The sequence below is a fragment of the Novosphingobium sp. BL-52-GroH genome (assembly GCF_044813085.1).
GTDB lineage: Bacteria > Pseudomonadota > Alphaproteobacteria > Sphingomonadales > Sphingomonadaceae > Novosphingobium.
The window spans coordinates 1,530,657-1,587,424 of sequence record NZ_CP171149.1 but is presented as its reverse complement, the minus strand read 5'-3'; the positions used below and the strand labels follow the sequence as shown (position 1 = coordinate 1,587,424).

The following is a 56,768-nucleotide window of genomic DNA, read 5'->3' as shown; positions in this document are numbered from 1 at the left end:
TCGGCACGCCCGAGGACCTGGCCGGAACCGCGATCTTCCTCGCCTCGCGCGCGGGGGCCTACGTGACCGGATCGGTGATCCCGCTCGAAGGCGGCCTGTCCATCTGATCGGGTCCATCTGATCCCTTCGATGATCGCGTCGATCTGATCCCGCCGCCCTACCCTATAGGGCGATAGGTAACGAGCGGCAGCGCCGATGCCATTGCCGTGCCAAGACAAGAAGGAATGGCAATGGATTTTTCGCTGACCGAGGAGCAGCAGGCGTTTCGCGACGTCGTGCGCCGCTGGGTCGACGCCGAAGCCCCCAAGGACTGGATGCGCGCACTGGAGGCGGACGAGGAGAACTATCCCTTCGCCTTGTGGGACAAGCTGGCCGAGCAGGGCTTCTTCGGCGTGGGTATCCCCGAGGAATACGACGGGCTTGGCGGCGACGTCGTCATGCAGATGATCTTCGCGCGCGAGTTCGCGCGGACCGCCGGCGGCCTGCTGTGGGTCTGGGGGCTGACCTCGTTCGGCGGCGCCAAGACGATCGGCGCGGTGGGCACCGAGGAGCAGAAGGAGCGCTGGCTGCGACCCATGGCGCAGGGCAAGCTGCGCGTCTCGCTCTCGATGACCGAGCCCGACGGCGGCACCGACGTGCTGGGCGCGATGAAGACCCATGCCGAGAAGGTCGACGGTGGCTGGAAGCTCAACGGCGCCAAGATGTGGACCACCGCCGCCAAAGTCGCCGACCGCCTGCTGGTGCTCGCCCGCACCGACCGCACCGCCCTGAAGAAACACCACGGCCTGACCATGTTCTTCGTCGATGCCAAGTCGCCGGGCATCACCGCCTCGCTCCTGCCCAAGCTGGGCATGCGCGCGATGGGCTCGTGCGAGGTGCACTACGAGGACGTGTTCGTCCCCGACGAGGACGTCCTGGGCACCCCCGGCCAGGCCTGGTATGCGATGCTGCCCACGCTCAACAACGAGCGGATCATGGTCGGCGCGCAGTGCCTGGGGGCGATCGACGGCGTGCTGGAAGATGCGCTCGACTACATGAAGCAGCGCAAGGCCTTCGGCGGCATCATCGGCCGCTTCCAGGTGCTCCAGCACTACGTCGCCGACATCGCCACCTGGCAGAAGACCACCGAGCTGCTGCTCAACAACGTCGCCTGGATGCAGGCCAACGGCATGCCCTGCGGGACCGAGGCGAACATGCTCAAGATGGTCGCCACCGAAAACGCGGTGAAGGCGGCGGACCTGGGCATCCAGATCCTGGGCGGCATGGGCTACTCGGCCGAGACCGACATGCAGCGCTACTGGCGCGACCATCGCATCCTGCGCATGACGCCGATCAGCAACGAGATGGTCCGCAACACGATCGCCGAAAGCCTCGGCCTGCCCCGTTCCTTCTGAAGGACGCACGATGAGCGAACTCGACGACCTGCCACCCGCCCCGCCCGCCGCCGGCACCTCGCTCGACGGCACGAGCGTCTTCACGATCTCCACCGAGGAGAATGCCGCGCTGTGCCGCTCGACCGGGATCGAGCCCGCGGCCGACGGCAGCGCGCATCCCATCTACTATTACATCGCCACCCAAGTCGCGATGGGCAAGACCGTCGCCGGCGTGTGCGAGGCCTGCGAATTCGACGTCGAGGACGGCCCGATGATGGGCAGCAGCGGCGTGCGCTTCGATGCCCCGCTCAAGGTCGGCGAAAGCTACAAGGTCACCGGCGAAATCCTCTCCTTGGTGCGCAAGCGCAGCCGCAAGCTGGGAGTGATGGACGTGCTGACCTATCGCCTGCGCCTCCACCTGCTCGACGGCACCCAAGTGCTCGAGACCGACAACGTGTGGGTCCTGCCCCGCAAGGAGTTCGCCGCATGAGCCATGCCGTCGGAGATGCCCTGCCCCCCTTCACGATCGAGAGCGTCAGCCCCGAGGCGATGAAGCAATGGGCCGTGTTCCTCGCCGATCCCAACCCGATCCACCTCGACGTCGAGGTGGTGAAGGCCAAGGGCCTGGGCGACCGGGTCATCAACCAGGGCCCGATCAACGTCGCCTACATGATGAACATGCTGATGCGCGCCTTCCCCGGCGGCCGGATCAAGGCGATGGATTCGCGCTTCCTCGACAACGTCTACGCCGGCGACCGGGCGGTGGTGACCGGCAGGGTCACCGCGGTCGAAGGCGGCGCGGTGACTTGCGAGTTCACCCTGGAGATCGACGGGCGCGGCGCCGTCAATTCCGGCACCGCCATCATTGAAACCTGATTTCGAGGAGAGAATTTATGCCAAGTGGACCCTTCGCCCATGTCTGCATGGTCGTGCGCGACCTCGACACCGCGATCGAGGACTGGACCAGGATCCTGCGCGTGCTCGACCCCGCCTCGCTCGAGGACCGGATCGTCAAGTACGACGAGTTCTCCAGCGGTGACGATGCCGGCATGAAGTGGGCGACTTTCGTCAACCCCACCGGCACCGAGATCCAGTTCATCCAGCCCTCCCCCGGCACCCCGATGGGCGACCGGCTCGACAAGGTCGGCGAGCACGTCCACCACTTCTGCTTCGCGACCGACGACGTCCCCGGCGCGATGGAAAAGCTCGCGGCCGAGGGCCTGCACGTCATGGGCGGGGGCAAGACCTACAACGATCCCGACATGACCTGGCAGAAGTGGAGCTGGGTCGGCCCCAGGAGCACCCACGGCTGCCTGATCGAAGTCGCCTCGCCTTACGAGAGCCGCAACGACGGCAAATGGCACCACGCGCCGGGCAAGTTCGCCTACAAAGGCCCGGGCGAGCACCCCTCGTTCGCCGAGATCGCCCCCATCGCCGCCGAGTGAACGGGCGGCCCGGCATGACCGTCGGCGTGCGAGGTCCCGAAACGATCCGCCTGCCCGGCGCCGGGCCGACCCTGGCAGCGGACGCCTACGGCGATCCCGCGGCGCCGCCGGTATGCTTCTTCCACGGCGGCGGCCAGAGCCGCCGTTCGTGGACGGGCTCGGCGCGGCGCGTGGCGCAGGCCGGCTACCACGCCCTGACCTTCGACTTGCGCGGCCACGGCGACAGTCACTGGGCCGATGACGGCGACTATCTGCTCGACGCCTATGCCCGGGACGTCGAGGCGATCCTCGCCGCGCTGGGCCGGCCGGCGGCACTGGTCGGCGCCTCGCGCGGGGGGCAGGCAGCACTGGTGGGCGGCTCGCGCCATCCCGAACTGGTGCGGCTGATCATGCTGGCCGACGTCTCCCCGTACATGCACGACGGCGGGGTCGAGGCGATCCGTGGCTTCTTCCGCGCCAGCGAGGCCGGGTTCGCCTCGCTGGGCGAAGCGGCCGACGCGCTGCACCACCATCTCGGGCGACCGCGCCTGGCCGATCCCTCCGGCCTCGCCAGGTCCATGCGCGAGGCGGGCGGGCGGCTGTTCTGGCGCTGGGACCCGCGCACCGCCGATCCCCGGTTCCTCCACCCACCCTCCGAAGGCGAAGCGCTGATCGCCGCGGCGCACCGCGTCTCCAGCCCCGTCGTCCTGGTCCGCGCCGAACTGAGCGACATCGTCTCGGCAGAGAGCGTGCGCAAGTTCCGCGAGCTGACGCCGAGCCTCGAGGTCGAAGTGGCCAAGGGCGCCGGGCACATGTTCACCGGCGATCGCAACGACGCCTTCGCCGACCGGCTGCTCCACCACCTCGCCCGGTTCCTGCCCCTGTGAACGCGGGCGCGGCTCTCGTCGTGGGCGGCACTGGCGGGCTGGGCCGCGCCATCTGCCGCCGCCTCGCGCACGAGTGGGAAGGCGTCGCCATCGGCTATCGCACCAGCCGCGACAAGGCACAGGCGCTGGCCGACACGCTGGGGGACCACGCGCAAGCGGCGCTGCCGGTCCACTGCGACCTCGCCGACCGCGCCTCGATCGCCGCCGCGCTGGAGGCCACGGTCGAGCGCTACGGCGCCATCGGCACAGTGATCTTCGCCAGCGGCGTCGAGATCCCCCAGCCTTTCGTCAGCACCATCGTCGAGGACCAGTGGCGCGAGGTGATCGAAGTCGAACTGATCGGCTTCACCCGCATCGTCGCCGCCGCGCTGCCCTTCTTTAGGCGACAGGGCCATGGCAACTTCGTCTCGGTCGTCTCGGTCGCCAACTACTGCTTTCCGCCGGGCGATGCGCTGTCCTCGGTACCCAAGGCCGGGATCGAGGCCCTGGGCCGCGCCATCGCCAAGGAAGAAGGCCGCTTCGGCATCCGCGCCAACATGGTCGCGCCCGGCATCATCGACGCAGGCCTGGGCGCCGACTTCATGGCCAACCTCTACACCCCCCAAATCTGGGAAAACCAGCGCAAGCGCATCGCCCTGCAACGCTTCGGCAACGGCCAGGACATCGCCGAAGCAGTCGCCTTCCTCGCCTCCGAGCGCGCGCGCTACGTCACCGGCCACACCCTGATCGTAGATGGCGGATTTAGCCTGTGAGGCGCGGTGACACCCATTTAAATTGTTTGCAATATAATTGCGCGCATTATATCCGTGCCTCCAACATTCAAGGAGCATGGCCGTGAGCAATCTGTATTCGACCAAGGTAACCGCCGTCGGCGGTCGTAATGGCACCGTCAAGAGCGAGGACGGCATCCTCGATCTGTCGCTGGCGCTGCCCAAGGAGCTGGGCGGCAAGGGCGGCGCGACCAATCCCGAACAGCTGTTTGCGGCCGGCTATGCCGCATGTTTCGAGAACGCCGTGATCCACGTAACGCGCGGCCGATCCGACAAAGTGCGCGACGACGACATCGAAGTCGTCGGCGAAGTCGGCATGGCAGCCAACGGCGACGGCGGCTTCAAGCTCGCCGTGACGCTCGACATCGCGATCACCGGGCTCGACCAGGCGACGGCCGAAGAGATCGTCCAGGCCGCGCACGCGGTCTGCCCTTATTCCAACGCGGTTCGCGGTAACGTCGAGGTAGCGCTCAACGTGACGACGCGATGACCGATTTCGTGGCGACCCAGACGGGCGAGGACGATCCGCTGCTGCTCGACCGGCAGGTTTGCTTCCCGCTCTATGCCGCTACGAACCTGCTCACCAGGCTTTACGGACCGGTGTTGGCGAAGCTGGGCCTGACTTATCCGCAATACCTGGTGATGCTGGTCTTGTGGGAGCATCGGGTACAGTCGGTGGGCGAGCTGGGAGCGCGGCTCCATCTCGACAGCGGGACGCTGACGCCGCTGCTGAAGCGCATGGAGACGGCCGGGCTGCTGACGCGGACGCGCGATCCGGCCGACGAGCGCCGCGTGCTGGTGGCTCTGACCGCCGCCGGCAAGGCGCTGCGCGAACCGGCGCTCCAGGTGCCCGAGACGATGGCCAACGGCTACCGCCCCGGCGAGCTCGACACCTTGCGCGAGAGCGTGCGGCAACTGGTGGCGACCCTGGCGCAGCACCGCTCCGCACCGACCGGGTAGCCACGGGCCCCCGCGCCTAAGCCTCGACTTTTCGAATTGTACAGGAGACGTTCATGCGCGCTGCACAGATAACCGGATCTGGTGGACCCGACCGTGTCGTCGTTCAGGAATGCGACCTTCCCGAACCGGGAGCGGGCGAAATTCTGGTGCGGGTCTGGCGGCGGGGGTGAACCCGGTCGACTGGAAAATCCGCGAAGGCCACATGAAGGACATGCGCACCTTCGCGTTCCCGACCACGCTGGGCAGCGAACTGGCGGGCACCGTCGCCGCGCTGGGCGAAGGTGTGTCCGACCTGGCCCCGGGCGAGCGCGTGCATGGTTCGACCGGCGCGCTCGGCGCCTTCGCCGACTTCGCAGTGATCGCGCGCGATGCGGTGACGCGGATTCCGGCGCAACTCGATTTCGTGCAGGCCGCCGCGCTGCCGGTGGGCGTGCTCACGAGCGCCACCGCGTTCGAGGCGGCGGGCGGCATCGGGCCGGACATCGGCTGCTGATCCACGCCGCCTCGGCCGGGTTCGAGACGATCGCGGTTCAACCCGCTCGCGCGTGCGGCCGATGCGATCGCCGAAGTCGAGGCGGGGCACGTTCGCGGCAAGAACGTGCTCGTGCTCTGAGAGTTTGATCGCCAATACGGCATGGGCCGGATTGGCGGCACCGGCGCCTTTTCCGGAGACGGAAAGTCAGCTCGCGCTTGAAAAGGTGCGCACCAGCTTGAGCCGGCGTATCTTCCACCCGTCCGTCTCGCGCACGAAATCCTCGTGATAGCGCCCGAAGTTGTGCGAGCTGCGGTGGGGGAACGGACAGGGTACGTGATCTGGGAAGACCACGCGGTCCTCCTGCGCCCAGATCGCCGAGGCCGTGCCGGCGTCGTGCACGGTGATCTCATGCGAATAGCCGTTGTGGACCATGACTGCATCGGACAGAAGCCGGCGGTTCTGCGCCACGATCGCTTCGCGCCCGTCCACGGTCAGCATCGCGGGCGGGGTGCCGGGAGGCAGGACGTCCGACAGGTCCATCACCGCGTCGGCGGTGAACAGCGCGCCAAAATCGTCCCACCGCTTGTCGTCGAGCAGGCGGAAGTATCGCGCCTTGAGCGCGCGGATGTCTTCGATGGCGGTCAGGCGAACGATGCCGTCCATGGTGCGGGTCCCGGGTTGTCGCGTCCCCAGCCCGCGCGCGGCGGGCCGGGGACGCGCGAGAATTACTTGTAGGGGTCGACCGGCTGCGGGACTTCGATGACTTCGAGGTCCTTGAGCATCGTCAGCACGTCCGAGATCGAATAGATGTGGTCAATCTTGTCGTCGCGGAAGCGCAGCCAGGAGAACCACAATACGTTGAGTTCGTTGCCCGTGGGCTGAACGCCCATGTAGGGACCGCCGGTGTGCTTGCCGTGGTGGTGGCACAGCACGCAGATCTCGTCCTCGCCGCGTCCCCAGGCCTTGAGCGTGCGATAGATGCTGGGCGGGAACGTCGTGTACAGGCCCTGCGGCGAGGTCTTCCAGACGTGGTAGGTGCCCAGGTCCGGACGGTTCGGATTGTCGTAGGTCATCGTCTCGGTGTTGAAGAACGCGTCCATGCCGTCCCAGTCGCCGCGATTGATGACTTCGTGCAGGTCCATCCAGTGGTTGACCATGAAAGCCTGGCGCTCGGTCAACCCGGCAGTGATTTCGGCCCGCTTCTCCTTGGACAGGACGAAATCGGCTTCGGTAAACGGCGCGAGGCCCATAGTACTCTCCTTGGTCGATAAAATTTGTCCGCGGCATCGCCGGGGAGCCGCTTCTTCCCGCCCCTCCCCCCTACCGACACCTACCCGACGGAAGGCGGCGGGCCGCCCGCCCCCTGGAAATTCCATTCTATAATTGGGAGGATAGGCCCTGGCCCTAAGCATACAGGATCTGTCCGGCAGGTTCGAGATACCGGACGGATGGTCGGCTATTGCCATGCCGTCGACGGGCGCGAGTGGGACGCGCAAGACGCTATCTTCACTCTCGATATGCTGATCGACTATTCCAAAATGATGGGCGTTTCGGCGGGCTGGCCGAGATCAAGCGCCTCCTCGCGCAAAGCCTGACGCCGATCCTGGCCTTCCAGCACGCGGTATCGACCACCCGCTACCAGATCGCCGGCGAAACCGCCCGGACCCGTACCGTGTGCACCAACCCGATGACGGTCGACGACGGCGGGCCGCGCGATACGCTGGTGTTCGGCCTGTGGAACGTGCACGATTTCGTGCGCACCGGCGACGGCTGGCGAATCAGCCGTCTCTACGAACAGAAATGCGATCGCCTGAACGTGCCCGACTGGCTCGGCGCCTCGCTTCCTGACTCAAGCGCCGACCACCCCCGGATATCACGAACCGAACATCGCGAAGGCAGGTCTGCCGCGCGCACTCAATCTCATTTTCCCCGTCTTCCTGACCGTCGTACAGGTAGGCGCTGACGCAGCGACTCGCGATGCCGACCTGCATCGGCCTCTACATGCTCATGCCCGTCCATCCCGCCACGTCGGACGCGATGCTCACATGCCCGGGCGCGCGTGCCGGGGCCGGCGCTCGGCATCGTCCTCGCGGGCGCCGGTAGCGCCGCCTGGGGCCCGCTCCCACCAGCGCGCCCGAGGACAACTGGATCGCCTACGGCAACGATCGCGGCGGATCGTGCTAGTCCCCGCTCGCCCAGATCACCCCGGCCAACGTCGGCGGTCTCGAGCCGGTCTGGACCTTCCTACAGACTCCGCGCCCCAGCGGCGCCTAGGGATGGCATCAAATGAGCTGCATCGCCCGACGTGCCCTATCCTCGGGCGGGCAAGCACCTGCGCATCAGGCGTATGTTGACCGTCAAGGCAAAACGGGGAGAACACTATGCGGGCACAAGGTAGCCTGTTGCGGAGACAACCTGTCTCGGCGGAGGACGAGCGCGCGATAAGCAACCTGCTGGTGCGCTACGCGACGAGCATCGATACGCGCGACTGGCCTTTGTTCAGGACCTGCTTCTCGCCCGACTGCGAGGCAGATTACGGCACATTCGGCCAGTGGCGGGGCTTGCGCGAGATATCCGAGTACATGGAAACAACGCACCGCCAGTTGGGGCCGACGCTCTATCGAATCACCAACATAACGATAGAAAATCGCAACGACGAGGTGGTGGCGCGCAGCTACGTCGATGCGATCCTCACCGACGCCGCGCACAAGGAACTGACGCATCGTGCGACGGGCTACTACGACGATGCTCTCGTCCGCACGTCCGATGGCTGGAAGATCGCACGCCGGCGCTTCACGCTGGTCCGTGCGAGCATGAGTTGAAGCGGCTTTACAGGGAGAAATTTGATCCGGCCACCTCGTCAACAACGCGGGCATCCTGCATGCTGGGCGGCTTGATGGGTTCGACCTTGATCGGTTGCGGCCGATGATCGCGGTCAATTATGAAGCGGTGGTGCGGACGAGTACCCTGTTTGCTCGTACGATGAAGGCGGCGGGTTGCGGGCAGATCATCAACGTCTCCAGCATCGGAGCGAACGTCGTCGCGCCCGGTATCGGCGTCTATGGCGGCCTCAAGCGGGCCCTGGAGGCCTTTACGGACTGTCTGCGCGTCGAACTGGCGGGCAGCGGGGTCAAGGTAGGCATCGTCGCGCCGGGTACGACCAGCACTGAGATATTCGATGACATGAAGAGCCGTGGCCAGCCGGGGTGGGACAGCTTCATCCCGCCCATGCAACCCGAAGACGTTGCCGGCGCCATCGTCTACATGGCCAGGCAGCCTGCCCGGACCAATCTTGCCCGCATCCAGGTCTACGCCGCTGCCGACGCCAATTAGCGAGCGGTGGGGGCGGATCAGTCCAGCGTAGCGTAGGCTTCGAGGCGGAACGGGTTGACCGCCTGCCCCTCGCGCATGCGTCGAACCCACTGCGCATCCATCAGCAGCGCACGTCCGACCCCGATCAGGTCGAATTCGCCTCGCGCCATGCGTTCGGCGGCAAGGGCCAGATTGTCGGTCATCATCGTGGGCTGTGCGAAGGACGATTGCAGGTCCTTGTCCAGCCCGACGCCGCCTACCGCAATCGTGGGCATATCCGTGAGCTTCTTGGCCCAGCCCGCAAGGCCCAGGTCGGACCCTTCGAAAGCGGGCTTGCTGAAGCTGCGGGTGCTGGCATCCAGCACATCCACGCCTGCATCGACGATCGGTGCCAGCAACGCTTCCAGCTCTCCCGGCGTTTCGGCGAGGCGCGCTTCGTAGTCCTGCAGCTTCCATTGCGAGAAGCGGAAGATGATCGGAAAATCCGGACCGGTGGCCGCCCGCACGGCGCGCACCACTTCGCCAGCGAAGCGCGACCGCGCGGCGGGCCCGCCACCCCAGCCATCCTCGCGCCGGTTGGTCTGCGCCCACAGGAAGCTGTCGATCAGATACCCGTGTGCCCCGTGCAAGGCGACGCCGTCAAACCCGACGGCCTTGGCATTGGCGGCACTCCGGGCGAATCCGGCGATGATGTCGCCGATCTCGCTCTCCGTGAGTGGCGCCGTCTCCTTGCGCACCAGGTCGAGGTAATCGGGCGGCACGAGCGCCCGGTCGGTCGGCCCCCAGGTTCCGGATGGCCGCGCGGACGGCGCTTCGGGGTGGTAGCCGGTGCCTGGAACGCGGATGACCCCCTGGTGCCACAATTGCGGTACGATCGTTCCTCCGGCCGCATGGACGCCTGCCACGATCGCACGCCACCGCGCCAGCGCCGCTTCGCCATGCAGCACCGGCGATGCCCCGCCGCCCACGGATTCGCGCCCCAGCGCGGCGGGATGGTCAACCCCGATGCCTTCCGTCACGATAAGGCCGACATCCGCTTGCGCCCGTCGCCGATAATATTCGTCGACGCCCTGCGACGGTATCCCGTCCGGCGAAAAATTGCGTGTCATCGGCGCCATCACGAAACGGTTGCGCAGCGTCAGCCGGCCCGCCTGGAACGGCGTGAACAGGATATCGGAATCGGCGCTCACCCGGCTCTCTCCATCATCTTTCCTCCGATCCTGTCCAGCCGGTCGAGTCGCAGGACCTACCCTCCGACAGGTCATCTGCCCGGCGGACGGCCGGCCGTGGCTCCTATGTCCACCCCTCCTTCCACGCGCATGATGCGCACTGCACCGGCGCAAGGCCATCGAGGACCCGTTGCGGGCCGCCGGCGTGATTCGATGCGCTGCCCGCCCGCCCTCGAAAACTATCTCGCGGAGCCGGGCCGTCACAGTCCTTTGGCCATGTTCAGGTGCGCGGTCACGAGCGGCACCAGTTGCTTGGCGAACGCGTTGAGCGAAGGCAAATCGCCCCCGGCCGAATAGCCTTGCAGCGCGTCGAGCTTCGCCTCCCGGGCGGCGGTGAGCGCCGGGACCGGCGTGATCGCACGGGTCGCGGCAGCGGCGGCGGCCTTGAGCTTGGCGGTGGAATCGGTGTGCGCACCGATCATCTGCCGGGCGAAGGTCTTGACCTTGACGGAACTGGCTTTGGCCAGCGCGAGTTTCGAAGTCTCGATCTCGAAGGTATCGCTGGTAGCGGCAACATTTGCGAAGGACTGGCCCAAATTTTCAGCGGTTGCGGTGGCGGAGGGCCTCGGTCGCCGGGGTGGTGATGGGCGCGTCTGTGGCGGGTTCGGCGTCTTTCTTGCAGCCTGCGAGCCTCATGGCGGCGATGATGGCCGCTCTCGGCATTCTGCCCCTGCGTTCAGAACCGATAGTTCAGTTCAGCGGTGCCGCCCGGTTCCAGCGTCGGCGACCAGGTCGCGATACCGTCGACGGAGATGAGTGTATTGCCGGCAGCGGCAATCTTCTGACCGGCCGCGCCGATCGGTACGTCGAGAGCGACGGTAAACGGATTGGCGTTGGTCACGCGTACCACGGCCTCGTGGGCAGCGATGGTTTCCTGCGCTACGAGGACTTGGGTACTGGTGCCGGCCGCGAGGCGGAAGGTCTCCCCTTCCGAGCGATCGGTGAGCTTGCCCAGTCCCAGCAGCAGCCGCTCGCCATCACGCTGCGTCGCATAGAGCGCGGTGCTGCCCGAGGGCAAGGCCAGGCCAAGGCCCGCCTCGCTCTTGTTGCGCAGCTCCAGGACGACGGCCGTCGGCGTCGCGGCGATCGTCTGGCCGGGATAGACCGCCCGGCGATAGCGCCGTTCGAACGGCACCGCCGTTCGCGCCAGCAAGGCAACCTGCTTCTGTCCGCGTGGGTTCACGGTGACGTTTTCCGGGACGCGGTAGAGCTTGAGGTCGCCGAGGTCCTCAGGCGGCGGCGGAGGTGGGGGTGGCGGGGCCGGTGGCGGCGCGGCCATCATCACCGCCGGTGGCACATCGAAACGGCGCGAGGCGGTGAGCACGATCTCCTGCGCCTCCGGGCGCTGGGCTTCCCGCAAGTCGGAGGTCGTGGTGCCGAGCGGGTAGCAGATCAGCCGCAACGGGGCCACGGCTGCCCGCAACGCAGGCGTCGCGACCCGATTGAGGCGACCCGCGACGGCATTCACCTCGGCGTTCGCGAATACCTGGGAGTTCCCGTTTGCAAGCGTCAGCCAGGCGAAAAGGTCGAGCGAGCGCCCGTCCTGCGCCTGGGTCGCCACATAGCTGGCTCGCCAGTCGAAGCCCGAGGCAAGGTAGCTCAGCTTCACGCTCACGGTCCGTGCCGAGGGGCTTTCGGTCGTGACGCTCAGCACCGGCTTGCTGGACAGTCCGGCGGGAACGCCGGCGAACTCCAGCCCCTCCGGCAAGCCCGAGCAGCGCAGCACCTCTATGCCAGTGGCGGTGCGCAGGACCACGCCCGGCTGCGGCCCGGCGACGATGACGGCGTCCTCGCTGACCGTGCGGCCAGTCGCCCTGGTCGTGCGCGTCACTGTGACCTCGCGGCCCAGCGTGCCGTCGACGAGCGAGGCCGGGGATAGCAGCCGTGCATCGCGGTTGCGTTCGATCGTGCCGCCGGGCAGGCCCTCGATCACCGCGCTGACCGGGATGATGCCCTCCGCCACACCTTCGAACCGCAGCACCGCCCGGCCGCGCGGCAGCCGGACCTTGCGGGTTTCCGTGACCATGGCAAAGCCGCCGAGGTAGTGCAGGTCGAGCGCGCCGTCGCCGTAGGGTGCGCGATACACGGTCAGCGCAATGCGTTCCGGCGCCCTCGAGGTGACGGCCTTGTCCTCCGGCCCCTGCCCGCCCGATCGCTCACCGGAGGTTTTCCCGGAAGAGGCCGGCGCCTGTACCGCTGTCGCCAGCAGCATGGCCGCCAGGTAATGCCGCATGCGCATCAGTAGCGCGTGTCGAACGTGGCGGTGACGACCGCCTCTCCGTTGGCCGGCACCGGCACCTGCCAGACGGCCGAGCCGGCATCGCGCCTTTCGCTCTTGCGGGTTTCCTCGATGATCCGCGTATCGGGCCAGGCCAAGCCGCTCTGGACGAGTTCCACCGTGACCGCCCGCTGGCGGGCGTTGGTGAGCCGGTAGCGGACTTGCGTGCGCCAGCGACTGTCTCCCAGCCGCGTGCGCGATACGGTGGTCGGCTGCACTTTCACGTCGAAGGCATCGCCGGTGGGAAGCGCGATGCTGGAGCCCTGCGGGGTGTGGTCGATCCGGTTCTCGCCGGTGAACTGCGGCTGGCCACGGGCATCGCGGACATAGACCCGCACGGTCCCGGCCGGCAGTGCGTCCCCCAGCCCGCCAGCACCCGAGTTGGCGAAGCGCAGCACGCTCTGGGCACTGCGCGCCTCGTTGGCGCTCGCCAGCCACGGGTTTTCGAACCGATAGCCGGAACTGGCGGCCACGCCCTTGGCATCGAGAAAACTGACCTGCTTGGTCTGCTTGTCGGCGATGGTCGTGCGCTCGGCCAGGGGGTAGAGGTAGAAGTCTCCAAGCTGTTCGCGATCCGCACTTTCCGTTCCCGGCTGCACGCGCGTCGTCCGGCGCGGATAGGGTGCGTACCGGTTGCCCTCGTCCCCGTTGCCGACTTCGCCGGCCACCAGCAGCGTCCGGGCATTGTTGAAGGTCGTCCCGCTGGTGTTGCTTAAGGTCACCCAGCCCTGGACGTCGACGGTGCCGCTCTTGTCGTCGAACAGGGCGACGTAGTCGGCGCTCCAGCCCAGGCCGCGGCTGAGGTACGAAAGCGTTGCCGGGCGGGTGCCCGACCGCTGGCTCGCCAGCGTGACGGAAAGGGTGGGCCTTGCACGCAGCGATTCAGGGACGCGGTCGAAGACGGCGCGCACCGGCAGGCCATCGTCCCTGAGTACCTCGACGTGGCCGCCCACTTCCAGAACGACACCGCCGTTGACCGCCAGCACCCTGGCCCGCTCGCGGGTTTCGACGCCGGTGGCGGGGTTGGTGCGGATCAGGGTGATCGTCTCGCCGACCGCCTTTTCCATCAGGCTGGACGGGCTCAGCAAGTCATAGTCGAAATTCTGTTCGACGATCGCGGCGTCGGCGACCGTGAGCGATACCGTTTCCGGCCGGATCTGCGCGCTGACGTCCGGGAAGCTCTGCCGCACGCGCCCACTGCCGAGATCGAGAGGCCGGACATCCTGCACCAGGGCGAGGTCGCCGTTGTAGATCGTGACCGAGAGATCGCCTTGTGCGCTCGGTCCTCCGGGAAGTCCCGGTACGTCCTGCGCCGCCAGGGAAGCCGGCAGCGCCAGAGCTGCATATCCCGCCCAAATCGCCCGCATCGACTCCCCCTTTGCCCAGACTGCACCCGTCATGCAGACAGCACGCGCACGATGCAATGCCCGAGTACCGGCGATTGAGGTGGCCGCCGATGCTGGAAATTCGCGCGTGTTCTATCTGGCCCGCACGCCAGTGGGGCGCATCGCGATGCCACAGGACCTCGTCGGGCCGTTTCTCTTCCTCGCATCCCCGCTTTCGGCGCACATGACCGGGGGGATACTCCCGGTCGACGGGGGATATACTGTTACGGGCTTCGTCGATCACTGAGGTCCGGCCTCGCGGGGGCATGGATTTTTGCACGGGCAGGTGAACCATTCGGCTGCTGGTTCATTGCTTAGCTTAACCTCCGGAGGCGGCCATGGACGATAGCGAGCAGCCGGACCACCACGAACCCGACGCCAGCCTCGACGCGCAGGAGACGGCGGACGTCAAGGACCGGCGCGCCGGTTCTTCCAAGATCGTTCACGAAGTCGTGCGGCTGCAGGGGGAGGAAGAACTCGGCAGGCGCGTCCCCGCGCTGTGCCTGTCGGGACTGGCAGCGGGCCTCGCGGTCACGCTCTCGCTGCTATGCGAACTGTTCCTGCGCAGCCACCTGCCCGATACTGACTGGGCACCGCTGGTCTATTTCCTCGGCTATCCCGTGGGTTACCTCATCGCCATCATGGGTCGCCTGCAGCTTTTCACCGAAAGCACCGTGACCGCCGTCCTGCCCGTGGCGACCGATCCGACGTGGAACAATTTCGGGCGGCTGTCGCGGCTCTGGCTGTGCGTGCTGCTCGGCAATCTCGTGGGGGTGACGCTGGTGAGCGCCCTGATGGCGGGCGAAGTCATCATCACCCACGAACAGCGGATGGTGGCGATCGACGTCCTGGGCAAGCTCGAACTGCAACATTGGACGAGGACCCTCACGCTGGGCATTCCCGCGGGCTTCATCATGGCTGCGATCGCCTGGGTCCTCCCCAATGCGCGAGGAAGCGAATTCTGGGTGATTTTCCTTCTCACTTACGTGATCGCGCTGGGAGGCTTCGCCCATGTCGTCACGGGATCATCGCAGGTCACGTTCCTGTGGTTGAACGGCAACATCGGTTTCCACGACGCCTGGGTTCAGTTCACCCTCCCTGCCCTGGTCGGCAACATCATCGGCGGCACGGGACTGTTCGCCGTCCTCGCCCACGGCCAGATGCGTAGTGATCTGGCCGTGGATGAATGACGCGGTCCTGGCGTTTCGCGTGCCTCAGTGGGCGAGCATCCCCGCATCGACGAGGTGCTCGGCGCCGGTGATGTAGGAAGATTCGTCCGAGGCGAGGAACAGCACCAGGTTGGAGACTTCCCGTGGATCGGCGATGCGGCCCAGCGGGATCTGCGCCAGCGCCTCGCCGCCGCCCTCGTCGGTCGCCTCGACCATCATCGGGGTCTGGATGAAACCGGGGTGGACCGAGTTCACGCGGATGTTGTCCTTGCCGAATTCCATGGCGGTCGCCTTGGTCATGCCTCGGACCGCGAACTTGCTGGCGACGTAGGCAAGGTTCGGGAACCCGTAGTTGGCGGCCATGCCGGCGATCGAGGAGATGTTTACGATCGAGCCACCGCCGCGCTCCAGCATGGCGGGAACGACCGACTTCATCCCGAGGAACACCGAGTGCTGGTTCACCGCGCAGACCAGATGGTAGTCCTCCTCGGTCAGATTCACGGTATCGGCCAGCGGTCCAAGGATGCCGGCGTTGTTCACCAGGATGTCGACGCCGCCGAATGCATCCTTCGCCGCCGCTACGACCGTCGGCCACTCCGCCAGCTTCGTCACGTCGTGCCTGACGAAGATGGCATCGCTGCCGATCTCCGCCGCAAGCGCCTCGCCGGCCACCTCGTTCAGGTCGGTGAGCACCACCTTTGCACCCTGTTCGGCGAAAAGCCGGGCGTGCGATGCGCCCATCCCCCGGCTCGCGCCCGTGATTATGGCCACCTTGCCTGCGAGTCGTGCCATTCGGGTTCTCCCATCTTGTCTAAACAATAGCCTATTATTGATTTGGCAATGGCGAGCTTGTCAACCCTGCCCCTTGCATGTTCGGGCGTAGGCAGATCCGGTAGAGATAGCGGGATAGTAGCTATTTCCTTGGTTTTCGCAGCCCATAATCCGCCACTGGCCGAAAATTGCTTCGGCGGAATTTCGTCGCAAATTTTCGCTTGACCACAGACTAATGGTTATTAGTTTAAAGCCAGATCACAGGGCCCAGGAAGGGTCCGAGATAGGGAGACGATGCAATGAAGTTCCGTTTCGGCGCGACCTCGACAATCGCCATCGCCGCCGCCCTGATGGCGGCGCCGGGCCATGCGCAAAGCGACACCGCCTCCGACGATACATCCACGCAATCGGGCGTGAACAAGCCGCAGGTCGAGGAAATCGTCGTCACGGCGCAACGCCGCGAACAGTCGCTGTCCAAGGTCCCCGTCGCCGTCTCGGCCTTCAACGCGGACGTCCTCCAGGATCGCAACGTCAGCAGCGAGCAGGACCTTGCCGCGCTGGTGCCGGGCCTGATCGTCAAGAGCGGGCAGAATTCGAACCAGCTCAGCTTCACGCTGCGCGGCCAGACGCTCGATCCGTTCTCGGGATCGAGCCCCGCTGTGCTCACCTACATCAACGATGCGCCGATGACCGAGGGCAATACCTCGACGGCGTTCTTCGATTTCAGCTCGGTGCAGGTGCTCAAGGGGCCGCAGGGCACGCTGTTCGGCCGCAACGCCACGGGCGGCGCCGTGCTGTACGAAACGACCAAGCCGGGCGACGTCTATGGCGGCTTCCTCACCGTCAAGGGCGGGGAGCGCAACTACATCCAGGTCCAGGGCGCCATCGACCTGCCGCTTTCGGACGTCGTGCGCCTCCGCGTGGCGGGCGACTACAACAAGCAGGACGGCTACATAAAGAACGTCAAGACCGGCAGCACGCTGGGCGACACGGATGCGAAGTCCGGCCGCGTCACGCTGGTGATCGAGCCGTCGTCCGGCTTCAAGATGACCACGGTGGCGCAGTACAGCGACTTCGGCGGCAGCGAGGGTGCCGGCGGTCTCTATTCCTATCATGCCTGCGGCGAAACCAACAATGGCTACACCCTCACCTCGACCCTGGATTGCGTCTACGGCATGAACAGCCCGTTCGCGCCCACGCTCGGCGACGGGCCGGTGGGCGACGGCACCTGGCCGGGTGCCGTGCCTGGCTACCTCGCATGGCAGCAGGCCAACCCGTACAAGGTCTGGCTCAGCTACGACCTGCCTCACAAGGCCCACACCGCCTTTGTCACCAATACGACCGAGATGGAACTCGGCGACGACGTCATGCTGAAGAACATCTTCAGTTATGCAGATGCGTTTGCGCGGACACCGGGAATACTCTCGGGCTCGCCCTTCGGTTCGCTGAACCTCTACAACCGCACCGGCCTGGGTAACGGCCCTCCGGGCGGCGAGGAATTCTCTACCAAGCGCCTGTCCAACGAACTGCAGTTGCAGGGCAAGAGCGGACGGCTCGACTACATCATCGGCGCCTACTATTCCTGGTCGCGCAAGGAAGAATACATTCCGGTGATCGTCGGTTCGGAACTGGCGACCCCGCTGGCCGACATCGCCTACAACTACACCGCCGACGACGAATCCAAGGCACTCTTCGCCCAGCTCAGCTATGCCCTGACCGACAAGCTCACGGTAACCGCAGGCGGCCGCTACACCTGGGAACAGGTTCGCCTGCGCCAGAAGCCGGGCAGCCTATTCAACCTGACAGGGAGCACCCCTCTCAAGCAGAAGGCCAATCTCAAGGACCCGAGCTGGACCTTCAACATCCAGTACCAGATCACCCCCGAGAACATGATCTACTTTGCCCAGCGCGGCTCCTTCCGCGCCGGCGGGTTCAACGGCGCGGTCGTTCCGTTCAACAACACCAACTTCTTCGGCAACGAGAACACCTACGACTTCGAACTGGGCTACAAGTTCAACGGCTATCTCGGCGATGTGCCCACGCGCATCAACCTGGCCGCCTATCGCCAGATCGTGAAGCATGCCCAGCATTCGATCTACGCGCTGGTGGGCGGCAATCCGGCGGCCTTCACCGTCAACGTGCCTGAAAAGCGCATCCAGGGCGTCGAATTCGACGGCAACTTCAAGTTGAGCAAGTGGCTCGAGGTGGGCTTCTCGGGCGCCTACACCGATGCCAAGTTCACCAAGAACGTCGTCGACCTGTCCGCCGCAACCGGCGTGCCGGGCCTGACGATCCCCTTCGACACCTACACCGACGCACCGAAGTGGGCCGGGTCGGTCTATGCGGAAATCGGCCTTCCCGTTCCCGAGAAGGTGGGTGACGTGAAGTTCCGTACCGACGTGTTCGGCCAGAAGAAGACCTACTTCTCGAACAACGAGGGTTCGATCACGCCCCGCACGCAGCTTCCCGGCTATGTCACGGTCGATCTGCGCCTGAGTTGGAACGACGTCATGGGTAGCAATCTGACCGTGGCCGCCTATGCCAAGAACGTCTTCGACAAGCTCTACTACAACTCCGGCTACGTGGAAGGCGCGAGCGGCGGCTTCAACACCGCGATCTGGGGTGAGCCGCAGACGTTCGGGGCGGAAGTGACATACCGCTTCTGATGCCCCTTCCCCGGCCTGCCCGAGCTTCGAGCGGGCGGGCCGGACTCACGAAAGGACGTAGCCGATGCTCGGTAGAGCGACTGTACTTGTCGAGAAGAACCGCCTGGAAACCTGGGACCTGCCCATCGCCGAGCCCCAACCCGGCGGCGTGGTGGTCCGCACGATCGTAGGCGGCGTATGCGGCAGCGACGTGCACATCGCCTCGGGCGAGGCGGGCGAAATGCCGTTTCCGATCATCCTGGGACACGAAGGCGTCGGCCGGATCGAGAAGCTGGGTGCCGGGGTCGACAAGGACTACGCGGGCGTCGACGTGAAGGTCGGCGACCTCGTCGTATGGTCGCCGATTCCGCTGTGCGGGCGCTGCTATTCGTGCAGCGTGCTTGGGCAGACGCCTTGCGAGAATACCCGGTATTTCGAGGATGCCAGCAAGCCCAACTGGGGCAGCTACGCAGACTATGCCTGGCTGCCCAACGGCATGTCGTTCTACCGATTGCCCGACCATGCCGATCCCATGGCCGTGGCCGCGCTCGGCTGTGCGCTTCCGACCGTGCTGCGCGGGTTCGACCGCTGCGGGCCGATCGCGCTCAACGATGCGGTAGTGGTCCAGGGCGCGGGCCCCGTCGGTCTTTCCGCCGTGCTCGTCGCCGCCCAGATGGGCGCGCGCTGCGTGATCGTCATCGACAAGGCCCCCGCCCGCTTGGAGGCGGCGATGAGGCTGGGCGCCAGCGCCATCGTCTCGCTCGACATGCCGGCGGAAGAACGCCGCCGCGCCGTCTACGACCTCACCGGGCCGGGGGGACCCGACGTCGTGATCGAGGCGGCCGGGGTTCTTCAGGCTTTCCCGGAAGGCGTCGATCTGACCGGTCCACATGGCCGCTACATCGTGCTCGGCCTGTGGGGCGCGATCGGCACCCAGCCAATCAGTCCACGCGATCTGACGGTGAAGAACCTTACCATCGGCGGGGCCGCATTCCCGGCGCCACGCAACTACTACCACGCAATGCACCTTGCTGCGCGTCTCCAGGACAAAGTCCCACTGGCGGGGCTCGTCAGCCATCGCTTCTCGATCGCGGATGCCGGAAAGGCACTCGAAGCGACCCGTACCGGCATCGCCACAAAGGCCGTCATCGATCCCTCCATCGCCTGAGGAACAGTTCATGAGCAAAGCGCAGCTTGAAAAGCACCGCAGCGTCGTTCCCGACCATATTCCCGCGGACCTGATCTACGACGTCGACATGTTCGCGCCCGAGGGTATCGAGGAAGGCTTCCACGAAGCCTGGGGTCGCCTCCAGAAGGACGGCGTTCCCGACCTGATCTACACCCCCCTCACCGGTGGCCACTGGATCGCGACGCGCGGGGAACTGATCGACGAGATCTACCGAGACCCCACCCGGTTCTCGAGTGAGGTGATCTTCCTGCCCAAGGAAGCCGGCGAAAAGTACACCATGGTCCCGACCCGCATGGACCCGCCCGAGCATACACCCTACCGCAAGGTGCTGGACAAGGGCCTGAACCACTCCGCGATCCGCCGCACCGAAGAGCAGGTCCGGGCCACCGCTGCAGAACTGATCGAGGGCTTTCTCGCTGACGGCGGCTGCGATTTCGGCAAGCAGTATGCGGGCATTTTCCCGGTCCGCGTATTCCTGGCGCTTTGCGACCTGCCCGAAAGCGATGCCCAAATGCTGGGCGAACTCGCGAACGACATGACACGCCCGCCCGGTCGCACGCCGGGCGAACAGGCTGAGGCACTCGACAAGGCGAACCAAGGCTTCTTTCGCTACGTCGAACCGATAATCGCCGCGCGCCGTGGCGGCAATGGAACCGACCTCATCACGACGATGCTCAACTCCGAGGTCGACGGCGGACCGATGCCTGACGACAAGGCACTCGGCCTGATCTCGTTGCTGCTTCTGGGCGGCCTTGACACCGTCGTCAATTTTCTGAGCTTCATGATGCTCTATCTCGCCCGCAACCCCGACACGGTCGCAGAACTGCGGGATGACCCGTTGAAACTGCAGCGCAGCGCGGAGGAGATGTTCCGCCGCTTTCCTGTCGTTTCCGACGGGCGCATGGTGACGCACGACATGACGTACCGGGGGGTCTCGCTCAAGAAAGGCGAGATGATCCTGTTGCCAACCGCATTGCACGGCCTCGACGCGCGAGCCAACGACGATGCATGGACGCTCAAGCCGGGCCGCACCGGCATCGCCCATTCTACGTTCGCGCAAGGCCCCCATCGCTGCGCCGGGATGCATCTGGCGCGCCTCGAGGTGATCGTAACCCTGCAGGAATGGCTCAAGCGCATTCCGGCGTTCTCGCTCGCGCCCGATGCACGGCCGGTCTTTCATTCGGGCATCATCGGCACTGTCGAGGGCGTGCCACTGGTCTGGGATCGGCCCTGAATTCGCCAGGAACGACAACTGGAATGACGACCGAAAGCGAGGAATTCCACCGCATTCTCGGGCCTTTATCCGACGGGCGTCTGCGCCGTCACCGCCATCTCGGGCGACGGATCGTACTGGGACGCGTTCTCTCGACCTGCATCATGAACGAAGCCCGCCGGTCTTTCACAAGGGCGGTTACGGCAAGATAACGTCGATCTGATACGGGCGTCCCCGCGCCGGCGGGGACGCGGATTGTCCTTTCACGCACCGCCGAGGGCCAGGGCTGAGATGATCCGGCGTCGGCGGGTTCCTATCCCTCCGGTTCCACTGCCCGCAGCGCCGGGACCGGCTTGTCTTCGCGCAGTGCCATGCGACCGTTCACCGTCAGGCCGAACCCCTCGAGAGCCACCAGCTTGGCCGGGCTCGAGGTCAGGAGTGTCATCTGCCCCACGCCGAGATCCTGGAGAATCTGCGCACCGATGCCGTAGTCCCGCGTGGCGTGGGTCTCATGGTAGGTCCTGCGCCCGCCGGCGATGCGCTGCGAGATCGAAGTCGGGCTAGGATCGCGTACGAATACGGCGACCGCCGGGCCGTGATGGCTCGAAATCGCCCGCAATGTGCGCGGCACGTAGTCCCGGTGGGCGGCGGTCCAGCCGAACAGGTCGGCGGTCAGATCGACCTGATGGACGCGGACCAGCGTGTCCGTCGCGGGAGTGACCTGGCCCTTGACGATGGCCACGTGCTCACCGCCGTCCACGAGATTGCGATAGACGTGGATGGTCAGCGGAGCCTGGGAATAGTGGCTTTCGAACGGCGCGCTGGCGACCCGCTCGATCAGTTTTTCGGAACGCCGACGGTACGAGATCAGGTCCGCGATGGTGCCCACCTTGAGCCCGTGGAGGGCCGCGAACTTCAGCAGTTCGGGAAGCCGCGCCATGGTGCCGTCGTCGTTCATCACCTCGCAGATCACCCCCGCCGGCGTCAGGCCTGCCATTCGCGAGATGTCGACGGCGGCTTCGGTGTGCCCGGCGCGGACCAGCACGCCGCCGTCGCGGGCGGTGAGCGGGAATACATGTCCCGGCGAGACCAGATCGCGGGCCGACTTGGTAGTATCCACCGCGACCGCGATCGTATGGGCCCGGTCCTTTGCGGAAATACCCGTCGTCACGCCCTCGCGTGCTTCGATCGAAACCGTGAAGGCGGTCCCGTGGCCGGACTGGTTGTTGCGGGCCATCGGTGCCAGTTGCAGTTCGTCGGCGCGGGCGCGCGTCATCGCCAGGCATATCAGGCCGCGCGCATGCATGGCCATGAAATTGATCTGCGCGGGCGTGGCGAACTGCGCCGGGATGATGACGTCGCCCTCGTTCTCGCGATCGTCGGCATCGACGAGGATATAGGGGCGGCCTTCGATCGCGTCCTGGATGATGTCCTCGATCGGCGAAACCTGGTTGTCAGTCATCTCTCTCATCTTTCTTTTTTGCGCCGCGCGACCGCTAGGTCAGTCGGCGGACAATTCCCGGATCAGGTCCAGGGCCATGTCCTTCAGCTTTGCCTTTTGCACTTTGCCCGTGCCGGTCTTGGGCAGGTCCTCGTCGGCGATGAACCAGACGTCGCGCGGCAGCTTGTAGGCCGCGACTTGCGTGCCCAGGAAGGCGCGTATCTCATCGTCCGATATCACCGAGCCCGGATTGCGCACGACCCAGGCGCAACCGCATTCACCATAGCGCTCGTCCGGCATGCCGATGAAGAATGCTTGCGAGACCTGCGGATGGCGCGTGAGCAACTGCTCCAGTTCCTTGGGCGAGACCAGTTCGCCCCGGCTCTTGTAGAGTTCCTTGGAGCGCCCGGTGAGGAACAGGTTGCCATCCTCGCGGAACTGGCCGAGGTCCCCCATGCGCACCCATCCCCCGGGCAGGAACAGCTCGGCAGTGGCCTCCGGCCGACGGAAATAGCCGTTGCTGTTGAGCGGACTGCGGCAGCACAGTTCGCCGGGGCTGCCCCAGGGCAGGTCGGCCCCGGTTTCCGGATCGATGGTCTTGAATTCGGCGATCCGGCCGTGCTGATCGGGCATCCCCGCGACGCCGGCCTCGACGATGCGCCCTTGGGTCTCGGAGACGACCTCGATCGGATCGCCCGGGCAAGTACACACGACCGTCGCAGTGACTTCGGTCTGGCCGTAGCTGGTCACGATCTCCTCGCAGCCGAAGGTGTCCTGGATCTTCTTCCAGACCCAGCTCGGCGTGGGGGCCGCGGCGCTGTGGATTGCCGTCAGCGACGAGAAATCGTAGCTTCCCTTCTCCGCCTGTTCGAGCAGGGCGATGGTCATCGTCGGTACGCCCATCAGGCAAGTCGCACGGTGGCGGCCGATGGCGGTGAGGATCGCATGCGGGTCGAACTTGAGCAGGGGAACGATCGCCCCGCCCACCACCATGCCGGACAACAGCCCGACGACGAGCCCGAACCCGTGGTAAAGCGGCAGCGAGAAGACCGCGCGCCGCCCGTCTTCGAACGCCTGATGGTAGGCGCCGGCATAGGCGGCGCGCATCAGGTTGTCGTGGGTGATCGCGACGCCCTTGGGTGATCCGGTCGTACCCGAAGTGAACATGATGACGGCGACGGCATGGGCTTCGAGAGAGGCGTCAACCGTGACCTCGCCGTCCTGCCCATCCCCGCAAAGCGCCTGGACGAAGTGGTCGGGCGCATCGCGATCGAACACCAGTCCGCCTTCGAGTTCCGGCGCTTCGGCACAAGTGCCGTCCCGCCAGCCCGGCAATGCCTCGTCGAGCATCGCCGGAAAATCGCGCGACCCGAAGCGATGCATCGTAATCAGGATCGAGCAACCGGCTTCGCGGACCGCATAGGCCAGTTCCTCGGGCCGGTAGAGGGTGTTGATGGGTACCGCGATCGCGCCGGCCCGCCACACCGCGAACAACAGCGGCACGGTCATGGGGTCGTTGGCCATCACCAGGCCGACCCGGTCACCCGCGGAAATCCCGCGCCTCGCGAGCCCCGCCGCCAGCCTCCGTGACAGCGCCGCGGTCGTTTCGTAGTCCAACACCTGCTCGTCTGTGATGACCAGCGGACGCTTGGCGAAATCCGCCAGGGTCCAGTCGAGGTAGTCATGCAAGGTCCACGACTGCCACCGGGGGTGCCGGTCCGCCATCGCCTGCCTGCGACCCGCCGTGCCCGCTATGCTCGTTTCCAACATCGATCTCCCTAATTGAAATTAATTTATTCCATGATGGATGGCTCGGTCAAGCCAAACCGGACGATGGTTCGGAGGTCCGGGCTTTGCTCCAAAATTTCCTGAAAACAGCCAATTGATTACGCTTTATAGGATGTCGAGTGAATAGGCTGTGGACGATCGATGCCACCTCCGAGGCAGAAAATCGATCTTGCGCTATCGCCCTAATAGTGATTAGGCTAAGCAAGCGAATCAGGAATGGGAGATAGAGTCATGGACGTTGGGTTGGGGCTGACTTTTCAGAACCTGCACGATCAGGTGTCGGACGTTGACGTGTTCCGGCACGAACTCTCGCTGGCGGCGCGCGCAGAAGATCAGGGCTTCGATTCCGTCTGGACTCCCGAGCACCACTTCACAGGCTATATGATGACCCCCAATGTCCCGCAGTTCCTCTCGTGGGTCGCCGGGCAGACCAAGCGCATCAAGCTCGGCACCACGGTCACCGTCCTGCCCTGGCAGAACCCGGTCCGGATCGCCGAGAGCTTCCTGCTGCTCGACCAGCTTTCGGATGGCCGCGCGGTCCTGGGCATGGGCCGGGGCCTGGGCAAGGAGGAGTTCGACGGTTTCGACGTGCCCATGGGCGAGGCGCGCAAGCGTTTCCGCGAATATGCCGAAGCGCTGCTGCAAGGCCTGGAAACCGGCGTGATGGAATATGACGGCGAATACCTGAAGCAGTCGCGCGTCGAACTTCGGCCGCGCCCTTATGCAAGCTATCGCGGGCGCGTCTTCGCTTCGGCAGTCTCCCCCGAATCCGTGAAGCTGATGGCCAACCTCGACGTCGGCCTGATGATTATCGCGCAGAAGCCGTGGGACAAGGTCGACGAGGACCTTGCGACCTATCGCGAGCGCTTCCGCGCCGCCAACGGGCGCAAGGCCCCCAAGCCGGTCGTCGTGTGCTTTGTCGCCGCGCACGAGGACCCTGCGAGGGCAAAGGAGTTACGCGACAAGTATCTCGTCGAATACGCCCGCTCGACTTCGTCCTTCTACCAGTTCGGCAACAAGGAATTCGCCAACATCGAGGGCTACGAATACTACGGCGCCCTCGCCCGCAGCGTGGAGAAGCACGGCATCGAGAAGTTCAACGAATTTCTTGCCGACCTGCAGATCTGGGGCCGACCCGAGGAAGTGGTCGAAAAGCTCAAGATCATGAAAGAGCGCTTCGACGTGGGCAAGTTCATCATCTACACCCAGTTCGGCGACATGCCCTTCGAGGTCGGTCTGGACAATTACGAACTGATCGCCCGTAAGGTCCTTCCCGCGCTCAAGGACATCGAGGTTTCGGTCGATCCGGTCGAAACCTCGGCAGGCCTGCAGCCGGCAGGCTGAGGGCCGGCGGAGCCAGCCAGTAACGAAAACGGGGGGATCAACCCGGAACATGCCGGAGAGTTCGAGCGATGATGGAAGGTGACGGCTGGCGGTGCCTGTGGGACGCCAAGGCGATCCTGGGCGAAAGCACGGTGTGGGACGCGCGCGACGGCTGCGTATACTGGGTCGATATCGAAGCGCCCTGCGTCCACTGGTACGAACTCGAGACTGGCAACCGGCAAAGCTGGTCGACGCCGGCGTGGGTGAGCGCGCTCGCGCCCCGCGCCAGCGGCGGCTTCATCGCCTCCAGCGCGGACGGGCTGGTCCACCTCGACCCGTGGCACCAGGTCTATCGGCCGATCCTCCAACCGATCCCGGACCCATCCAAGGCCCGTCTCAACGATGGCGTGACCGATCGCGCCGGCCGCTACTGGACCGGCTCCTGCGACACCGCGCAATGGGACGACAGCACCACCGCCGAGGACAAGGAAAGCTCGCTGAAGGACTTCGACGTGCGCAACACCGGCGAACTCTATCGCCTGGATGCGGACGGTTCTGTCTCGACGCAGGAGCGCGGCATCGTGACCGCCAACGGTCCCGCCTTCAGCCCCGACGGTCGCACCGCCTACGTCAACGATTCCATGCCGCTGGTGACTTGGGCCTACGACATGGACGAGCGGGGCGCCCTTTCGAACCGTCGCGATTTCTTGAACTTTCAGGCCGAGGACGGTTATCCCGACGGCATGGCGGTCGATGTCGAGGGGTGCATCTGGATGGCATTCTACGAAAGCTGGAAGCTGCGCCGCTTCGCGCCCGACGCCACGCTGCTCGAGGAGCGCCAGTTGCCGGTGATGCGTGGCCTGCGCCCTGCGTTCGGCGGGCGTGACTACGATCGCCTGTTCCTGGTCACCGGCTCGCAGGGCTATTCGAACGAGCGCTTCGGCCGGGAGCCGCTGGCCGGCGGATTGTTCGAGATACTCGCGCCGCCCGCACCCGGATTGCCGACGATCCCCTTTGCCGGCTGATCCGGCCGCGAGATCGGCCCTTCCATTGGCTGCCCGAACGGTTATTCGGCAGGTATGAACGATAGCGACTCCGGCAGAAAACGTATCCTCGACTCCGCGGCCTTCATCCTGCGGACCAAGGGCCTCGGCGCCGCCAGGCTGAGCGAAATCGCCCAGGGCGCCGGCATGCTCGCGCCCAGCATCTATCACCACTTCAAGTCCAAGGACGAAGTGGTCGAGCAGGTGATGCTGGCGGGCATCTACAACAACACCCGCCACATCGTCGCCAAAGTCGAAGTGCTCGGCCCCGACACCCCGCCTGCCGAACGCCTGCGTGCCGCGATCGTCGCCCATGTCGAGTTCCTGTTGTCGGGAGACGATTTCTCGTCCGCGGTAGCCCGGGTCTTCGACGACCTTCCCGGCGAGATGAAGCAGCGGGTCCTCGCTGCCTACGCGACTTTCGACAATTACTGGCGGGACCTGCTGGTGGCCGCCAGTCCGGCCGGGAAGGACGCGCAGGCCACCGTCGCGCGCAAGTTCCTGATCGCCATGCTCGATTCCTGCCCGACCTGGTATCGCGCCGGCCGCCTGGGCCCCACCCAGATCGCCAACCAGGCCGCCGACATTTTTCTCAACGGATTCCTTTAAGAGTAGGGATATGGCGTCATCCCGGATCGAGTCCGGGATGACGCGGAATCGAAAAGAGGCGCCGCCTTTCGGCAGCGCCCCAGTTACCCGGAGAGAGTCCGGAGGGTAGATTCAGGCGTCGGCTGTAGCTGTGGCCCTGCTGCTTTCGGGAAGCTTGACGCGCGGGGCCACTTCCTTGGCCAGCAGTTCGAGCGAGTGGAACCAGGGTTCCGGATTATCGTAATAGTCGTGCGATTCGACCTGCAGGGTGCCCCAGCCGCCGCACTGCTCGAACAGCACGTTGAGCTTGTCGACGACGGTATCGGGCGAACCGACGACGAAGACCTTGTCGACCAGGAATTCCAGATCGGCGTCGTTGGGGTCGATGCCATGGTCCTTGGCAAACCCGTCCATCATGCCGAAGCGCTTCCAGATCGGGATCAGATAGCGTTCGAAGCAGTAGCCGATCGGTCCTTCCATCGCTTCGCGCTTGGCTTCTGCGTCGGTATCCGCGCAGAACACGGTCTGCGAGACGGCATGGCGCGCACGATCCGGGGTGAAGCCGGCGGCGATGTTCGCTTCCGAGTAGATCTGCCAATGCCGCTTGAGCGCATCTAGCCCGGAATAGATCGAGACCGGCTTGTAGTTCTGCTCGCCCGCCAGCTTCATCGAAGGCGAATTGGCGCTGAATCCGGTCACCGCGATCTCGGGGAAAGCGCCGTTCCACGGCGAGAAATCGGCGAGCATGTGCTGCTCGTCCTCCTCGGTCTCCGGCGCATCTTCCTGCGGATAGCCGGCATCCCAGTACTTGCCTTCGAAGTAGAACGGTTCGCGCGCCCAGATTTTCTTCATGATCGACAGCGATTCACGGACCATGTCGTTGAGCATCACCGGTTCGGCATCCTTGATGCCGTGGATGTACGAGGCCTGCGGATAGGCGCCGGCCCCAATCCCGAGGAAATAACGACCTTCGAGGATCTGCGAGAGCCAGCCCACCATGATCGCCAGCTTGGCAGGATGCTGGTGCGGCAGGATGTGGGCCATCGGGGCGAAGCTGATGTTTTCCGTCTGCAGTGCGGCGGCGGCCATGATGAGTTCCGGATTGGGAATGTTTTCCCAGATCTGCGAGGCATGCTCGGAGATCATCATGGTATCGAAGCCCGCCTTGTCGCAGGCGACCGAGTTCTGGACGCCCCACTCGAACGTCTGTCGGGCGGTGCGGCCCGGGCGCATGTAGGGATGGAAAATAAGGCCGGTCTGCATGACCATCAGCGCTCTCCTTGCTACGTTTTTTCTCTTCGGTGACCTGCGACTCCGGCAAGCCAGCCTAACGAGTGATAGGCTAGACATTTTAAAACAGGTGTAAAGGGGCAATCTACATGGTGCACCCGAGCGCCGCAATTGCTGCAAGCGCGTAAGGGATTAGCAGTGGGTGAGCATGTGCAGCATAAATTGCACGTTATTAGAGCTAATTTTGATAGTTTCCGGGGCGGCGCAAAGTGCAAATAGCGGGATGGCGCTTTGGATATGTCTGGCACTCGCCGCAAAATCGGGTCATAAACCGTAACAATATGCAAACGGATGACTTAGATTTTGGCAAAAGAAACCACTGAGGCTCGCAAGAGCACCGCAGAGATCGAGGAACTGGATGCCAAAACACGGCTCATCCTGACCGGCGAGAGGCTGTTCGCCGAAGTCGGCATCCAGGGTGTGTCGATGCGTGAGATCGCCGCGAAGGCGGGCCAGGGAAACCACTTCGCGGTCCAGTATCACTTCGGCTCGCGCGAGGGCCTGGTCCAGGCCATCTTCGATTTCCGCATGCAGCAGATGGAGCCCATGCGTGGCGCGATGATCGCCGATCTCGAAGCTCGCGGACGGTCGCGCGACGCCCGTTCCATCCTCGAGGTCATCCTGCTGCCGCAGCTCCACCTCGACGGCGGCACGAACCGCTCTTACGGCACGTTCCTGTCGCAGTACCTGCTGCATGGTGAGTGGGACGAATTCGGCCAGTTTGGCGGGGAAGCCCCGCCGCGCCTCAACCGCGCGATGGAACTGCTGCGCGAACGGGTCGACTATCTTCCGCCCCATGTTGCCCAGCGACGGCTGGTGAACGTCAGCCTGATGTTCCTCAACCTGCTTGTCCGCCACAGCCGCATGGAGGCGCACGAATTCCCCGAAACATTCGAGCACGCGCTGGAAGACACGATGGAGCAGATCGTGATGGCCATGTGCCTGCCCCTCCGGCTGCAACCCTGACGGGGCATTCTGACGACAACCAAAAAAGTGGGAACGAAAATGACCGACGGCACTATCGACGGAATCCGGGTGGAACCGGGCAAAGCGATCGACTGGATCGTGCTGGACCGGCCCCAGGCCGCCAATGCGTTCTCACGCGAGATGCTCGCGCAGTTCGGCGTGGTGCTTCAGCGCCTGAAGACGCAAGGCGCGCCCGTGATCGGTATTCGCGGCGCCGGCCGGGGCTTCGGCTCGGGCATGGATCTGGGCCAGTACAATGCGGAGGGCAGTCCCATGGAGGACGTCACCAGACTGTCGGGTTACGTCGACTTGTGGCGCGAGATCTGGCGCCATCCCAAGCCGGTGATCGTCGCAGTGCACGGCTATTGCATCGGCGTCGCCGCGCAGATGGCGGGATTTGCCGACATCCTCGTCGTGGCCGAGGACGCCGCCATCACCGAGCCGACCATACCCATCGGCGGCGGCTTCATCGCCCCGACCTGGGTGCACCAGGTGGGCGGCAGGCGGGCCAAGGAGTTCGCCTTCCTTCCCGGCAACAGCATCGACGGCAGGACGGCAGTGGAGTGGGGATGGGCCAACGCGGCGGTGCCGGCGACGAACCTCGTCGCCTGCGTCGAGAGCCTGGCAGCGCGCATCGCCCTCGTCCCGCCCGGCGTGCTGGCGATGAAGAAGCGCTCGATCAATCGCGCGATGGAGGCGGCAGGCTGGGACCAGACCCTTTCCGCAGTCGCGGAGAGCGATGCGATCCTGCACCTGGAACCGGAAGTCCGGCGAATCCGTAGCGATCTGGCGACCAAGGGTCTCAAAGAGACAGTGGCGGAGTTTCGGGGGCCAGGCTCGCAGGAGATTTTCCGGGCCTACGCGAAACCCTGAAAGCCCGTTCCAACGGCGAGGCTATCGATCCGATCAGCATCCGGGCGGGGTCAGGGCAGCGGGCCAGGTCAGCTCGTAAGTGACCAGGAAGCCGTCGTGGTCGGACAGGGCAGGCCCGCTCGGCCCGCCATCGAAGACCGCTTCGACCCGGACGGGGCGGACGTTCACAACGTCGCCCCGCCAGAAAAGCTGGAGATCCTGCGTATCCATCCAGGGCTCGTCGCCATCCCACGACATTCTCACGTCGCACCCCGAAGCGGGATTGGCGCAGACCTTGTGGACGACCTCGAGCGACTGGTAGCGCGAGAAATTGCTCCATCGTCCCTCGGAATGGCGCATGTTGAAGTCGCCGCCGAAGATCACGGGATAGCGGTCGTCGTGGGTCCTATCGATGAATTTCGAGGCTTCCAGCGACTGGCGCTCATGCGCGGCGAGGTTCCGCGCGGCCGGCGCGCGCGAAGCGCCCCGGGAATTCATGTGCGTGTCGTAGAGGTCGACGGGTGTCGGAATACCGGGAATGAGGATGCGGGCGAGGACGATCCCCTTGTTGCTCAGGCAATCGAGCCCGGCGCAAGATCGGCGGCCGTAGGCGGCGCGCTCGCTATGGATGATTGCATAGCGCGAGGCGATGGCCAGCCCGCCGCCGGTAAGGTGGATGCCCAGTTCGCCCCGCTTGAGCTTCGACTTGCCCGGCAGCGGGGCGGTCGTGCCGCCATCCGGTTTCGTCGTCCGGCGCGGCCCGGTGATGATCGCCGGGAAACCCGTGACGGCGACGGCCTTCTTTGCCGGGCCGCTGAACATCTCCTGGAACATCACGACGTCCGGCCCGTCGCCGCCCAGGCGCAGCGCGTGCAACCGCTCGCCGATTGCACGCAGCTGGTCCGCTCTCCCAGCGCGCGCAGGCCACCCGAGGCCTTCGATGTTGTAGGTGAGGACGCGGAGCCGGGTGGACGCGGTCGAGCCATCATCCGATAGGCGTACCTGCGGCGGCGGAGCCGCGCTGCAAGCGATCGACCGCACGGGGGGAGGCGTGCCGCAAGCCGAGATTGCGAGCGCGGCAACCGCGATCGAGGCATGTCGCCGGGCCCTTCGGGACCGGATCATGGCGTCGATCCGTTGCCGGCGACGACGAAAGCCACTTTTGTCATCAGAGCCTCTATCTGGACCGTTCCTGCCGATGATTCGCAGAAAAAAGCGTACCTTGCGGGACACTTGGAAGATAGCGCTGAGGACGGCGCGCTTCCAATGCCCCCGAATTGACGTGATCCGATGAACCGACGTTCAAATCGAAGAACGCCAGTTTCGCGTCGGGGCGTATTCCGGGCAGAAAGCCCTGGGGGACCGGTGCGCGCCCATCCTCGATTCGTTGTTTGCATCACGTCCCAACCCTTTGTTTTGCAATGAAGGATCGCGAAAGAGTCGCCGGCATCGTCGTGCTCTGCTGCTGACCGCCCTGCTCGCATTTTGCCCATTCGCCGGGCTCGGCACACCTGACCAGGATCGTCATCGAGAAACGGACGCCGATCGCGCCGACGAGGACGGCCACGTTCGCGTCATGAGGCTGGCAGGACATTCCGCCGACACCAACTTACCTCGCCCAGCGGCTCCGTGCCGCCGGGAATTTTCTTTGAAATGCATGTTTCACAGGGGCTTGGAAATCATATCGGTGATGCGACGTGAAGTTGCCAGCGGCCGGGCGGCTGGGCAGGCGTTCGGGAAACAGGAGTTCGTCACCCCGCCTAGGCGCCCTGCTCGAACTTCGCGAGGCTGTCGAGGATCATCACGGCAGTGAATGGCTTGCCGACCGTCACCACACGGGCGTCGTCGACCGGAGGTTGTTCGCCCGCCGCGGTGGCGAGGACGACCGGCAGATCCGCATAGAGGCCGCGAATTTCCCGCAGCAGGTCGTGTCCGTCCTTGTCCGGCAGGTCGGGATCGACGACGATCGCGTCGTAGCGGCCGCGCGCTGTACGCAGCATCTCGAGCGCTTCCGTCGCGCTGGCAGCGGGCTCGACCGGGAAGCCCGCCGCCGCCAGAGCTTCGGAAGCGAGCAGGCGTACCGTCGGGTCCGCCTCGACCATGAGCAGGCGCCGACCGGCACCGGCATCGAGGAGTTCACGTACGCGTTCGGCAAGATCGCGCGAGGTGAAGGGCTTGGCGAGCAGTTCCACTCCGGCGTCGAGGCGCCCCCCGTGGACGATGGCGTTGCGGGTATAGCCGCTGGTGAACAGCACCTTGAGCGAGGGCCTCACCTGGCGCGCCGCGTCGCTCAGTTCCTTGCCCGACATGCCCGGCATGACGACGTCCGTGAACAGCAGGTCGATGGCGACCTCGCGACGGGCGATTACGCGCAGCGCCGCCGCACCGTCGCCCGCCTCGAGTACGTGGTAGCCCAGTTCGCGCAGGACTTCGGCAGAGAAGGCGCGCACTTCCTCGTCGTCCTCGACCACCAGGATCGTCTCGCCATCGACGCTGCGCCCTTCGACGCGGGCGAGGTCGGCGTTGTCGTCGGTGGCGATGTTGCCGACGTAGCGCGGCAGGTACATCTTGACGACCGTGCCGCGCCCTTCCTCCGAGTGTACGGTGACGTGCCCGCCGGACTGCTTGACGAAGCCGTAGACCTGGCTGAGCCCGAGCCCGGTGCCGCGCCCGATTTCCTTGGTCGTGAAGAACGGCTCGAACACGCGGGCGAGATGCTCGCGCGGCATGCCCGTGCCGGTATCGCTCACCGCGACCACGACGTAGTTGCCGGTGGGCACTTCGCTATGCGCGGTGGCATAGTCGCCGTCGAGGTGGGCATTGGCGGTCTCGATCGTCAGGCTGCCGCCCTGGGGCATCGCGTCGCGCGCGTTGACCGCCAGGTTGATGAGAGCATTCTCCATCTGGTTGGGATCGGCCTCGACCGGCCATAGCCCGGGGCTTGTGACCACTTCCAGGCGGACCATCTCGCCCAGCGAGCGGTTGAGCAGTTCCGACATGCCGGCGACCAGCCTGTCGAGGTCGAGCGGCTTGGGCGAAAGCGGCTGGCGCCGGGCGAAGGCCAGCAGGCGCTGGGTCAGCGCGGCGGCGCGCTCGGCCCCCTTCATGGCGTTGTCGATCGAGCGCCGGGCACGGGCGACGCCGTCTTCCTTGTCGAGAGCGCGGCCGGCGATGTCCATGTTGCCGGTGATGATCGTCAGCAGGTTGTTGAAGTCGTGGGCAATGCCGCCCGTGAGTTGGCCCACCGCCTCCATCTTCTGCGACTGGCGCAACTGGTCCTCGACGGCGCGCTTCTCGGTGAGGTCGCGGGTGATCTTGGCGAAGCCGACGAGCTGCCCGCCCTCGTCGCGGATCGCATCGACGGCGACATTGGCCCAGAACTCGGTGCCGTCCTTGCGCACCCGCCACCCTTCGGCCTCGGCCTTGCCAACGCGGGTCGCGGTCTCGAGCATGCGGTCGGGCATTCCCGCCTGCCGGTCCGCTTCGGTGTAGAACGTGGAGAAATGCCGGCCGACGATCTCGGCGGCGGCATAGCCCTTCACGCGCTCGGCGCCCGCATTCCACTTGGTCACGCGCCCTTCGGGATCGAGCATGTAGATCGCATAGTCCGTGACGCCGTCGACGAGGATGCGGAAGCGGTGCTCGCTTTCCTCGAGACGGTCGAACGCGGCCTGAATTTCACGCGTGCGCTCGTCGATCCGGCGTTCCAGCGTCGCGTTGAGGTCCTTGAGCGCGGCTTCGGCGGCGCGCTGCTCGGTGATGTCGGTATGGACGCCGACCCAAAGCTCGATCCGGCCGGCCTCGTCGAGGATCGGCACGGCCCGGATGCTGTAGTGTCCCCACTCGCCATCCTTACGGCGCAGGCGGTGCTCGAATACGAAAGGCGTGCGGGTGGCGACGGCGCGTTCCCACGCCGCGACGGTGGGACCGGCATCATCGGGATGGACGCAGGCGCTCCAGCCATAGCCTTCATATTCCGCGCGGGTCTGCCCCGTGAGCGCCGACCAGCCCGGTTGCTCGCCCTCCATCCGCCCCTCGGGCGTGTTGGTCCACAAGACGCCCTGCACGGCGTCGACGGCAGCGCGGAAACGACGGTTGCTCGCCCGCAGATCGGCCTCGGCGGTGCGCCGCGCCGTCAGTTCGCGGCCCGACAACTGGTGGAGGCGGGCATTGTCGATGGCTATGGCGGCATGGCCGGCGATGCCGAGCACGACGGTCTCGTGCTCCTGCGTGAACTGCGCCTCGCGGTGATGTCCGAAGAACAGGCCGCCATGGACTTCGCCCGTGCGCGAAACGACGGGGACGGCCAGGTAGCTGGCGACCGGCAGGTGCCCTTCCGGCATGCCGTGGCGCGGCGCATTGCGGCCATAGCGCGGATCGCGGCGGATATCGTCCGAGCGCACGACCCCTTCGCCGGTGAACGTGGGTGCGAAGACCGCGGTTTTGCGCGGCATGGGGAATCCCGAGAACGCCTCGCGCGGGACACCCGAGAGGCTGTAGAGCATGTAGCTCTCGCCCTCCTCGTTCACCAGATTATAGAAGAACGCGCCGAATTCCGCGCCAGTCAGCTCTACGCCCGCATCGGTGATGGTCTGGACGATATGGTCGAGGTCACGTTCGGCCGCCACCGTGACGCCGGTGCGGTTGAGGATCTCGAACGAGTTCTGGAGCGCCACGTTGCTGATCGCCGCACCGACGAAGCCGGCCAGCATCTCGAGCAGCCGGACGGCCTCGGGATCGGGCGCGCCGGCCCTGGCCCAGTAAGCCCCGATCGCCCAGCGCGCCGCGCCCGCCTCCACCGGCACCATCGCCATCGACCGGACGAACGTGGGCCGATAGGCGGAATGCGGTACGCGCGGGTCGGAATAGATGTCGGCTATCACGGCCGGCTCGCCCTTGCGCATCACCCAGCCGGACACGCATTCCGAAAGCTTGAAGCGGCTGCCCTCCCACAAGGGCGCGATCGCATCCTCGGCGACGTAGTGGCAGTGATCGCCGTCGCGCTTGACGAAGGTGATCCCATCGGCCCCGACGACCTCGCGCGAGGCCGAGCGGACGACTTCCACCACCTCGTCGAGCGAGCGCACGCGCGCCAGCCGCTCGGCCGCGGCGAAGAGGGCTGGCCATTTACCGGAATCTGCTGGTGCCATCATGCCTCGGCCATGCAATCGGTCTTCGGCATAACGCCTTCGCCACGCACCGAAAAGGGCATTGCCGCACGCTTCGTCGCGGTTTTGCCGGTCAGGCCAAGGCGAGGTAGCGAAGGCAGGCGAAGACCGTCGCATCCAGCTCGATGGGAGAGCTGCAAGGACGCAGCGCCGGGCCGCCCGCCGATGCGGGACTTGAGCACGGCGGCGGCCTCGCCTAGGCTCCGGCCCGGAGAGCGCGCCTGGCAGGTCGATACGAATTTCACGACAGGATTCCCCGAGGCGCATGCACGAGCTGATTCGCACCAAAGTGGCCCCACCGATCTGGCTGGGCAGCCAGATCCGCCGGGACCTCCTGCTGGGGCGTCTCGACGATGCGCTGTCGCGCCGCATGACCCTGATCCACGCGCCGGCCGGCTACGGCAAGACCAGCCTGCTATCGCAATGGCGCCGGCGTTGCGAGGAGCGTTCGATCCTCATCGGCTGGCTGACGCTGGAACGCGAGGAGGCGGACCTCCAGCGCCTCGCCCGCTACATCATCCTCGCGCTGGACGACGGCGCCGGGGAGGAAACCTTCGCCGACCTGCCGCCGCGCACCGCGCTGTCCGCTATCATCAACCGCATCGCGCGCGAGGCGCGGCCGGTGGTGCTGATCTTCGACGACTTCCACCGGGTCGAGGGCACCGAGGTCAACGCCTTCCTGCAATCGCTGATCCGCCTCGCGCCCAGCAACTGCCATTTCGTGATCGCCTCGCGCGATTACCCGTGGCTGGGCCAGTCGGTGCTGGCGGCCGAGGAACAGCTTACCGAATTCACCAGCGACGACCTCAAGTTCAACCAGTCCGAAGCCGAGGCCCTGCTCGACCGGGCCCAGGCGCCGGGCCTTCCGGAGGACACGCTGGCCAGCCTCGTCGCGCGTTCGGAAGGCTGGCCGATCGCGCTGCAGCTCACTTCGCTTTCGCTCGGCCGCGGGATCGACCATGTCCGGCAGATCGCGCGCTTCAGCGGGTCCGCCTCGGACCTTGCCCGCTACCTGTCGGAGCAGGTGCTGACCTCGCTGCCGCCCGAGACGCAGGACCTCGTCGTCGCCACGGCTCTCCTCGACCGGCTGACCGGCGAGGCGGTGAACGCCCTTTGCGAGCGTGCCGACGGCTGGCTGGTGCTCGAACGGCTCGAACAGCAGGGCATGTTCCTCACGCCCGCCAGCGAGGCGCGCGAGAGCTACCGCTACCACCAGCTTTTCGCCGAATACCTGCGCGACCGGCTGGCGCGTCAGGACATCGTGCAATTCCGCCGGCTCCATGGCCGTGCCGCGCGCCATTTCGCCGCGAGCGGGGCGATCTCGGCGGCGATCGACCATGCCCTCCTCGCGCGGGACGGCGCCCTGGTCGCCGCGATCCTGGAGGACGGCGGCGGCTGGCGACTCATTGCCCAGGGCCACCTGGCGCTGGTCGAGGCGGCGCTGGCGCATCTCTCCACCGGCCAGATCGAAGCCAGCCCCCGCCTGGGCCTCGCGGCGATCTACGTTCAGATCAAGCATGGCCAGCTCACCCGCGCGCGCGAGGCCTACGACCGGCTCGCGGCGGAGGCGGGGAGCAGCGATGCCCCGGCGGGCCTGCGAGCCGAGTTGCGCGTGGTCGGCGACACCCTGGCGGATTGCGAGAACCTGCCCGTCACGCTCGACGACCTGCTCGCGCGCGAGGCGCTGCTGCGCGCGCTCCCGGCGAACGACCACCTCGTGCTGGCCAATTTCACCGAAACGCTGGCGGCCAAGTACCTTGAAGGAGGCTGGCTGGAACGGGCGCTCGAACCCCTGCTCGACGCGCGCGGCCATTACCAGGCGCTCGGCCTGCTCTATTCCGAGGTCTTCACGCACTTCCTGGAGGCCCGCATCCGCCACGCGCAGGGCCGTATCAACGACGCCGCGACGATCATGGCCGGCGTGCGCTCGCTCATCGAGGCCAACTTCGGCCCGCGCTGCGATCTGGCCGCCAACTGCGCGGCGTTCGAGGCGGAGCTGTTCTACGAACGCAACCGCATCGACGAGGCGCAGGCCCTGCTGGACTGGGCCCTGCCGCACTTGGAGCAGCAATCCGACGCCCGGGTGGACGTCTACGCCGCCGCCTATCTCACCGCCGCGCGCTGCGCCGCCAGCCGGCAGGGGCTGCAGGACGCCTTTGCGATCCTCGATCGCGCACAGGGCGTCGCCGCCGCCCGCCGTTTCCGACCGCTCGGCCTGCTCGCCTCGCTGTGCCGCCTGGAACTGCTGGTCACCACGCAGGCGCCGACGGCCGACGCGATCGCCTGTGCCCAAGCGCTCGATCTCGACGCGCTGGCCGATGCGATGGCGCTGGAGAGCCCGTGTTACCGATCCGTGGCCACGGCCGCCGCGACCTGCCGCGCCGCCCTGTCCCTGGCGCTCGGCGACCATGACCGGGCGCTGGCCGACCTTGCCGTCCTCCACCGCTGGGCCGCGCGCCACGGTGCCGGGCGCGCGCTCGTCGACACGCTGCTGTTGCAGTCGCAGGCGCTGGCCACGGCCGGTCGCGACGGCGAGGCGCAAGGAGCCTTCGACGCGGCGGTGGACATGTCGATGTTCCAGTCGCTGGTGCGCCCGTTCCTCGACTGGGAGCGCTTCGTGCGCCCGGCGCTGGCGGGCACGGCATCGGGCGGCGGCGGGGCCGACCGCTACCGCGCGCAGTTTCTCTCGATGCTGTCGCGCGCGCTCGCCGCGCAGACCCAGCCCTGCGACGATGGCGCGCTCAACGAGGCCGAGGCGGAAATCCTCGGCCATCTCAGCCAGGGCTATTCGAACAAGGAGATCGCCCGGCTGATCGGCATGTCGCCCGACACCGTCAAGTACCGGCTCAAGTCGATCTTCCGCAAGATCGGCGTCGACAAGCGCCGCGACGCGGTGCGTGTGGCCCAGGAACGCGGGCTGATCGAACCGGCGACAGGGACGAGATCGTCGTGACCGGCCGGGCGACCTCCGGCACCAAGGTCGCAACCGACATCATGGAAACTGCCGCAACCGGTCAGCGTCGCCGCCGCCCCCGAGATCACTCTCTGAAAATGTATCGACCGTAATCGCCAGAGGCGCCGACAAGGCTTGACGGCCCCGGTCGAGAGGGGCACAGACCATATTTATGCGAATGCCTCGCAATAGCGAGCGATGCGGCGGCCGGTGCGGCCGACGTCACGGGAATGCACAGAGCGATGAACCGTATCACCACACACCTGGGCACCGGCCTGCTCACGCTGGCCATGGCGACCGGCCCGGCGCTCGCGCATCCTCCGATCGCGGCACCGACCGCGGCACCTCGGGCCATCGCCGGCTTCGAGCAGGACCGCGCCGACATCCTCGCCATGGCCGGCACTTTCAAGGTCCGCTTCGACATGCAGGAAGCAACCCGCTGGGACCCGGCCTATACTCCGCTCGCCCCCAAGGTCTCGGGCGGCAACGAAGTGGTCCGGGTGGTCGAGGACCGCGGGCGCAGGATCGTCCTGCAACACTTGCTGGTGGTCGAGCACGAAGGCCAGGCGATGGTCGTCAAGCACTGGCGCCAGGACTGGGAGTACGAGCCCGCCCGCGTCCTCGTCTACGCCGACCGCAACACCTGGAAATGGGAGGACGTCCCCGAGCGCTTGCGCGCGGGCCGCTGGTCGCAGACGGTCTTCCAGGTCGACGATTCCCCGCGCTACGGCGGCTGGGGCCAGTTCGAGACGCAGGGCGGCGTGCGCCGCTGGCGCTCCAACTGGACCTGGCGCCCGCTCGCCCGCCGCGACGCGGTGCGCAATCCTGTCTACGACCGCTACCTCTCGATCAACCGCCACCAGGACACGCCCGACGGCTGGGTCCACTGGCAGGACAACACCAAGCTGGGGCTCAAGGACGGCAAGCTCGTGCCGATCGTGCAGGAATACGTGCTCAACACGTATACCCGCTTCGCCGGGTTCGACGTGAAGGCCGCCGACGACTACTGGGCCGCGACCCGGGACTACTGGGCGCAGGTCCGGGCCGAATGGGCCCGTGTGGCCGATGCCGATGGCGGCATCGCGGTGACCGAGCAGGCCGACACCGGCACGGTCGTCAGCACCCGGCTGATGGACCTCGCCGAGGAGATCAGGGCCGGCAGCACGACGACCGCCGAGGCCGTCGCCGAAGCCCGCAAGCTGATCGCGGCCAACACCCGCAAGCCCTGAGCCGAGGAACGCGCCCGTGTACGACTTCATCGACCGACCCGTCAGCGAACTCGACAACGACGGGCGCTTCCTGCTCTGGGCGATGCGCGGCTGGGGCCATTGCGCCGGCAAGGGCAACTGCCCGGCGCGGTCGCTGGACCGCGCATTCGCCGGTTTCAACGCCGCGACGGTCCTGCCCGACTTCCACTTGGCGATGGCGCTGCTGAGCCGCCGCGCCGCCGAACGCCTGGTGCTGGCGCCCATGGGCTGCGTCCGGATCGCCGAGCACGAAGCCTTGCTGCTTGCACTTTGGCGCGACGTCGGTATAGGGCGCCGCGAGAACGTGCGCGCGACTCTGGAGCACATCGTGCCGGCGGATACGGTCGTCGCGGTCGCGCAGGCCATGTCCCGTGCCCGCGCCGCGATGACGATCGCCGGCTTCGGCATTGCCCTGATAAACCCGCTGAATATCGAGGACTAGACGTTGATGAGCGATGACAAGGCCGAGGCGGCCACCCTGGTTTCCGCTACCCTGGAGCCGACTGCCGCCCTGACCGTTGAAGAAGTGCTCTCGGTCCATCACTGGAACGAGCACCTTTTCAGCTTCAAGATCACGCGTCCCGCCTCGTTCCGCTTCCGCTCGGGCGAGTTCATCATGATCGGGCTCCAGGGCGACAACGGCAAGCCGCTGCTGCGCGCCTATTCGATCGCCAGCCCCTCGTGGGCCGAGGAGATCGAGTTCCTCTCGATCAAGGTCGAGGATGGCCCGCTGACCTCCAAGCTGCAGTTGATCCAGCCGGGCGACCAGATCTACCTCGGCCGCAAGCCGGTCGGCACCCTGGTGACCGACGCGCTGTCGCCGGGCAAGCGCCTGTTCCTGTTCGGCTCGGGCACCGGCCTCGCGCCGTTCCTCTCGCTGATCCGCGATCCCGACGTCTACGAGATGTTCGAGCAGGTCGTGGTGGTCCATTCGGTCCGCACCGTCGCCGACCTCGCCTTCCGCGAGGAACTGGAAAGCCAGCTCGCCGGCGACCCGCTGGTCGAGGACCAGGCGCTGCTGCAGTTGACTTACGTGCCCACCGTCACGCGCGAACCGTTCCACACCACCGGCCGCATCAACACGCTGATCGAGAACGGCCGCCTGTTCGAGGGCCTGCCGGGCGAAGCGCGCCTCGTCCCCGAGACCGACCGCGTCATGCTCTGCGGCTCGATGGCGATGAACAAGGACATTGCCGCCATGCTGGAAGGCCTGGGCTTCCACGAGGGTTCGAACAGCAAGCCGGCCGACTTCGTGATCGAACGCGCCTTCGTCGGCTGACGCATTCCTCCCCGCGCCCGGCGGGGAAGGAACCGGACGGACATGCGTGGGCGCCCGCTGGCGAATGCGGGATAACGCCTGGAAAATCAACGCGATGGCACGAACATCGGGCCGGCGTCGGCGGCGTCCTGGCGGGGCCGCGGGGTTCCGTCATCGCGTGCGAATGGCCGGGTAGCGGCTGGATACAGCCCGGCGCGACCTGCATTCCATCGGAGCCGTCTCGTATGACCGACGTTAGGGCTCGCATCGTTGGCGGTCATGGGACTTCCGGTACACCGCGCCGATGAAAGGGTGCGGCTCCAGAGCCTAGAAGACGGTCCGGGCCTTGAACGGACGCCTGAGCGCGCAAGCTGCGGCTTGAAACCGCGACCCGGCCACCGACGCCGACCCCATACACCGGACAGCCGTGTACTTGGGCTGGCGGATGTCGCGGCGTATAACCTAATTGGTTACAAATGTCAACTCTCGCCGCCCCGGGCCCGACCCGGGACCAGGCGTTCATCGATCGAAGACCGCATCGCAGGACGGGAACGCCTCGCCACCACGCGAGTTAGCGCTTGCAGCATCACGGGAACTGCAGGCGGCTCGCTGCCGGCTCCGTGCATGAGGAGCATCACGATGTCGCAGGGGTCCGCCAGCTTTTCCTTCGCCAAGCCCGAACGGCTCATCCATGAACTGGGCGCGGAATTCACCGGCCAAGGTACGCATTTCGGGGTCTTTTCCGAAAATGCCGAGGCCATCGAACTGTGCCTGTTCAGCGACGACGGCGTCGAGGAAGTCTCGCGCATGGAACTGCCCTCGCGAGAGGGGTCGGTGTTCACCGGCTACGTGCCCGGCATCAAGCCCGGCCAGCTCTACGGCTTCCGCGCCCATGGTGCCTACGAGCCCGCACAGGGCCACCGCTTCAATCCCAACAAACTGCTGCTCGACCCTTATGCCCGCGAAGTATCGGGCGCGGTGCGCTGGGACGACGCGCTGTGGGGATACGACCTGGCGACGCAGGACGACCTGACCTTCGACACCCGCGATTCCGCGCCTTTCATGGTCAAGAGCGTGGTCCAGGACCCCGACTTCGACTGGGAGAACGACCAGACCCTCGCCCGCCCCTGGACCGAAACCGTGGTCTACGAGGCCCATGTGCGCGGGCTCACCATGCTCCATCCCGACGTTCCCGAGGCGCTGCGCGGCACGTACGAGGGCATGGCGAGCGACCCGATCCTGCATCACCTGCGCAAGCTGGGCGTGACCGCGATCGAGCTGCTGCCCTGCCAGTTCTTCCTCGACGACCGGATGCTGCTCGACAAGGGCCTGTCGAACTACTGGGGCTACCAGACGCTCGGCTTCTTCGCCCCCGAACCGCGCTTCCTGCGCAGCGGCGACGTCGCGCCCCGGGCGATCAAGCAGTTCAAGGACATGGTGAAGCGGTTCCACAAGGCGGGGATCGAGGTCATCATGGACGTGGTCTACAACCACACCGCCGAAGGCTCGGAAAAAGGCCCGACGCTGTGCTTCCGGGGCCTCGACAACGCCAGCTACTATCTGCTGTCCCCCGAGAACGCGCGCCACAGCTTCGACACCACCGGCACCGGAAACACGCTGGCGGTGGCGCATCCGATGGTCATGCGCATGGTGCTCGACAGCTTGCGCTACTGGGTCCAGGTCATGCACGTCGACGGCTTCCGCTTCGACCTCGCCTCGACGCTGGGCCGCGAGGCGGAAGGCTTCGACCGCGAGGGCGGCTTCTTCGACGCGATCCGCCAGGACCCGATCCTGGGCGGGGTCAAGCTGATCGCCGAGCCCTGGGACGTGGGCCTGGGCGGCTATCAGGTCGGCGGCTTCCCCCACCCCTTCCGCGAATGGAACGACAAGTTCCGCGACACCACGCGCGCCTTCTGGAGGGGCGACGAGGGCCAGGTCGGCGACATCGCCCAGCACCTGATCGGCTCGCCGGTGCAGTTCAACCATTCCGACCGGGGCGCGACCGCATCGATCAACTTCCTCGCCGCGCACGACGGGTTCACGCTGATGGACACCGTCTCGTACAACGACCGTCACAACGAGGCGAACGGCGAAGGCGGCGCCGACGGGCACGACAACAACATCTCCGACGACATGGGCGCCGAGGGCCCGACCGAGGACGAGGGCATCAATGCCGCCCGCGCCCGCCGTCGCCGCGCGATGATGGCGACGCTGCTGGTCAGCCAGGGCGTGCCGATGATCCTCTCGGGCGACGAGATCGGCAACAGCCAGCAAGGCAACAACAACGTCTACTGCCAGGACAACGAACTGGGCTGGGTCGACTGGCGCGCGAGGGACGACGACTTCCTCGACTTCTGCACGAACATGATCGCCCTGCGCCACCAGTTCCCGGTGCTCAGCCAGGAGAACTTCCTGCGCGGCGACGCCAGCGACAACGAGCGCGTCGAGATCGCGTGGTTCCAGCCCGACGGCCGGCCCATGGACGCCGAGCTATGGGAACAGCCCGGCCTCAAGGTGCTGGGCATGATGGTCGACTACTCCGCGAGGGAGGTGTTCCTCGACGGCGGGCGGCCGCTGTTCGCGGTGGTCAACGCCGGCGACGGGCTCGACTTCACCCTGCCCAGCGGCAACGGCGCCGACCGTTGGGTGCGCGTGCTCGACACCGCCCGCGACGATCCCTTCACTTCCGAGCCGATCACCGGCGAAGCGGCAGCGATCTCGCCGGCCAGCCTCTGCCTGTTCCGCCCGGTCTGAGGGCTCCATGGTACACGGGAAATGGGGCGCCCGTCCGATCGGCGCCGACCGCTGGGACTTCGGCCTCTGGGCACCGGATGCAAGCGACGTGGCGGTCGATCTGGCCGGCGCGGCACGGCCGGCGCAAGCGGCGGGCGACGGCTGGTGGCAGCTCGAGACCGAAGCGGCGGCCGGTGATGCCTACCGCTGGCTGATCGATGGCGCCGCCTACCCCGACCCGGCTGCCCGCGCCCAGGTCGGGGACGTCCATGGCCCCTCGCGCCTCGTCGACCCATCGACGTTCGCATGGCAGGCGCAGTGGGCCGGCCGGCCGTGGCACGAGGCGGTCGTCTACGAACTGCACCTGGGCACCTTCACGGACGAAGGCACGCTCGCCGCCGCCCGCGGCCAGCTGGTGCGCCTGTGCGAACTGGGCGTGACGATGATCGAGCTGATGCCGCTCGCCCAGTTCGACGGCGAGCGCGGCTGGGGCTACGACGGCGTGCTGCCTTATGCGCCGCACCCGGCCTACGGCACGCCCGACGACCTGCGGGCTTTCGTGGATGCCGCGCATGGTCTCGGCATGGGCGTGCTGCTGGACGTCGTCTACAACCACTTCGGTCCCTCGGGAAACTACCTGGGCGCCTGGAACGAGGCCTTCTTCCACGTCGACCGCACCTCGCTCTGGGGCCAGGGCATCGCCTTCGAGACCCCGGCAGTGCGCGAGTTCTTCCTCGCCAACGCCGTGTACTGGCTGGAGGAATACCGCTTCGACGGCCTGCGCCTCGATGCCGTCCATGCCATCGAGGACCGCTCGGGCCGCCATTTCCTCGACGAACTGGGCGATCGTGTCCGCGGCCTCGAATGGGACCGCCAGATCCACCTCGTCACCGAGGACGAGCGCAACCTGGCCCGTTACTTCACCGCTCGAGCCCCGTTCGACGCCACCTGGAACGACGACTGGCACCATGCCGTCCACTGCCTGCTGACCGGCGAGGACGAAAGCTACTACGCCCCCTTCGCGGTCGATCCCGTCGGCGACATGGCCACCGCCCTCGCCGATGGCTACGTCGAGCAGGGCCAGCCCCGCCCGGCCGGAACGCTGCGCGGCGAACGCTCGGGCCATCTCCCCCGGACCGCCTTTGTCAACTTCACCGGCAACCACGACCAGGTCGGCAACCGCGCCCGGGGCGAACGCCTGCACCAGCTCGCGCCCGACCGCCACGCCATCCGCGTCGTCACCGCGCTCACCCTGCTCTCGCCCTTCGTGCCGATGCTGTTCATGGGCGACGAGTTCCTCACCGATGCGCCGTTCCAGTTCTTCGCCGACTTTTCGGGCGATCTCGCCGAAGCGGTGCGCAAGGGCCGCGCGGCGGAGTTCGCGGGCTTCAGCTCATTTAGCGGCGAAGTGCCGGACCCGATCGCGCGCGAAACCTTCCTCGCCTCGAAGATCCGCGCGCCCGACCGGCCCGAACAGCGCGCCCACGAGCAGTTCGTCCACGGGTTGCTGACCTTGCGCGCCAGCCACGTCGTCCCCCTGATCGCCCGCAACCCGAACCCGGTCGCGACGGTGCGGCGGGAGGGTGCGACGATCGAGGCGCGCTGGTCTTTCGAGCCCGGTACGCTGCACGTGCGCGCCTGCCTGGGCGGCCCCGCCGGCCACTTCGAGCCGCTTGCCGGACCGATCCTGCAGCTTGCCGCCGCATCCAGCCCTTTCGCGTTCTCGGCCGCCGTTACCCCGGAGTGACCTCGATGCCGCAAGCCGCCACGCCCGTCGCCACCTACCGCCTGCAATTGCGCGAGGGTGTCGACCTCGACCGCGCGCGGGCGCTGCTGCCGTGGCTGGGCCGACTGGGCGTCAGCCACCTCTACCTCGCCCCGCCCTTCCACGCCGCGAGCGGGTCGACCCACGGCTACGACGTGATCGACCCGACCTGCATCGACCCGGTACTCGGCGGCGAGGCGGCCTTCCGGCGGCTGAGCGAGGCGGCGCAGCTCTGCGGCATCGGCATCGTCGTCGACATCGTGCCCAACCACATGGCCTTCACGCCCGAGAACCCGTTCCTCGCCGACGTGCTGCGCCACGGGCGCGACAGTCGCCATGCCGCCGTGTTCGACATCGACTGGGAGAGGGGCCCGATCCACTTCCCGGTGCTCGACGGCACTCCTGCCCAGTTGCTGGCGGACGGCCAGATCGCGCTCGCCGGTGACCCCGCAGACCCGCGCCTGCGCGTCTACGACCGCACGTATCCGCTGCGCCCGAGCGACCTCGCCACCGACCTGGCGGCCGCCGGCGGGCCGCTCGATGCGCGGACTCTCGATGCCCTGCTCGGCGAACAGCACTGGTCGCTGGGGCACTGGCGCACCAGTGCGGACCGGATCGTCCACCGCCGCTTCTTCAACATCACCGACCTGATCGGCGTGCGGCAGGAAGACCCGGAGGTCTTCGCGCTCACCCATCGCTGGATCATCGAGCAGGTCGCGGCCGGACGCGTGCAGGGCCTGCGCGTGGACCACATCGACGGCCTCGCCCGTCCGGGCGGCTACCTGCATCAGTTGCGCGAGGCGGTCGGCGACATTCCGGTCTGGATCGAGAAGATCGTCAAGCCCGCCGAGACCATTCCGGCATCCTGGCCGATCGAAGGGATGAGCGGCTACGAGTTCATGGGCCCCCTCACCCGCCTCCTCACCGACCCGCAGGGCCTTGCCGCGATGCGCGAGGCGGCGGCGGGCGCGGTGCCTTCGTCCACGGCGCAGGAAGTGCGCAAGGTTCGCCGGGAACTGCTGGACGAGGTCTTCGCTCCGGAACTGCGCCGGGTCACCGACGCGGCCATGACCGCGCTCGCCGCCGACGAGGGCGCGCGGCCCGCGTTGGCCGAGGCGATCGCCCGGCTGGCGATGGCCTGGCCGGTGTACCGCTCCTATGCCGCCGACCTGTGCCCGTTGTCCGCCCTGGTGGCCGATGCCGTGGGCGAAGCTGGCCCGGGCTCGGCGCTGGGCCTGCTGCGCGCGCCCGACGATCCGCTCGCCCGCACCTTCGCGGCACGCTTCGAACAACTGACCGGCGCACTCACCGCCAAGTCCGAGGAAGACACCGTGTTCTTCCGCAGCGTCGCCTTCCTGCCCTTGTGCGAAGTCGGCTCCGAGCCCGACCTCGACGCGATCGACCCCGAACGTTTCGCCGCAGCCATGGCCGCGCGCGCCGACGAGACGCCGCTGGCGCTCACCGCGCTGTCCACGCACGATACCAAGCGCTCGGCGGACGCGCGCGCGGTGCTCATCGCGCTCAGCCATTTCCCGCAGCTTGCGCAAGGCCTGTACCGGACGGCACGGGAACGGGCCCGTGACGCCGGGCTGCCGGAGCGCTGGGGCATCTACGCGGTTCAGACGGCCCTGATGCTGCGTGGCCAGTCCGGCGCGGACAAGCGGATCGCCGCCCACATCGGCAAGGCCATGCGCGAGGCCAAGGACCTCTCCCGCCACGAGGCGCCGGACGAGGCGATCGAAGCCCGGGTCGCCGCCCTTGCCTCCACCCTCCATCGCGAGATCGCCGAAGGGACGGCGATGGCCGCTCCCGTCGCCGCTGCATTCGACGCGGCCACGGAGACGATCGTGCTCGCCCAGGTCGCCCTGCAACTCACTGCGCCGGGCGTCCCCGACATCTACCAGGGCACCGAAGGCCTCGCGCCCGCGCTCACCGACCCGGACAACCGCCGCCCGGTGGACTGGCCGGCGCTCGAGGCGATGGGCGGCAGCGATGCCGGTTTGTCCGTGCGCAAACTGGCCTTGACCCGCAGGTTGCTGGCCTGCCGCCAGGCGGCGCCCGCGCTATGGGCGCGCGGCAGCTATCGCCTGGTCGCAAGGGACGGGGCGCTGATGGTCGAGCGCGAATGGCGGGGCGAGACGTCTTCTTGGGAGATACCGCTGGTCAGCCATAGTCTGGAGCGGCAGCTTTCGGAGCATGGCGATACCCCGCGCTGAACCGTCTCCCGGACTTGCATCGGGGCGACGACGGCGCGGGGTCTCCGTCAAGGATCGTCCGCTCTAGCCGAGCAGCGCGTAGACACTGCCTGTGAGGACCAGCGATGAAAGACTGCAAAGGCACAGCAACCCGAAGCTGCAGTCGCAAAAGCTGGGATGTATCCTCTCCATACTACCTCTCCTTGAGGGTCTGCCCGGTTTTGCGGTGCAGATGACAGCGAGGCTACTTGTACCACGAAGTATAGGCCGAGGAAAAGCCTCAGGCAGCAAGATCGCACTGCAGCAATTTACGAACGGTCTGATGCAGGTGCTCGGCTTCCCGATCGCCGAGGACCGCGAAGATTTCCTGGACCAGGCGGCGCCGCAAGGGCTCCGTCACGGCGATCGCAGCTTCGCCCGCCGGGGTTATCTCGAGGCGCTTGGCACGGCGATCCTCGGGGTCCGGACGGCGTACGACGAGGCCTTCGCGTTCGAGCCCGTCGACGGCCTCGGTCACGGTTCGTGGCGTGATTCCAAACCTGTCGGCGATATCCGCCGCCCGCAGCGTGCCACCTTCGGACTGGATCACGATGAGCATCTTGGTCCGTGCGAGCGACGCGCCCTGCTCGCTCATGGCGCGGTCGAAACGCCGCCGCAGCATGGAATAGAGCCGCCCCAGGTCCGTCAGCAGATCTTCGTCGGAGGATTTCATGAGGACCCTCACTAAATGGTATTGCGCTATGTTGCAACAGCGAGCATAGGCATCGCGTAAGCGATTTTGAGTGAATCCATGAACGACAGCATCGACACGCCGGCCCACGCGGCCGCTACTGATTCGACCGAAAGCCCCGTAAACTCCTCCAAGAAGACACGTAACCGGCTGATCCTCATGGCGGCCGCCGCCGTGATCGTCGTCGGGGGCGGCCTGTGGGGCGTGCGCTACATGTCGTTCGGCCGGTTCCAGGAAGAGACCGACGACGCCTTCATCCAGTCCGATGCGATCACCGTGGCGCCGAAGATTTCCGGCTATGTCGACAAGGTGTTCGTTTCGGAGAACCAGGCGGTGAAGGCCGGCGCCCCGCTGGTGCTGATCGACCCGCGCGATTATCGCGCCCAGGCCTCGCAGTCGCAAGCGCAGATCGATGTGGCGAAAGCCAACGTCTCTGGCGTCGTGGCGCAGATCGACGAGCAGTCCGCCTCGATCGACCAGGCGCGCGCGCAGCTTGCCGCCGCTCAGGCCGAGGCCGACCACGCGGCGCGCGAAGTGGCACGCTACCGGCCGCTCGCGGCGACCGGGGCCGAAACGCGCCAGCAGCTCGCACAGCTCGAGAACGAGGCGACCCAGGCCCGGGCCAAGACGGCGGAGGCAAGGGCCGCGCTTTCCAGCGCGCAGAAGCGCGTCGCCACCCTCCAGGCGCAGAAGCGCCAGGCCGAAGCCCAGGGCGAAGCGGCCCGCGCCCAGTTCGCCGCCGCCAACACCGATGTCGAGGCGACGATCCTGCGCGCGACGGCCGATGGCCGCATCGGCAGCAAGAGCGTGCGCCAGGGGCAGTTCGTCCAGGCGTCGACACGCCTCATGTCGCTGGTGCCCGACCGCAGCCTCTACGTCACCGCGAACTTCAAGGAGACCCAACTCGGCCTGATGCGGGTCGGGCAGCCGGTCTCGGTCGAAGTCGACGCGCTTCCCGGCGTGGAACTGCGCGGCGTCATCGAGAGCATCGCGCCCGGCACCGGCGCGCAGTTCTCGATCCTGCCTCCGCAGAACGCGACCGGCAACTTCACCAAGATCGTGCAGCGCATTCCCGTGCGCATCGCCATCAACGCGGGGCCCGAGACGCGCAAGCTGCTGGTCCCCGGCATGTCCGTCGAAGCCAGTGTCGACACGCGTTCCGCCCGTGGCAGCGAGGATCGCATCCGCAAGGAGCAGGAGCGGCACAACGAGCGAACCGCCGGCCAGGCCGGCGACCGGGCCGGAAGATGAGCACGTCGAAGGGTTCGGGCGCGGATCCGGCCGCGCCGCAACGGGCCGACGCCAGCGCCTGGCTCGCCGTCGCCGCCGGCAGTCTCGGCGCGATGATGGCCACGCTGGACATTTCGATCGTCAACTCCGCGCTGCCCACGATCCAGGGCGAGATCGGCGCCAGTGGCACCGAGGGCACCTGGATTTCCACGGCCTACCTCGTCGCCGAGATCGTCATCATCCCGCTGTCCGCCTGGCTCGAGCGGATGCTCGGGCTGCGCACGTTCCTGCTGGGCGCGGCGATCCTGTTCACGATCTTCTCGATGGTCTGCGGGGTATCGACCAACCTGACGATGATGGTGATCGGCCGCGTCGGTCAGGGCTTCACGGGCGGGGCCCTGATCCCCACCGCGATGACGATCATCGCCACCCGCCTGCCCCGGTCCCAGCAACCGATCGGCAATGCGATCTTCGGCGTCACCGCGATCCTTGGGCCGCTGCTCGGCCCGCTGATCGGTGGGTGGCTTACCGAGAACATCAGCTGGCACTACGCCTTCTTCCTCAACCTGCCGGTCGGCATCCTGCTGGTCACCCTGCTGCTGACGACGATGCCGCACGCCAGGCCGCAATGGCGCGAGCTGCGGCAGGCCGACTGGTTCGGCATCGCCGGCATGGCGCTGGGCCTGGGCGGGCTCACGATCGTGCTCGAGGAAGGCCAGCGAGAGCAATGGTTCCAGAGCCGGGTCATCGTCGAGATGGCGATCGTCACCGCCATCGGTTTCGTCCTGCTGTTCGCCGGGCAGGTCTACGCCAAGCGCCCGGTCATCAAGCTGAGCCTGCTGCTCGACCGCCAGTTCGGATCGGTCGCGGTGATGGGCCTGGTGATCGGCATGATGCTGTACGGGTCCGCCTACGTGATTCCGCAGTTCCTCGCTGCCATCGCCGACTACAACGCGCTGCAATCGGGCAAGATCGTGCTGATTTCCGGCATTCCCAGCATGATCCTGATGCCGTTCACCCCGTTCATGATCCGCAACATCGACATCCGCATCGCGGTCGGCCTCGGGCTGGCCGCCATGGCCACGAGCTGCCTGATCGACACCGTGCTGACCGCCCAGGCGGTAGGCCACGACTTCGTGGACTCCCAACTCCTGCGCGGCGTCGGTACGATCATGGGGTTCCTGTTCCTCAACCAGGCGGCGATCGCATCGGTGCCGCGCGAGGATGCAGGCGACGCCGCCGGACTGTTCAATGCCGTGCGCAACCTCGGCGGGTCGCTGGCGCTGGCCGGCATCGCCACCGTCCAGGACCAGAGGACCTGGTTCCACAGCCGACGCCTGGAGGAATCGCTGAGCGCCAATTCGGTCGGCGTGCAGGACTATCTGTCTACCCTCGGCAAGTCGCTCGGCGGCCCGGACGCGGCCCTGCGCACGCTCTCCGGCACCATCCAGCGCGAGGCGCTGGTGATGACCTTCAACGACATCTTCTGGATACTCGGAGTGGGCATCCTCGCCGTCCTCCCGCTCGTCCTGTTCCTGCGACCCCTCCCCAAGGGCCAATCGGTCGCAATGCACTGAGGCTGAATTCGATGCGTTTCCCGATCCTCACCCTGCCGCTCTTCTGCCTGGCGGCCTGCACGGCCGGACCCGATTACCAGGGGCCGGCCGCCGCCGGTGCTACCCCGCCGCCCGGCCGTTTCGCACGAGCGGTGCCCGATGCCGGCACCGAGGCGCCTGCCGTCGCCGCCTGGTGGAAGGCACTTGGCGACCCGGTGCTCGACGGCCTCGAGGAGCAGGCCTTGGCCGCCAACCCCGACATCGCCATCGCCCGGGCCCGCGTCCGGCAGGCCCGCGCCTCGGTGCGGTCCGAGCGCGCCAATGCCGCGCCCAAAGCCAATGCCTCGGCGCTCTACCTCCATGCGACCGTCCCGGGCGTGAACCTCGGCAATTCCGAGGATAGCGGCGCAAGTGACGGAGATAGCGGCGATTCCGACAGCCAGTCGCTCAACTTCTACAACCTGGGCTTCGATGCGAGCTGGGAAGTGGACTTGTGGGGCGGCAAGCGCCGCGGGGTCGAGGCCGCACGCGCGCAGCTCGACGCCGCCGAGGCCAATACCGCCGATGCCCAGGTCGGCCTGACCGCCGAAGTCGCCCAGGCCTACGTCAACTTGCGCGACCGCCAGCAGCGCCTCGTCCTTGCCCGAGATGCAGCCGGGCGGCAGCGCGAACTGCTCACGCTGACCGCGCAGCGCCGGACTCAGGGCACGGCCTCCGAGCTCGACGTGGAGCAGCAGCGCGACAGGCTCGAACAGAGCGAAGCCGCGCTCCTGCCCCTCGAAGCGGAGCGCGACGCCTATCTCAACGCGCTCGCCACGCTGGTCGGCCAGGCGCCGGGCACGCTCGACACGACGCTCGCGGTGCCTGCCGCGGTCCCGCTGCCCCCGGCCCAAGTCGCCATCGGCGATCCCGCCGCCCTGCTCCAGCGCCGACCCGACGTGCGCGCGGCGGAGCGGCAATATGCCGCCGCCACCGCGAAGATCGGCGTCGCGCAGGCCGCCCGCTTCCCGAGCCTCAGCTTCATGGGCCTGATCGGGATCGGCGGCACTCACCCCGAGGACATGTTCGACCCCGGCAATCTCGCGGCGATCGCGGTCCCGCGCCTGAGCTGGAGCTTCCTCGACTTCGGCCGCAATGCCGCCAACGTCGAACGCGCGCGCGGCACGCAGGACGAGGCGGCGGCGCAGTATCGCGGTTCGGTGCTCAAGGCGCTCCAGGACTGCGAGGACGCCCTTTCACGCTACGGCGCGCAACGCCAGACCGCGCAAAGCGCCGGACGTTCGCTGGCGACCGCCGATCGCAGTGCGAAACTGGTCCGCCAGCGCTTCGATGCAGGGGTCGCCACGCGTATCCAGCTTCTCGATGCCGAACGCCAGACCATCGCTGCAGCGCAATCGGTGTCGCAGGCGAACGCCGCGATGACGGCGGATTTCATCGCCTTGCAGAAGGCGCTGGGACTTGGATGGCAGCCCGTGGAGCGTTGAAATACGCGCCTCGCCGATGGACCGGGTTGCCTGCGGGGAAATTACACTTGCAGAATCTGCACTTGTGCTGCACTGCGGCATCCGTCAAAAGGGACGGGCCTTTCAGGCATCCTCTCCCAAAACTTTCAAAGCCGGTCCTCGTGGCCGGCTTTTCTTTTGCCATCCGCCCGGCCCCGAGGCCAGGGCGCGCCTATTGCCTTGTGGCAACCCGGCGCATCCGGCCCGGACCGCGAACCGGGCTGGAATGCAAATGTCCTCTTTCGAGCGCATCAGGTTTTCTTTGCCCCGCAAGTCCGCGCCGTTCTTGACGGTCATTCTCTATCATTTAAGTGGACAAATAGTGGAGCGCGGACCGACTGCCGGCGATCCCGCGTGGGGACATGAGGATCGCACCAGATGAACAGCCAGCCCGACAGCGCGAACCCGCCGGTTCACGACGGCGCTCCCGCCGCGGATACCCATGGCGGGGACGCCCTCGATTTCTGGGACGTGAAGTCCGTCGTCCAGGAACTCGCCGACATCCGGCGCAACTGGCGCGACCTCAATACCCACCACGCCGAGTACGGGGTCGAAAGCTTTCCATCGCGCCTGCGCCTGTCCAAGGTGACCGACGAATTGTGCGGTGCGCTGTTTCCCCTGCGCCTCGGCCCCGATTTCGTGCGCCTGCACAACGAGGACACGTTCGTCACCCAGACCCTGCAGATCGCGCTCAGCCGGCTCCACGCCCAGTTGCGGCTCGAGCTGACGTACGCGTCCGGCGCTGGAGACCGGCACGAGGTGGATGCCGATGCGAGCCGGATCGTGCTGTCGCTGTCGCGGCAGTTGCCCGACATCCGCCGGCTGCTCGACATCGACATCGAGGCCGCGTTCCGGGGCGATCCCTCCGCGCGCAGCCTCGACGAAGTGCTGATCTGCTATCCGGGCCTGCTCGCGATCATCCACCACCGTCTCGCCCACGCGCTGCACCTCGCCGGGGCGCCGCTGGTCGCGCGGATCATTTCGGAGATTTCGCATAGCCGCACCGGCATCGACATCCATCCCGGCGCGCAGATCGGCCAGGGCTTCTTCATCGACCACGGCACCGGCGTCGTCATCGGCGAGACCGCGATCATCGGCGACAACGTGCGCATCTACCAGGGCGTCACGCTGGGCGCGAAGAACTTCCCGCTGGGCCCCACCGGAGCACTGGTCAAGTCGCTGCCCCGCCACCCCGTGATCGAGAACAGCGTGGTCATCTACGCCGGCGCCACGATCCTGGGCCGCGTCACCATCGGCGCCGGGTCAGAGATCGGCGGCAACGTGTGGCTGACCCACGACGTCCCGGCCTTCAGCCGGGTCTACCAGGCTCGCGAGCAGAACCTCGTGATCCGCCCGAACGGCGAGTCCTCGAGGGAAAACTAGCCCGCGGAGACAAGTTCGAGGTTCGCGGCATGACCGGGTGGGGTAATCAGCCGACATGACCGTTTTCGAGTAGGGCGGCGGCGCAACCGAACGTCCAGAGTCGGCGGTGGTTTGCGCAGGTCTATCGCTCAGTGGCCACTGCCGCGTTCCCTATAACGCCAAAGCTAAAACGGTCTCTCATCGAAGCGAACATCGCGATGCTTAAAAGGTCCGAGTACTCCGCCAGAAAGTCTTTTGGCAGATTATCCTTACGCGGCGGATCAAATACAATTCCATCGCCTTCTGCCCGAAGGGCTGTTCCGGGCACCATTCCTGCATGAGTTTCCAGCGCCCTCGCATACTCAGCCAACGACGGGAAATCTTTGCGCTCGGGAAGGCCCTGCAACAACTTCTTTTTTCGAATCTCTCCTTCAAGTTGTTTGAGCATTTTCGGTCTGGCGGCCTCTGAAGCGTAGTTGTCGTACGCAGCATACATATCGTGGTCCTCGAACCTCACGATCTCATGCCCGACGGCATCCCTGATACATCCAAAATGATCTGCCGTAGCGTTCGCGGCAGGTTGAATGATCACTTCAATGCTTTGAAGTTCTTCTTCGTATTTGACCGAAAAACCCGCGCCGACCAGCCCACATCCAATCAATTTTTGCTCAATTATCCGTTCTTCAGACATCGGGATCGAGGGCGGCAAAGCCATCATAAGGTTTCCTCAATAGACCAACAGTGAATATGCAATGCCAAGATTATGAAGCTACAAAACTATCGATGCAACGTCCGCAACGGCCGCTTCCGGCCTGTCCGTCGTTCGCCTTGGCGGTGGTTGCGCGACCGGCTCCACTTCTCCCCATCGCGTCGCGACCGGCAGGATCGCCGAACGACAGCCATGGCCCGATGCGGATTGCGCTGCAAGCGGACGGAATCCTGACCCTCCCCTCATTGAACTGGTGGCCGGCGGGCATACCTAACGGGTTCCCGCTCCCACGGAGATTCCCCCCGATGACTGCATCTGCAAGCGATATCCTGTTCCGCCCCTTCCGCATCGGCTCGCTCGAGCTGGCCAACCGCATTGTCATGGCGCCGATGACCCGCTCGTTCGCGCCCGGGGGCGTGCCCGGCGACGCCAACGCGGCCTATTACCGGCGGCGGGCCGAGGGCGGGGTCGGCCTGATCCTGTCGGAAGGCACCGTCGTCGACCGCCCCGCCTCGCGCAACGACCCGGCCATTCCCTTCTTCCACGGCGAGGCCGCGCTCGCCGGCTGGCAGGGCGTGATCGATGCCGTGCACGGTGCCGGTGGCCGGATGGGGCCGCAATTGTGGCATACCGGCGCGGTCCAGAGCTTCCAGAGCGACTGGGTGCCGGGCGCTCCGGTCGAAAGCCCCTCAGGCCTCGATGCGCCGGGCGTCGCGCGCGGCGTGGCCATGGACGAGGCGGCGATCGCCGACACCATCGCCGCCTTCGCCAAGGCGGCCGCCGACGCCAAGCGCCTGGGCTTCGACACGGTGGAGCTGCACGGGGCGCACGGCTATCTCATTGACCAGTTCTTCTGGGCCGGCACCAACTTGCGCACCGACCGCTACGGCGGCGCCACGATCCGCGAACGGTCGCGCTTCGCGGCCGAGATCGTCGCGGCGGTACGGGCGGCGGTCGGCCCCGGTTTCCCGATCATCCTGCGCGTCAGCCAGTGGAAGCAGCAGGACTATGCGGCGCGCCTCGCCGAAACGCCGGAGCTGATGGCCGACTGGCTGCAGCCGCTGGTCGATGCCGGCGTGGACGTCCTGCACTGCTCGCAGCGGCGGTTCTGGGAGCCGGAGTTCCCGGAGATCGACGGAGAGAACGGCCTCAACTTCGCCGGCTGGGCCAAGAAGCTGACGGGCGCCGCGACGATCAGTGTCGGCTCGGTCGGCCTGTCGGGCGATTTCATGGCCGCGTTCGGGGGCGAAAGCTCGACGACGGTGGGCCTCGACAGCCTGCTCGACCGCATGGCGCGCGACGAGTTCGACCTCGTCGCCGTGGGCCGCGCGCTCATCAGCGACCCGCAGTGGGTGGCCAAGGTCCGCAAGGGCGACAGTGCCGACCTCAAGGGCTTCGACGCCTCCGCGCTCGCCGAACTGGTCTAGCCGCGATGCGACCAGGGGAACCGGCGGACCGGCTCCCCTGGGCTGGCGACCTCAGAAGTCGACGGTGATGCCGGTGAAGAAGGTCCGGCCGTAGACGTCGTAAGTCGACGGGTAGGTGTTCGCCTGTTCCTGGTTGTCGCCCAGGATCGGGGGCTTCTTGTCGAACATGTTGTTCATGCCGATGTTCCAGGTGAAGCGCTTGGCGATGTCGAAGCTCGCCGTCAGGTCGAAGTAGTCGTAGGGCTTGATCTTCTCGACGCTGTAGAGGGTCGAGGGATCGTCATCCTTGACCGACGAGAGGTGGCGCCAGGCCAGCGAGAGCGTGGTGCCCTCGGTCGCCCAGGTCACGCGACCGTTGAGGCGCCACTTGGCGTAGACGTTGCCGCACAGCAGGCCGAAGCTGCCCTCGCAGTCGACCACGAGGTCAGACAGCGAGGCGATCGGCTTGAACTTCCAGCTCAGCAGACGCGTGCCGCTCAGGCGCAGGTTCAGCTTGCTGGCGTTGTCGGTGCCGAAGGCGAGCGGGATCGCATACTGCGCGTCGAAGTCGATGCCGTCGGTC

General features: G+C 66.5%; 51 protein-coding genes and 1 pseudogene (2 of these 52 cut by a window edge). 35 read left to right on the top strand and 17 right to left on the bottom strand.

All coding sequences use genetic code 11. The annotated features are described in order from the left end of the window. The 10 genes from ACFFDA_RS06890 to ACFFDA_RS06845 form a co-directional block, all read left to right on the top strand. On the top strand, window positions 1-107 hold the 3' portion of the coding sequence (locus tag ACFFDA_RS06890) for an SDR family oxidoreductase (protein WP_404477267.1). 670 nt of this gene lie to the left of the window's left edge; only the last 107 of its 777 coding nucleotides appear in the window; its start codon lies beyond the left edge, outside the window; the stop codon is at window positions 105-107. Between the two features lie 117 nt (window positions 108-224). Beyond that, window positions 225-1,394 carry an acyl-CoA dehydrogenase family protein gene (locus ACFFDA_RS06885; RefSeq protein ID WP_404476592.1) on the top strand — a complete coding sequence of 390 codons (1,170 nt, stop codon included), beginning with the start codon at window positions 225-227 and terminating at the stop codon, window positions 1,392-1,394. A 10-nt stretch (window positions 1,395-1,404) separates the two neighbouring features. Further along, window positions 1,405-1,863, top strand: coding sequence for a hypothetical protein (locus ACFFDA_RS06880; protein ID WP_404476590.1), 459 nt, complete (start codon window positions 1,405-1,407; stop codon window positions 1,861-1,863). Continuing rightward, window positions 1,860-2,249, top strand: a complete 390-nt coding sequence (locus ACFFDA_RS06875) for a MaoC family dehydratase (RefSeq protein WP_404476588.1) — start codon at window positions 1,860-1,862, stop codon at window positions 2,247-2,249. Before ACFFDA_RS06880 ends, ACFFDA_RS06875 begins: the two co-directional genes overlap by 4 nt. Before the next feature lie 17 nt (window positions 2,250-2,266). Beyond that, on the top strand, window positions 2,267-2,818 hold the full coding sequence (locus tag ACFFDA_RS06870) for a VOC family protein (protein ID WP_404476585.1): 552 nt from the start codon (window positions 2,267-2,269) through the stop codon (window positions 2,816-2,818). Between the two features lie 14 nt (window positions 2,819-2,832). Continuing rightward, window positions 2,833-3,684: an alpha/beta fold hydrolase gene (locus tag ACFFDA_RS06865; RefSeq protein WP_404477265.1), complete on the top strand. Its 852-nt coding sequence runs from the start codon at window positions 2,833-2,835 to the stop codon at window positions 3,682-3,684. After that, window positions 3,681-4,436: an SDR family NAD(P)-dependent oxidoreductase gene (locus ACFFDA_RS06860; RefSeq protein ID WP_404477264.1), complete on the top strand. Its 756-nt coding sequence runs from the start codon at window positions 3,681-3,683 to the stop codon at window positions 4,434-4,436. The genes ACFFDA_RS06865 and ACFFDA_RS06860 overlap by 4 nt, the downstream gene beginning before the upstream one ends. A gap of 82 nt (window positions 4,437-4,518) precedes the next feature. Then, window positions 4,519-4,944, top strand: coding sequence for an organic hydroperoxide resistance protein (locus ACFFDA_RS06855; RefSeq protein WP_404477263.1), 426 nt, complete (start codon window positions 4,519-4,521; stop codon window positions 4,942-4,944). After that, window positions 4,941-5,414, top strand: coding sequence for a MarR family winged helix-turn-helix transcriptional regulator (locus tag ACFFDA_RS06850; protein WP_404477261.1), 474 nt, complete (start codon window positions 4,941-4,943; stop codon window positions 5,412-5,414). The genes ACFFDA_RS06855 and ACFFDA_RS06850 overlap by 4 nt, the downstream gene beginning before the upstream one ends. 166 nt (window positions 5,415-5,580) lie before the next feature. After that, a complete protein-coding gene (locus ACFFDA_RS06845) occupies window positions 5,581-5,907 on the top strand; it encodes an alcohol dehydrogenase catalytic domain-containing protein (protein ID WP_404477259.1) in 327 nt (108 codons plus the stop codon). Between the two features lie 186 nt (window positions 5,908-6,093). On the opposite strand, the gene ACFFDA_RS06840 is transcribed toward ACFFDA_RS06845, so the two are convergent. Both ACFFDA_RS06840 and ACFFDA_RS06835 read right to left on the bottom strand, forming a co-directional pair. Beyond that, on the bottom strand, window positions 6,094-6,552 hold the full coding sequence (locus tag ACFFDA_RS06840; RefSeq protein WP_404477257.1) for a nuclear transport factor 2 family protein: 459 nt from the start codon (window positions 6,550-6,552) through the stop codon (window positions 6,094-6,096). A 62-nt stretch (window positions 6,553-6,614) separates the two neighbouring features. Next, a complete protein-coding gene (locus tag ACFFDA_RS06835) occupies window positions 6,615-7,139 on the bottom strand; it encodes an ester cyclase (protein ID WP_404477256.1) in 525 nt (174 codons plus the stop codon). 233 nt (window positions 7,140-7,372) lie between these two features. On the opposite strand from ACFFDA_RS06835, the gene ACFFDA_RS06830 reads away from it, so the two are divergent. The 3 genes and pseudogenes from ACFFDA_RS06830 to ACFFDA_RS06820 all read left to right on the top strand — a co-directional run. After that, a complete protein-coding gene (locus tag ACFFDA_RS06830; protein ID WP_404477255.1) occupies window positions 7,373-7,852 on the top strand; it encodes a nuclear transport factor 2 family protein in 480 nt (159 codons plus the stop codon). 439 nt (window positions 7,853-8,291) lie between these two features. Next, a complete protein-coding gene (locus ACFFDA_RS06825) occupies window positions 8,292-8,711 on the top strand; it encodes a nuclear transport factor 2 family protein (RefSeq protein ID WP_404477253.1) in 420 nt (139 codons plus the stop codon). A gap of 46 nt (window positions 8,712-8,757) precedes the next feature. Further along, window positions 8,758-9,222 (top strand): annotated as a pseudogene (locus ACFFDA_RS06820) (SDR family oxidoreductase); the annotation flags it as partial. Between the two features lie 17 nt (window positions 9,223-9,239). On the opposite strand, the gene ACFFDA_RS06815 reads toward ACFFDA_RS06820, so the two are convergent. The 4 genes from ACFFDA_RS06815 to ACFFDA_RS06800 form a co-directional block, all read right to left on the bottom strand. Beyond that, on the bottom strand, window positions 9,240-10,391 hold the full coding sequence (locus ACFFDA_RS06815; protein ID WP_404477251.1) for an NADH:flavin oxidoreductase: 1,152 nt from the start codon (window positions 10,389-10,391) through the stop codon (window positions 9,240-9,242). Between the two features lie 239 nt (window positions 10,392-10,630). Next, window positions 10,631-10,966 carry a DUF4142 domain-containing protein gene (locus ACFFDA_RS06810; protein ID WP_404477250.1) on the bottom strand — a complete coding sequence of 112 codons (336 nt, stop codon included), beginning with the start codon at window positions 10,964-10,966 and terminating at the stop codon, window positions 10,631-10,633. Between the two features lie 140 nt (window positions 10,967-11,106). Then, complete coding sequence (locus ACFFDA_RS06805) at window positions 11,107-12,669, bottom strand: DUF4139 domain-containing protein (RefSeq protein WP_404477248.1); 1,563 nt, start codon at window positions 12,667-12,669, stop codon at window positions 11,107-11,109. Then, window positions 12,669-14,075, bottom strand: coding sequence for a DUF4139 domain-containing protein (locus ACFFDA_RS06800; RefSeq protein ID WP_404477246.1), 1,407 nt, complete (start codon window positions 14,073-14,075; stop codon window positions 12,669-12,671). The genes ACFFDA_RS06805 and ACFFDA_RS06800 overlap by 1 nt, the downstream gene beginning before the upstream one ends. Here ACFFDA_RS06800 and ACFFDA_RS06795 point away from each other — a divergent pair. After that, window positions 13,963-14,340, top strand: coding sequence for an SDR family oxidoreductase (locus tag ACFFDA_RS06795; RefSeq protein WP_404477244.1), 378 nt, complete (start codon window positions 13,963-13,965; stop codon window positions 14,338-14,340). The two genes, ACFFDA_RS06800 and ACFFDA_RS06795, sit on opposite strands and share 113 nt — an antisense overlap. Before the next feature lie 91 nt (window positions 14,341-14,431). After that, on the top strand, window positions 14,432-15,283 hold the full coding sequence (locus ACFFDA_RS06790) for a formate/nitrite transporter family protein (protein WP_404477242.1): 852 nt from the start codon (window positions 14,432-14,434) through the stop codon (window positions 15,281-15,283). 24 nt (window positions 15,284-15,307) lie between these two features. Here ACFFDA_RS06790 and ACFFDA_RS06785 read toward each other — a convergent pair whose 3' ends face one another. Next, complete coding sequence (locus ACFFDA_RS06785; RefSeq protein ID WP_404477240.1) at window positions 15,308-16,054, bottom strand: SDR family NAD(P)-dependent oxidoreductase; 747 nt, start codon at window positions 16,052-16,054, stop codon at window positions 15,308-15,310. A 278-nt stretch (window positions 16,055-16,332) separates the two neighbouring features. On the opposite strand from ACFFDA_RS06785, the gene ACFFDA_RS06780 reads away from it, so the two are divergent. The 3 genes from ACFFDA_RS06780 (at window position 16,333) to ACFFDA_RS06770 (ending at window position 21,101) form a co-directional block, all read left to right on the top strand. After that, window positions 16,333-18,699 (top strand): TonB-dependent receptor, encoded by a 2,367-nt coding sequence (locus tag ACFFDA_RS06780; RefSeq protein ID WP_404477238.1) that lies wholly within the window; start codon window positions 16,333-16,335, stop codon window positions 18,697-18,699. 64 nt (window positions 18,700-18,763) lie between these two features. Next, window positions 18,764-19,846, top strand: coding sequence for a zinc-binding dehydrogenase (locus ACFFDA_RS06775; protein ID WP_404477236.1), 1,083 nt, complete (start codon window positions 18,764-18,766; stop codon window positions 19,844-19,846). A 10-nt stretch (window positions 19,847-19,856) separates the two neighbouring features. After that, window positions 19,857-21,101 carry a cytochrome P450 gene (locus ACFFDA_RS06770; protein WP_404477234.1) on the top strand — a complete coding sequence of 415 codons (1,245 nt, stop codon included), beginning with the start codon at window positions 19,857-19,859 and terminating at the stop codon, window positions 21,099-21,101. A gap of 292 nt (window positions 21,102-21,393) precedes the next feature. Here ACFFDA_RS06770 and ribB read toward each other — a convergent pair whose 3' ends face one another. Continuing rightward, the gene (ribB, locus tag ACFFDA_RS06765) at window positions 21,394-22,542 is read right to left on the bottom strand and encodes a 3,4-dihydroxy-2-butanone-4-phosphate synthase (protein ID WP_404477233.1); all 1,149 of its coding nucleotides are present in this window, start codon (window positions 22,540-22,542) and stop codon (window positions 21,394-21,396) included. A 39-nt stretch (window positions 22,543-22,581) separates the two neighbouring features. Next, the gene (locus ACFFDA_RS06760; protein WP_404477232.1) at window positions 22,582-24,291 is read right to left on the bottom strand and encodes a class I adenylate-forming enzyme family protein; all 1,710 of its coding nucleotides are present in this window, start codon (window positions 24,289-24,291) and stop codon (window positions 22,582-22,584) included. 249 nt (window positions 24,292-24,540) lie between these two features. On the opposite strand from ACFFDA_RS06760, the gene ACFFDA_RS06755 reads away from it, so the two are divergent. From ACFFDA_RS06755 to ACFFDA_RS06745, 3 genes are all read left to right on the top strand, one after another. Then, window positions 24,541-25,653 carry an LLM class flavin-dependent oxidoreductase gene (locus ACFFDA_RS06755; RefSeq protein WP_404477230.1) on the top strand — a complete coding sequence of 371 codons (1,113 nt, stop codon included), beginning with the start codon at window positions 24,541-24,543 and terminating at the stop codon, window positions 25,651-25,653. A 68-nt stretch (window positions 25,654-25,721) separates the two neighbouring features. Further along, window positions 25,722-26,657: an SMP-30/gluconolactonase/LRE family protein gene (locus tag ACFFDA_RS06750; protein ID WP_404477228.1), complete on the top strand. Its 936-nt coding sequence runs from the start codon at window positions 25,722-25,724 to the stop codon at window positions 26,655-26,657. 54 nt (window positions 26,658-26,711) lie between these two features. Next, entirely contained in the window at window positions 26,712-27,284 is a 573-nt protein-coding gene (locus tag ACFFDA_RS06745) for a TetR/AcrR family transcriptional regulator (protein ID WP_404477226.1), read from the top strand. 111 nt (window positions 27,285-27,395) lie between these two features. Here the strand turns inward: ACFFDA_RS06745 and ACFFDA_RS06740 are convergent, their stop codons facing one another. Then, entirely contained in the window at window positions 27,396-28,532 is a 1,137-nt protein-coding gene (locus ACFFDA_RS06740; protein WP_404477224.1) for an LLM class flavin-dependent oxidoreductase, read from the bottom strand. Window positions 28,533-28,856: 324 nt separating this feature from the next. Between ACFFDA_RS06740 and ACFFDA_RS06735 the strand changes: the two genes are divergently transcribed. Together ACFFDA_RS06735 and ACFFDA_RS06730 are read left to right on the top strand one after the other, a co-directional pair. Continuing rightward, on the top strand, window positions 28,857-29,519 hold the full coding sequence (locus tag ACFFDA_RS06735) for a TetR/AcrR family transcriptional regulator (protein ID WP_404477222.1): 663 nt from the start codon (window positions 28,857-28,859) through the stop codon (window positions 29,517-29,519). Between the two features lie 39 nt (window positions 29,520-29,558). After that, complete coding sequence (locus tag ACFFDA_RS06730) at window positions 29,559-30,392, top strand: enoyl-CoA hydratase-related protein (protein WP_404477220.1); 834 nt, start codon at window positions 29,559-29,561, stop codon at window positions 30,390-30,392. A 33-nt stretch (window positions 30,393-30,425) separates the two neighbouring features. Here ACFFDA_RS06730 and ACFFDA_RS06725 read toward each other — a convergent pair whose 3' ends face one another. From ACFFDA_RS06725 to ACFFDA_RS06715, 3 genes are all read right to left on the bottom strand, one after another. Continuing rightward, window positions 30,426-31,496, bottom strand: a complete 1,071-nt coding sequence (locus ACFFDA_RS06725; RefSeq protein WP_404477219.1) for an endonuclease/exonuclease/phosphatase family protein — start codon at window positions 31,494-31,496, stop codon at window positions 30,426-30,428. Window positions 31,497-31,767: 271 nt separating this feature from the next. Further along, complete coding sequence (locus ACFFDA_RS06720) at window positions 31,768-31,938, bottom strand: hypothetical protein (protein ID WP_404477217.1); 171 nt, start codon at window positions 31,936-31,938, stop codon at window positions 31,768-31,770. A 193-nt stretch (window positions 31,939-32,131) separates the two neighbouring features. Further along, entirely contained in the window at window positions 32,132-35,524 is a 3,393-nt protein-coding gene (locus ACFFDA_RS06715) for a PAS domain S-box protein (protein WP_404477215.1), read from the bottom strand. A gap of 280 nt (window positions 35,525-35,804) precedes the next feature. Between ACFFDA_RS06715 and ACFFDA_RS06710 the strand changes: the two genes are divergently transcribed. The 7 genes from ACFFDA_RS06710 (at window position 35,805) to treY (ending at window position 47,711) form a co-directional block, all read left to right on the top strand. Further along, complete coding sequence (locus ACFFDA_RS06710) at window positions 35,805-38,492, top strand: LuxR C-terminal-related transcriptional regulator (protein ID WP_404477213.1); 2,688 nt, start codon at window positions 35,805-35,807, stop codon at window positions 38,490-38,492. Between the two features lie 242 nt (window positions 38,493-38,734). Further along, entirely contained in the window at window positions 38,735-39,721 is a 987-nt protein-coding gene (locus ACFFDA_RS06705; protein WP_404477212.1) for a DUF6607 family protein, read from the top strand. A 16-nt stretch (window positions 39,722-39,737) separates the two neighbouring features. Further along, window positions 39,738-40,181 carry a hypothetical protein gene (locus ACFFDA_RS06700; RefSeq protein WP_404477210.1) on the top strand — a complete coding sequence of 148 codons (444 nt, stop codon included), beginning with the start codon at window positions 39,738-39,740 and terminating at the stop codon, window positions 40,179-40,181. A gap of 6 nt (window positions 40,182-40,187) precedes the next feature. Then, window positions 40,188-41,018, top strand: coding sequence for a ferredoxin--NADP reductase (locus tag ACFFDA_RS06695; protein WP_404477209.1), 831 nt, complete (start codon window positions 40,188-40,190; stop codon window positions 41,016-41,018). Window positions 41,019-41,636: 618 nt separating this feature from the next. Beyond that, window positions 41,637-43,751 (top strand): glycogen debranching protein GlgX, encoded by a 2,115-nt coding sequence (glgX, locus tag ACFFDA_RS06690; RefSeq protein WP_404477207.1) that lies wholly within the window; start codon window positions 41,637-41,639, stop codon window positions 43,749-43,751. Window positions 43,752-43,758: 7 nt separating this feature from the next. After that, window positions 43,759-45,477 (top strand): malto-oligosyltrehalose trehalohydrolase, encoded by a 1,719-nt coding sequence (gene treZ / locus ACFFDA_RS06685; protein WP_404477205.1) that lies wholly within the window; start codon window positions 43,759-43,761, stop codon window positions 45,475-45,477. Between the two features lie 5 nt (window positions 45,478-45,482). Next, window positions 45,483-47,711 (top strand): malto-oligosyltrehalose synthase, encoded by a 2,229-nt coding sequence (gene treY / locus ACFFDA_RS06680; RefSeq protein WP_404477203.1) that lies wholly within the window; start codon window positions 45,483-45,485, stop codon window positions 47,709-47,711. 259 nt (window positions 47,712-47,970) lie between these two features. Here treY and ACFFDA_RS06675 read toward each other — a convergent pair whose 3' ends face one another. After that, on the bottom strand, window positions 47,971-48,402 hold the full coding sequence (locus ACFFDA_RS06675; protein WP_404477201.1) for a MarR family winged helix-turn-helix transcriptional regulator: 432 nt from the start codon (window positions 48,400-48,402) through the stop codon (window positions 47,971-47,973). A 78-nt stretch (window positions 48,403-48,480) separates the two neighbouring features. On the opposite strand from ACFFDA_RS06675, the gene ACFFDA_RS06670 reads away from it, so the two are divergent. Genes ACFFDA_RS06670 through ACFFDA_RS06660 form a run of 3 tightly spaced genes read left to right on the top strand, consistent with a single transcriptional unit; the run spans window position 48,481 to window position 52,690 of the window. Further along, window positions 48,481-49,671, top strand: coding sequence for an HlyD family secretion protein (locus ACFFDA_RS06670; RefSeq protein WP_404477199.1), 1,191 nt, complete (start codon window positions 48,481-48,483; stop codon window positions 49,669-49,671). After that, window positions 49,668-51,227, top strand: a complete 1,560-nt coding sequence (locus ACFFDA_RS06665; protein WP_404477197.1) for a DHA2 family efflux MFS transporter permease subunit — start codon at window positions 49,668-49,670, stop codon at window positions 51,225-51,227. Before ACFFDA_RS06670 ends, ACFFDA_RS06665 begins: the two co-directional genes overlap by 4 nt. Window positions 51,228-51,238: 11 nt before the next feature. Next, window positions 51,239-52,690, top strand: coding sequence for an efflux transporter outer membrane subunit (locus ACFFDA_RS06660; RefSeq protein WP_404477195.1), 1,452 nt, complete (start codon window positions 51,239-51,241; stop codon window positions 52,688-52,690). Between the two features lie 102 nt (window positions 52,691-52,792). Here the strand turns inward: ACFFDA_RS06660 and ACFFDA_RS06655 are convergent, their stop codons facing one another. Continuing rightward, window positions 52,793-53,005, bottom strand: a complete 213-nt coding sequence (locus ACFFDA_RS06655) for a hypothetical protein (protein WP_404477193.1) — start codon at window positions 53,003-53,005, stop codon at window positions 52,793-52,795. An 81-nt stretch (window positions 53,006-53,086) separates the two neighbouring features. On the opposite strand from ACFFDA_RS06655, the gene epsC reads away from it, so the two are divergent. After that, window positions 53,087-54,091, top strand: coding sequence for a serine O-acetyltransferase EpsC (gene epsC / locus ACFFDA_RS06650; protein WP_404477191.1), 1,005 nt, complete (start codon window positions 53,087-53,089; stop codon window positions 54,089-54,091). A gap of 121 nt (window positions 54,092-54,212) precedes the next feature. Here the strand turns inward: epsC and ACFFDA_RS06645 are convergent, their stop codons facing one another. Beyond that, the gene (locus ACFFDA_RS06645) at window positions 54,213-54,788 is read right to left on the bottom strand and encodes a hypothetical protein (RefSeq protein ID WP_404477190.1); all 576 of its coding nucleotides are present in this window, start codon (window positions 54,786-54,788) and stop codon (window positions 54,213-54,215) included. Between the two features lie 296 nt (window positions 54,789-55,084). On the opposite strand from ACFFDA_RS06645, the gene ACFFDA_RS06640 reads away from it, so the two are divergent. Beyond that, on the top strand, window positions 55,085-56,206 hold the full coding sequence (locus tag ACFFDA_RS06640) for an NADH:flavin oxidoreductase (protein ID WP_404477188.1): 1,122 nt from the start codon (window positions 55,085-55,087) through the stop codon (window positions 56,204-56,206). Between the two features lie 51 nt (window positions 56,207-56,257). Here the strand turns inward: ACFFDA_RS06640 and ACFFDA_RS06635 are convergent, their stop codons facing one another. Then, window positions 56,258-56,768 carry the 3' portion of a TonB-dependent receptor gene (locus tag ACFFDA_RS06635; RefSeq protein WP_404477186.1) on the bottom strand. The gene runs 2,333 nt beyond the window's last position, so only the last 511 of its 2,844 coding nucleotides appear in the window; its start codon lies off the right edge, out of view; it ends in the stop codon at window positions 56,258-56,260.

What these genes read in the sequence shown, in the direction of transcription:
- ACFFDA_RS06885 (WP_404476592.1), top strand. Translation starts at nt 225, where the DNA reads ATGGCAATGGATTTTTCGCTGACCGAGGAGCAGCAGGCGTTTCGCGAC.
- ACFFDA_RS06880 (WP_404476590.1), top strand. Translation starts at nt 1,405, where the DNA reads ATGAGCGAACTCGACGACCTGCCACCCGCCCCGCCCGCCGCCGGCACC.
- ACFFDA_RS06875 (WP_404476588.1), top strand. Translation starts at nt 1,860, where the DNA reads ATGAGCCATGCCGTCGGAGATGCCCTGCCCCCCTTCACGATCGAGAGC.
- ACFFDA_RS06870 (WP_404476585.1), top strand. Translation starts at nt 2,267, where the DNA reads ATGCCAAGTGGACCCTTCGCCCATGTCTGCATGGTCGTGCGCGACCTC.
- ACFFDA_RS06865 (WP_404477265.1), top strand. Translation starts at nt 2,833, where the DNA reads ATGACCGTCGGCGTGCGAGGTCCCGAAACGATCCGCCTGCCCGGCGCC.
- ACFFDA_RS06850 (WP_404477261.1), top strand. Translation starts at nt 4,941, where the DNA reads ATGACCGATTTCGTGGCGACCCAGACGGGCGAGGACGATCCGCTGCTG.
- ACFFDA_RS06840 (WP_404477257.1), bottom strand. Translation starts at nt 6,552, where the DNA reads ATGGACGGCATCGTTCGCCTGACCGCCATCGAAGACATCCGCGCGCTC.
- ACFFDA_RS06835 (WP_404477256.1), bottom strand. Translation starts at nt 7,139, where the DNA reads ATGGGCCTCGCGCCGTTTACCGAAGCCGATTTCGTCCTGTCCAAGGAG.
- ACFFDA_RS06805 (WP_404477248.1), bottom strand. Translation starts at nt 12,669, where the DNA reads ATGCGCATGCGGCATTACCTGGCGGCCATGCTGCTGGCGACAGCGGTA.
- ACFFDA_RS06800 (WP_404477246.1), bottom strand. Translation starts at nt 14,075, where the DNA reads ATGCGGGCGATTTGGGCGGGATATGCAGCTCTGGCGCTGCCGGCTTCC.
- ACFFDA_RS06790 (WP_404477242.1), top strand. Translation starts at nt 14,432, where the DNA reads ATGGACGATAGCGAGCAGCCGGACCACCACGAACCCGACGCCAGCCTC.
- ACFFDA_RS06785 (WP_404477240.1), bottom strand. Translation starts at nt 16,054, where the DNA reads ATGGCACGACTCGCAGGCAAGGTGGCCATAATCACGGGCGCGAGCCGG.
- ACFFDA_RS06780 (WP_404477238.1), top strand. Translation starts at nt 16,333, where the DNA reads ATGAAGTTCCGTTTCGGCGCGACCTCGACAATCGCCATCGCCGCCGCC.
- ACFFDA_RS06775 (WP_404477236.1), top strand. Translation starts at nt 18,764, where the DNA reads ATGCTCGGTAGAGCGACTGTACTTGTCGAGAAGAACCGCCTGGAAACC.
- ACFFDA_RS06770 (WP_404477234.1), top strand. Translation starts at nt 19,857, where the DNA reads ATGAGCAAAGCGCAGCTTGAAAAGCACCGCAGCGTCGTTCCCGACCAT.
- ribB (WP_404477233.1), bottom strand. Translation starts at nt 22,542, where the DNA reads ATGACTGACAACCAGGTTTCGCCGATCGAGGACATCATCCAGGACGCG.
- ACFFDA_RS06760 (WP_404477232.1), bottom strand. Translation starts at nt 24,291, where the DNA reads ATGTTGGAAACGAGCATAGCGGGCACGGCGGGTCGCAGGCAGGCGATG.
- ACFFDA_RS06755 (WP_404477230.1), top strand. Translation starts at nt 24,541, where the DNA reads ATGGACGTTGGGTTGGGGCTGACTTTTCAGAACCTGCACGATCAGGTG.
- ACFFDA_RS06750 (WP_404477228.1), top strand. Translation starts at nt 25,722, where the DNA reads ATGATGGAAGGTGACGGCTGGCGGTGCCTGTGGGACGCCAAGGCGATC.
- ACFFDA_RS06745 (WP_404477226.1), top strand. Translation starts at nt 26,712, where the DNA reads ATGAACGATAGCGACTCCGGCAGAAAACGTATCCTCGACTCCGCGGCC.
- ACFFDA_RS06740 (WP_404477224.1), bottom strand. Translation starts at nt 28,532, where the DNA reads ATGGTCATGCAGACCGGCCTTATTTTCCATCCCTACATGCGCCCGGGC.
- ACFFDA_RS06730 (WP_404477220.1), top strand. Translation starts at nt 29,559, where the DNA reads ATGACCGACGGCACTATCGACGGAATCCGGGTGGAACCGGGCAAAGCG.
- ACFFDA_RS06725 (WP_404477219.1), bottom strand. Translation starts at nt 31,496, where the DNA reads ATGATCCGGTCCCGAAGGGCCCGGCGACATGCCTCGATCGCGGTTGCC.
- ACFFDA_RS06715 (WP_404477215.1), bottom strand. Translation starts at nt 35,524, where the DNA reads ATGATGGCACCAGCAGATTCCGGTAAATGGCCAGCCCTCTTCGCCGCG.
- ACFFDA_RS06710 (WP_404477213.1), top strand. Translation starts at nt 35,805, where the DNA reads ATGCACGAGCTGATTCGCACCAAAGTGGCCCCACCGATCTGGCTGGGC.
- ACFFDA_RS06705 (WP_404477212.1), top strand. Translation starts at nt 38,735, where the DNA reads ATGAACCGTATCACCACACACCTGGGCACCGGCCTGCTCACGCTGGCC.
- ACFFDA_RS06695 (WP_404477209.1), top strand. Translation starts at nt 40,188, where the DNA reads ATGAGCGATGACAAGGCCGAGGCGGCCACCCTGGTTTCCGCTACCCTG.
- glgX (WP_404477207.1), top strand. Translation starts at nt 41,637, where the DNA reads ATGTCGCAGGGGTCCGCCAGCTTTTCCTTCGCCAAGCCCGAACGGCTC.
- treZ (WP_404477205.1), top strand. Translation starts at nt 43,759, where the DNA reads ATGGTACACGGGAAATGGGGCGCCCGTCCGATCGGCGCCGACCGCTGG.
- treY (WP_404477203.1), top strand. Translation starts at nt 45,483, where the DNA reads ATGCCGCAAGCCGCCACGCCCGTCGCCACCTACCGCCTGCAATTGCGC.
- ACFFDA_RS06675 (WP_404477201.1), bottom strand. Translation starts at nt 48,402, where the DNA reads ATGAAATCCTCCGACGAAGATCTGCTGACGGACCTGGGGCGGCTCTAT.
- ACFFDA_RS06670 (WP_404477199.1), top strand. Translation starts at nt 48,481, where the DNA reads ATGAACGACAGCATCGACACGCCGGCCCACGCGGCCGCTACTGATTCG.
- ACFFDA_RS06665 (WP_404477197.1), top strand. Translation starts at nt 49,668, where the DNA reads ATGAGCACGTCGAAGGGTTCGGGCGCGGATCCGGCCGCGCCGCAACGG.
- ACFFDA_RS06660 (WP_404477195.1), top strand. Translation starts at nt 51,239, where the DNA reads ATGCGTTTCCCGATCCTCACCCTGCCGCTCTTCTGCCTGGCGGCCTGC.
- ACFFDA_RS06655 (WP_404477193.1), bottom strand. Translation starts at nt 53,005, where the DNA reads ATGACCGTCAAGAACGGCGCGGACTTGCGGGGCAAAGAAAACCTGATG.
- epsC (WP_404477191.1), top strand. Translation starts at nt 53,087, where the DNA reads ATGAACAGCCAGCCCGACAGCGCGAACCCGCCGGTTCACGACGGCGCT.
- ACFFDA_RS06645 (WP_404477190.1), bottom strand. Translation starts at nt 54,788, where the DNA reads ATGATGGCTTTGCCGCCCTCGATCCCGATGTCTGAAGAACGGATAATT.
- ACFFDA_RS06640 (WP_404477188.1), top strand. Translation starts at nt 55,085, where the DNA reads ATGACTGCATCTGCAAGCGATATCCTGTTCCGCCCCTTCCGCATCGGC.